We start from the raw sequence: 57,671 nt of genomic DNA, 5'->3' as shown, positions 1-57,671 counted from the left end.
CCGGTGGGCGCGTGGTTCTTCGGCCGCTACGCCGACCGCCATGGACGCAAGGCGGCACTGACGCTGTCGGTGACCATGATGTCCGCCGGCTCCTTCGCCATCGCGCTGCTGCCGACGCAGCAGGCCATCGGCATGTGGGCCATGGTCCTGCTGGTCCTCGTGCGCCTGGTCCAGGGCTTCTCCGTGGGCGGCGAGTACGGCACCAGTGCCACCTACATGTCCGAGGCCGCGACCTCCAAACGCCGCGGGTTCTTCTCTTCCTTCCAGTACGTGACCCTGATCGGCGGCCAGATGCTGGCCCTGCTGGTGCTGGTCATCCTGCAGAACACCATGAGCCATGAAACGCTCACCGAGTGGGGCTGGCGAATTCCGTTCGCCATCGGCGGCGTCGCTGCCCTCGTGGTCCTGTGGCTGCGCCGCACCATGGAGGAAACCGTCTCCGCCGAGCAGGTGGCCGCGGCCAACAAGCCGGGCGTTGCCGGCGAGGCCCAGCCGGGCACCATGAAGCTGCTGTTCACCCAGTACTGGAAGCCGCTGCTCATCTGCATCGGCATCACCCTGGGCGGCACCGTGGCCTTCTACACGTACACCAACTTCATCCTGAAGTTCATGAACGATACCTCGGGCATCGAGAAGACGCAGACCTCGGTCATCAACTTCTGGGCCCTGTTCATCTTCATGCTGCTGCAGCCGGTCTACGGCATGATCTCCGACAAGGTCGGACGCAAGCCGCTGCTGCTCTGGTTCGGCATCACCGGCGTCCTGTTCACCTGGCCGTTGCTCTCGATGCTGTCCAAGACCCAGAACCCGGTCTTCGCCTTCCTGCTGATGCTCGGCGGCCTGCTGATTGTCGGCGGTTACACCTCGATCAACGCCCTGGTGAAGGCCGAGCTGTTCCCGGCCTCCATCCGCGCCTTGGGCGTGGGCCTGGGCTACGCGATCGCGAACTCGCTCTTCGGCGGAACCGTCCCGCTGATCGGTGCCGCGCTGCAGAAGGCCGAGCGCGTTGACCTGTTCTTCACCTACGTCACCGTGGCCATCGGGATCTCGCTGCTGGTATACATCTTCGCGCTGAAGAACAAGAAGACCACGCACCTGGACAACGAACAGGGCCACGCCTGGAACGGCAAGGCCCCGCAGGCCGAGGATGCCAAGGGCACGAATTCCAAGGAAGCGGACGACGACAAGAAGGATCTGATCGACGCCTAGCTCGATCGGTTCGCCGGGGTCGTTCCCGGCACGGAAGCCACCCGTTTTCACGCGTCCCAACGTGAATGCGGGTGGCTTCGGTGCGTCCTGGGTGAATCAGGAGCGAGTGGCCCGAATGGCCTGACGCAGGGCGTCCAGGGTCGGCTGGCCCGCGAACCCGTCCGGGGTGCCGTAGACACGGCAGGCCACCGCGGGTTCGGCATCGGATTCGAAGAGGTCGGCACCGTTGAAGTTGAAGCTCGGCGAACCGTGGAAATCATGCAGGGCGGCCTCGTCCTCGGTGCTGATTTCCCGCACGCGCACCGTGTGCTCGATGCCCTCGAGCCTGAGCGCGGTGTCATAGAGTTCCTTGGCGATGGCGGAATTCGGGCATCCGGGGATCAGGAGCAGGACGGGTTCCATGTCTTCCAGTATCTCGCGTTTCACCGGGGCAGGAGTTGGGGGCCGCATGTTGTTGGTCGGTTGCGCAGAAACCTAGCCGTTGAAGGTGCCCGGGAAGGGCCCGGTGCGCCCGTCGCGATCCAGCGCATCGAGCGCCGCGACCTGGCCGGCGTCCAGGTCGAACCCGAACACGTCCAGGTTCGAGGCCATGCGCGAGGCGGTGACCGACTTCGGGATCACCACGTTGCCGGCCTGCAGATGCCAGCGCAGGACCACCTGTGCCGGGGTCACCCCGTGGGCGGCCGCGGCGGCCAGCACGGCCGGATCATCCAGCACGGCACCCTGGGCAAGCGGGCTCCAGGCCTCGGTGGCGATTCCGTGCGCGCGGTTCACCGCGGCGGTTTCGCGGTTTTGCAGGAACGGGTGGAGCTCCACCTGGTTGACGGCCGGAACCGTGCCGCCGAGTTCGATGATGCGTTCAAGCTGTCCGGGCAGGAAGTTGGAGACACCGATGGACCGGGTCAGCCCCTCGGAACGCAGTTCCTCCAGTGCCTGCCAGGACTCGAGGTAAGCGGCGGTGTCGGTGCCGGGCCAGTGGATCAGGTAGAGGTCCACGTGGTCCAGGCCGAGCTTCTCCAAGCTCGTGGCCAGGGCGTCGCGGGTGGAGGCCCGACCCAGGTCGGCCAGCCAGAGCTTGGTGGTCACGAAGAGTTCCTCGCGCGGCAGGCTCGACGCGGCCAGGGCGCGGCCAACTCCGGACTCGTTGCCGTAGATGGCGGCGGTGTCGATGCTGCGGTATCCGGTTTCCAATGCTGTGCCCACTGCCGCGGTGGTCTGGTCATCCGGGATCTGGAAGACGCCGTAGCCAAGTTGCGGCATGGTGGTTCCGTCGTTGAGGGCGATGGTTGGGATGGTGTTTGTTGAGGTGCTCATGGGGATGTTCCTTGGATTGCAGGTAACGGGGATGTTGGGGGTGGGGAGTTTGTGGCCCTAGCCGACGGATACGGGTTCCGAGGCGGTGGCCCGGGACGTGGAGTATTCACCGCCCCGGACGCGGGTCGCGATAAGCATGACGGCGAGTCCGGCAACGGTGATCCCCGCGCCGGCCCACAGGGGCGAGGTGTAGCCAAGGCCCGCGGCGATGGTCAGCCCACCGACCCAGGCACCCAGCGCGTTGCCCACGTTGAAGGCGGCGATGTTGGCGCCCGAGGCGAGGGTGGGTGCGTGGGCGGCATGGTTCATGATGCGCATCTGGAGTCCCGGAACGGTGGCGAAGCCGATGCCGCCCATGAGCACCAGCGCGATGATGGTGGCGATCTGGTTGCCGGCGGTGAGCGCGAAGGCCACCAGGACGACGATGAGGACCGAGAGCACGGTGATCAGCGTGGCCGCCAGGTGTCGGTCCGCGGCGCGGCCCCCGAGGATGTTGCCCACGAAGAGCCCGACCCCGAAGAGCACCAGCAGCCAAGGGACGGAACTGGCGGCGAAGCCGCTGACACCGGTGAGGGTGAAGGCAATATAGGTGAAGGCGCCGAACATGCCGCCGTATCCCAAGATGGTCACGAACATGGACAGCCAGACCTGCGGGCTGCGGAAGATGTTGAATTCGCCGAAGATTCCCTGGTTGCCCGACCGGGCCAGGTTGCCCGGCACCAGAACCAAGATGCCAACGAAGGCGACGACGCCGATCGCGGTGATGGCCCAGAACGTCGAACGCCATCCCGCGGCTTGGCCCAACAGCGTGCCGAAGGGTACGCCCAGGACATTGGCGATGGTCAGCCCGGCAAACATGAACGAAATGGCGCCGGCACGCTTGTTCGCGGGCACCAGGTCGGCGGCCACGACGGAGCCGATCCCGAAGAACGCTCCGTGGCACAGGGCGGCGACAATGCGGCCGACCATGACCAGTTCGTAGGTCGGGCCCGTGGCGCTCAGGAGGTTTCCGATGATGAAGAGCAGCATCAGGAACAGCAATGACTTCTTGCGGTCCAGCCGGCTGAAGACCGCGGTGAGGATGATGGCGCCGATGGCCGCGGCGAGGGCATAACCGGAGATGAGATAGCCGGCGACGGTTTCGGTGACCCCGAAATCCGCGGCAATTTCCGGCAGGAGACCCATGATGACGAATTCGGTCAAGCCGATTCCAAAGCCGCCCAGGGCGAGGGCGTATAGAGCTGCGGGCATGGTGCACCTTCGGTGTGTGATGGTTGAAATGAGATGCAAAGGATTTCCCCGCATCAATCGTTGCGTCTGCAACTAACTGCTAACGCAATGATTGCACACGCGTTATATCGGCGCAAGGTGATATGCTGGGACGGACGATTGAACGAGGAGGGGTCTCCATGGGGATCAAGGACGATGCCGTACAGGTCCGCGCCCAGGGCTGGCGCACGCTCGCCGCACTGCACAACCTCATCGAGGGCGAGCTTGAGCGCGCACTGCAGGCCAAGCACGGCCTCTCCGTTGTCGAGTTCACGGTGCTCGATGCCCTGAGCCGGCAGGATGGCTGGCACATGCGCATGGCCCAGTTGGCCCGTGCCGCGGCCCTGTCCAGCAGCGCCACGACCCGGCTGGTGACCCGGCTCGAGGACCGCGCCCTGTTGACACGCATCCTGTGCACGGATGACCGCCGGGGAATCTACACGGAGCTCACTGCCTCTGGAGAGAAGCTGCTGGCCGAGGCCCACCCGACGCACGACGCGGTGCTCCACTCGGCGCTGGAATCCGCGGCGCGGGTTCCAGAGCTTCAGGAGTTGGTCACGGCCGTGGCTCCCGAGGGCGCAAACTAGCCGGTCGACCCACCTCGCCATGCTCGCGCCTGTATTGCGGTGGCACGAGCTAAGACAGTGTCCCGTCCACAGGTGCCCGGGGTCCGCACAGATGGAATTAGTCGCCGGCACCCAGATAGCTGAGGTCATCCGCGTCCATGGGGTCCGCATAGTTGACTTCAAGGCCCGCCGGTTCGGCGATGGCGTGGGCAATCATCTTCTTGAGCACTGGTGGAATCCTATAGTGCGTATCGCGCAGCACCAGGCCCTCGCCGCACAGTAAATCCAAGGCCAGTTGGGCCACCATGAGGTCGACCTGGTCGTCACCGGCGGTTGACTCAAGGGCCACTTCAAGGTTCGCCACCGAATATCCCTCCTCGATCCCCGCATCCAGGAGCATCGAAGTCATGAGGATGCCTGCAACGTCTTCGTCAATCAGGTCCTCATCGAAGGGGTCTTCATTTTCGTGTTCTTCATCGACGGCCGTAAAACGGAGATAGAGGCAGAGCGCGACATCGCGAGTGATATGCATCAGCAAGTCTTCGCGATCCGACCCGGTGGTTGCCGCCAAAGGGTTGTGCAGCGTCGCCCGGCGTGCACCCAGCTCGATGATCCCGATTTGGACCAAGGCTTCCCAGTACAGGTCCAGGCGGGGAACGTCTTGTGCCGTGGTAACGCGCAGTGCTTCGCCGTCTCTGGGGGTGGACATGGTCGGAGCAGTGGGCACCCCCACCGCAGCTACATTCAGGGCCGCTGCTGCGCCCTGGATGTCCTTGCGCGTCAAAATTCCTTTAGAGGTGACATCGCGTTTATCGCCAAACCATTCCATGAATGATTGGAGACGTCCTGAAAGCGGCAAGTCGCGAAGTCCAGCGAGGGTTTGTTTGCGGCTTAGTGCGGGTACCTCGAAGACCCTGTCATCGAATGCGGCATCGGATCGTTCGTCGATGATTTCCAGAATTGCCGACTGGGCCGCATCGAACTGCGCTTCGCTGCCGCTCCAAAGGTCCGAGTCGTCCAGGAACAACAGGTACCCCATGACGACGTGCAAGACGAACTCGAGATCGTTGTCCTGGTCTTCGGTGAGATACCAGGCCAAGGTGGCTGCGATGGGGGAGGCCTCCAGGAACGTGCTGTCGGTTCCACCGCCAAATCGCCGGTAGTGCTCGAGGAATTCATGGAGAATCGGCAACGGATCACCAATTGCCGCCAAGGACGTGTTCGCGCGGACCCATTTCATGAAGCGTGCCGACACTTCGTCGCCGGTGCTGCGGACGCGGAATTCGTCAATGCTGACGATCTGTCCGGCTGCCGCAGAACGTGCGGGATGTCCCTGCTTGGTCTTGGAGGAGGACGACGGCTTCTTCTTGGACACTTGATCTCGCAATCGGTAAGGCGCTGCCGGGCAACTCCCACTCACAGTACAACAGTTGCTTGTCCGGGGCAGGTGGGTAGAAGCGTGGAGAGAGCTCCTTCCGTTTCGTTGCATTTGTCTCTAGATAATCTATTCTTGGCATGATAATGTTTTCTTGACATTCATTGCGGAGAGGTGGGCCATGGCCTGGGGATTGATTAGAGAGATGGGCCATGTGTCCATTCAGACCAATGACATCGAGGGGTCCATCTTTGACGCCACGCAACTTTTAGGATTGCGCGTCACCGAACGCACCGAGAACGAGGTCTACCTGGCGGCCAACGCCGTTCACCACGAGCTGGTGTACGTGGAGTCGGAAGTCAACGGCATCCAGTCCATTGGCCTGATCGCGCGCAACGGCGATGCGCTGCGGGAGATCCGCCGCCGCGTCGAGAATGAGAACCTCACGTTTGTTTCGGACACCGCCGTCAGCGCCGGCGTTCAGGACGGCTTCAGTTTCATCGGCCCGGAAGGCTGGATCTTCGAGATTTACACCGGCATGCAGGCCAGCGACCCAGGACTGCAGGGGTTTGGCCCGGACCGCTACGGACACATCAACTTCCATCCGCGGGACCCCCGCGGCATGATGGAGTTCCTGCGCCGGATTTTCGACTTCCGTCTTTCCGATGTCATTGGCGACGACTATGCCTACTTCATGCGCTGCAATGCCGACCACCACGGCATTGCCCTGATTGGCGGCCGCGGAACATTCCACCACCACGCCTGGCAAGTCCAGTCCATCGCCGATTTGGCCAAGTTGGGCGACCGCCTGGGGCGCGCGGGGCGCGAATTGATCTGGGGTCCGGTCCGCCACGGCGCCGGCCACAATATCGCCGCCTACTACGTGGAAACCTCCGGTGCGGTCGTCGAGCTCTACACCGACCTCGAGCAGATCTACGACGACGAGCGCGAACCGGTGATCTGGGCAGAGGACGAGAACTGGTGGAACATGTGGTCCAACCGCCGCACCGACGACTTCCGCACGTTCGGGATCCCCTCGGTCACCGAGTTGAAGACTTTCCGCTAAGCCCACGGAGGATCGACGTCCGGGCAACTGGCACACGGCCTCCCCAAAAACCTTGAAACAACACTGAGCTGAAAGGCCGAAATCCATGCAATATGCATCCTTCCTTGCCACCGACGGTTCCGAGACTTGGGGTCTGGTCATCGACGAGACCACCTACGATCTGGGCCCTACCGGCCTGAACCTTGCCGCAACGATGCGCGAATCGATTGAAACGGGCATCTTCGGCACCGACCTTGACATCGACGGGGCACCCACACGTCCCGAATCCGAGGTCACCTTCCTGCCTTCTCTGACCAATCCCGGCAAGATCATCTGCATCGGCGTGAACTACCGCGCCCACCAAGAGGAATCGGGCAAGACCGGGCAGACCGCCCCGACAGTGTTCACGCGCTTCGCGGACACCCAGATGGGCCACCTCGTCGACGCGGTCAAGCCCACCAGCACCACCAAGTTCGACTACGAGGGCGAAATGGCCTTGGTCATCGGCAAGGAGGCATGGCACGTCTCCGAGGAGGACTCCTGGAACCACATCGCCGGTTACGCGTGCTACAATGACTTCTCCGTGCGCGACTGGCAGAAGGCCGCCAGCCAGTGGATCCCCGGTAAGAACTTCCCGTCCACCGGCGGCTTCGGCCCATACCTGGTTCCCGCGGCCGACCTGGGCGATGTCAACAATCTGACCCTTGAAACCCGCGTCAACGGCGAGACCCGCCAGAAGGCCTCGGTCGCGGACCTGTACTTCACCATCCCGCAACTGATGGCATATGTCACCGGCTTCACCAAGCTGAACCCGGGCGACGTCATCGTCACCGGCACCCCCGGCGGCGTGGGCCTCTTCTGGGGCGAGGGTGGCCTGCTCAACGCCGGCGACGTGGTCGAGGTCGAAATCACCGGCCTTGGCACCTTGCGCAACACGGTCGTCGACGAAGCCAACTAGGCACCGGAAACCATCCGGGCATAAGGAGCAAAGCATGGCAGAGCGCATCGATGTCGACGCATTGGTCATAGGGGCGGGCCCGACCGGCCTGACCGCGGCGAACCTCCTGGCGGACCAGGGATTGTCCGTGGCGTTGATCGAGAAGCACTGGGGGTCCGGCGATGAGCCGCGGGCCATCAGTGCCACCGATGAGACGCTGCGGGTGATGCAGCAAATCGGCATCATGCCTCGTCTTGCCCCGGAAATGCTCATGGACACCGGGGCGAGGTACTACGGGCGCGGCGGCAAGATCCTTGCGGACGTGCGCCCGGGCAACCCACGCCTGGGCCAGCCCGGCAAGTCCCAGTTCGACCAGCCCGTGATGGAAGGCCTGCTGTTCGAGGCGGCCTCCGAACGCGCCGGAATCGAACTGCACTTCAACACCGAGGCCACCTCGATCACCCAACACCCCGACGGTGTCACGGTGACCGCGGTGCGCCGCGGCCAACGGAACAGCGGTGTCTCCGGCGTCGTTGCCGGAGACACCGGAACCGACCACGCTCCGGCCGCCGACGCCCCTCAAACAGAACTGGTCATCAACGCCTCGTGGGTCATGGCCTGCGACGGGGGCCGAAGTTTTGCCCGACGCGAATTGGGCATCGGGCTGGGCGGATCCACCCAGGTGGAAAAATGGATCGTCGTGGACCTGCTTGACGTGCCCGGGGACCCCGAGCCCTTCGCGTCCTTCCATTGCAACGGCACCCGCCCCACCGTCGTCGTGCCCGGCGTGCGCGGTCGGAGACGCTACGAATTCATGCTCTTCGAGGGCGAGGACGAGTCCGAGATGACCACGACGTCCTCGATCGCCGAACTGGTGTCCCCCTATCAAGACGTCTCCAGGGTCACGGTGCGCCGGGCCACCGTCTACACCGCCCACCAGCGCATCGCCGAAAAATATCGTGTCGGGCGGGTCCTGCTGGCCGGAGACGCCGCACACCTGATGCCGCCCTTCGCCGGACAAGGCCTCAATGCCGGAATTCGCGATGCCGCATCCGCCGCCTGGCGCGTGGCGGCCCACGTCAAGGGCGAAGGAACGGACGCGCTCCTCGAGGACTACGCCACCGAACGCCGACCCCACGCCGCAGAGATGGTCAAACTCTCCAAGCGCATCGGCTGGGTCGTGATGAACACCAACCCGGTCATCACGCGCATCCGAGACGTGGTGGTCATCGGCACGCGCGCCATACCCCCGTTGAACGCCTGGCTCACCCGGATGAAATTCCTCAAGCAACCGCACTACGTGAAGGGGACCGTAGCCGCTCCCGCCCCTGATGTGCCTGCCAAGGCTGCCACCCTCATCGGACGTTCCCTGCCCCAACCCATGGTGCTGGACGCCGACCACAAACAGATCCCGCTCGATGACATGCTCTCCAACGGGTGGAGCCTGATTGAAGTCGGCCCAGGCGGCCAGCTCACTATCGAAGACGGCAGGGGGGCCAGCTCAATCGCGACGGACATCTCCGGCATCTTCAGCGACGCAAAAGACATGATCCTGCTCGTGCGGCCCGACCGCTATGTCGCCGGCATCGCACCCCTCGGCCAACGCGCGACACTGCTCACCTCGCTCTCGGCCAAGGCCACGGGATTGTCGGCAATGGTTGGCGCCTAGCGCCGAAAAATAATGCCCCGGTGTCGGTCCGATTAATTGGGTGAACGCCGGGGCACACTGCTGTGCCGGGGCCTTTCCCGCATGGCGATGCAGCCTGCACGCCTCGAAACTCGGGTCCGATGCGCATGAGCGGTGGCTGTGGGTAGGTTTCTGCCACGAAATCCGGCCCTGAAACAAGACTGGACAGGATCCTGGAGCAAATTGCCTGTTTCGGCCTTGCGGTACAAGGATCGCAACCGACATGGCCTGCATGAAGATGCGACTACCCGGGTTTGCCTCGATTTGAGGGGAACCCGGGTAGTCGTTGTGCGTGGGCGCGAAGGCTAGTCCAGCTTGACGGTGACCGACTTGATCGAGGTGTAGGCCTCGATACCCTCGCGGCCGTTTTCATGGCCCCATCCAGATTGCTTGAAGCCGCCGAAGGGCATGTTGGCGTCCATTCCGGAACCGGTGTTGACCCGGACGTTGCCGGCCTGGATGCGCTTGGCAAAAAGCAACGCGCGCGAGATGTCCTGGGTGAAAATGATCGAGTTCAGCCCGTAGTCGCTGTCATTGGCGCGGCGTAACACCTCGGCCAGGGAGTCCTCGTCGCCAAAGGTGCTCACCGAGAGAACCGGGCCGAAGATTTCCTCCCGCACGATTGACATGTCGGCATCCACATTGCGCAGCACCGTCGGCGCGACGAAGAAGCCCTCTCCCTCCGCCATGGTGCCGCCGGTGACCAGTTCGGCGCCGGCAGCGATGCCGGCGGCAATGTAGCCCATGACGCGCTCACGTTGCTGCTCGGAGATCAATGGACCAAGTTGGGTGGCCGGATCCAGACCGGAACCGACGGTCAGCGACTCGGCGAACCGGGCGATCCCCGCGATTACCTCTTCGGCGACATCCTCGTGAACGTACAGCCGGGAGCCGGCCGCACAGACCTGGCCCGAATTGGCGAAGATGCTCATGGCGGCGCCCGGAATGGCCTTGCCCAGATCCGCATCGGCGTAGATGACCACCGGGGACTTGCCACCGAGTTCCAGACTCAGGCGCTTGAGGTTGCCCGCGGCAGAGGCGAGAAGTCGCTTCCCCACCGCTGTCGAACCGGTGAAGGACACCTTGTCCACATCCGGGTGGTCAGCCAGTGCCTGTCCCGCAACCGGGCCCAGGCCCTGGACCACGTTGAGCACGCCAGCCGGGATTCCGGCCTCAAGGGCAATCTGCGCGACCCTCACCGCAGTAAGCGGGGTCAGTTCGGCGGGCTTGAGCACCACGGTGCAGCCCGAGGCCAGCGCGGGGGCGATCTTGGACAACGCGATGGTGAACGGCACGTTCCACGGCACGATGAGGCCGGCCACGCCCAATGGCTGGCGCAGCGTGTAGGCATGCCATGCTCCCGGCAGCGAGACGTCGCGGGTTTCGCCGTTGAGCTTGGTCGCCCAGCCCGCGTGGTAGCGCAGGATGTCGATTCCTTGCGGCAATTCAAAGTTGCGGGCCACTGCGTAGGGCTTGCCGCAGTTCAATGACTCGAGCGTCGCCAGTTCGGCGAGGTTCTCTTCCAGGGCGTCGGCGAACTTGTGCAGCAGGTGCTGGCGGCGGCTCGGCGACAGCTCGGCCCATGGACCCGATTCAAAGGCCGCGCGGGCGGCGCCCACTGCCTCATTGACATCAGCGGCCGTGGCCGAGGCGGTCATGGTTAGTTGCTGGCCGGTGGATGGGTCCGTGACGACCAACGGCTCTCCCTGCCCCGGGACGGGCTTCCCGCCAATGATGAGCGGAAGCGTATCGGCAAGAAGCCGCGTGCGCAATTCGCTGGCCAAGTCGTGCGTGCTGGTGTCGGTGGTGGTCATAGTGGGATTCCTAGCGTCGTCGGTCCAAGTGTTGGGCAGGTAGGGAAAAGTGCCTCCGGTGTGAAGCTTGCCACATAATCATACTAAAGATATATTGTCTCAAGCGGAATGCATTCTAAATTTCGTCGACTTGGGATCCCATCCCACCGCCCCACCGAATGACGGGGCACTACAACTCGCTGGCCGCAGGGCCAGGAATCTCGCTGAGGAGACATACCGTGGGCAACACTCGACACACATTTTTGGCCAGGGCCGCATCCGGCCTTGCCGTGGCAACCCTGGCCGTCGCAGGCCTCACCGCCTGCGGTGGCGACACCGACACCGCCGCAGGCGCCACCGGTGCGACGGGGGAGACCTCGCTGCGCGTCGCGGTGGCTCCGATTCAGTTCGAAACGGCCTACCTTGCCGAGGAACAGGGCATGTTCGCGAAGCACGGACTCGACGTCGAGATCGTCAGCGGCGCGGACCCGGCCGCATTGCTTGCCCAGGTGGTATCCGGCGACGTGGACATCGCGATCGGTTCATGGATCAACGTGGCGACCTCGGCGGCCAAGGGCGTGCCGGTCAGTGTCATCGGCGGCAACGGCCTGGTCGATGACAAGGCCGAGAACTCGGGCGTATTGGTGGACAAGGATTCCGGCATCACCGCCCTTGAGCAGCTGGCGGGCAAGACCATCGGCGTGGTCGGGGTGAAGTCCGGTGGCGACATTCCCGTGCTGCAGGCACTTGAGGGCGCGGGCATCGACGTAAATTCCGTTAAGGAAGTCGCCATCCCGTACGCCGGCATGCAGGCGGCCCTTGAACAGGGCACCGTTGACGCAGTGGTCCCGGCAGACTCCTTCTACCACCAGATGGTCGATGCGGGCTTCGTATCGATCTCCAACCCGGTGCGCGAGTACCAGGGCAACATGCCGGTGACCGTCTGGACCGCCAAGAAGGATTGGTTGGCAGGCGAGGGTGCCGAGCCCGCCAAGAAGTTCACCGCGGCGATGACCGAGGCCGTGGACTTCTACTCCGACCCTGCCAACCTGGCAGCGGTGCAGAAAGTCAACGCCACCGTCAACCAGATCGACGTCGCCAAGGCTCCGAAGGCCTTCGTTCCCGCGGACGTGACATTCAACGTGGCCGAGGCCCAGGCCGGCATCGATGCGATGGTGCACTTCGGTCTGCTGGAAAAGTCCATTGCCGTTGACGACGTGCTGTGGGCCGAGGCCCCGCGCCGCGACTCGGCCGACGCCAAGTAACCACCGAACGAGCAGCCGGCGTTCCGGTACCCCCCCGGAACGCCGGCGACCCGCCGTCCCACCACCATTCTGAGGTAGACCATGAAAGAGACCCTGACCACGCCGGGCAAGCTGCTGGTCCAGCGACTAGCGGCGATAGCGATCCTGTTGGGCATCTGGTGGCTGGTTATCGCCAGCGGAACCATGCCTTCGATGCTCCCCGGAGTCGGCCAGATCCTGGAAGCCATTGCGGAGGCCTTTGTCAGCCCGGCCTTCTGGACCTCGCTGGGCAGGACGTTGACTGCGGCATTGGCCGGCTGGGCCATAGCCTCCGTCATCGGCGTCCTTTTCGGCCTGTTCATTGGATCCATTGGTTTCCTTGACCGGTCGACCAGCATCTTGATCGACTTCGGCCGCTCCTTCCCGGTGCTGGCCCTGATGCCGGTTGTCATCATGCTGCTGGGCTCCAACATCCGCATGGAAATCGTCATCGTGGCGCTGAGCTGCCTGTGGCCGGTCATGGTCCAGACCATCTACGGCGCCCGGCGCCAGGAGGCGGCGGTTGCCGATACCGTCGCCGTCTACCGCATCCCGCCGATGCTCCGCTTCCGCCGCGTCCTGTTGCCTTCGGCGCTGCCGTTCATTGCAACCGGCGTGAGGATTTCAGCCTCGATTTCGCTGCTGGTTGCCGTCGGCGTCGAGGTCATCAGCCAGGCTCCCGGCGTCGGACGCCAGATCACGCTGATGCAGCAGGCCCAACGCTGGGACCTGGCATTCGCCTACCTGTTCTTCACGGGACTTGTCGGCTGGGCACTGGCCGCGATGCTCCAGCGCTGCGAGAATCGCCTACTGATTTGGAAGAGGCAAGAAAATGACTAACGCGACCTTGAACGCCGTCGAACCGCGCGCCAAGCGCAAGGTGCGCACCACCGGCGCACCGGGCAAGAAGATCCTGCAGGCCACCTGGTTGATCGTGGTCCTGATGGTGCTGTGGTGGGTGCTCTCGGCCGGAAGCACCAACTTCTTCATCCCGTCCCTGGAACAAATCCTGACCGTGCTGGTCCGGGACCTGGGCAACGGGGTGATCCTCGCAGGGGCGATCTATTCGCTGACCAATCTCTTCGTCGGCCTGTTCATTGCGGCGGTGCTGGGCATTGGAATCGGCCTGCTGCTGGGCGAGGTCGGATGGCTGCGACGGATCGTGGATCCGATCATCAACTTCTTCCGCTCGGTGCCCCAGGCAGCGCTGGTGCCGATGATCATCGGTGTGTTCGGCATGGGGCAGGGACCCAAGATGGGAACCATCGCCTTCGCCTGCATGTGGCCGATCCTGCTGAACACCATCGACGGCGTGCTGGGCGTGGAGCCCACCATCCGCAAGTTCTCCAAGGTCTACCGCATCCCCCCGATGCTGCACTTCCGTCGAGTGGTCCTTCCCTCGGCGTTGCCGCAGATCGTGGCGGGCATCCGCGTGGCGATGCCCATCGGGATCACCGTGATGGTGGTTTCCGAAATGTTTGCCTCGATCGAGGGGTTGGGCTTCTACATCCTGAATTCCTCAGCAACCTTCCAGGTCCCCGAAACCTGGGCCGGCGCCCTGCTGGTCGGCGTGATCGGCTACATCATCTCGATGTTGTTCATCCTGGTTGAACGTCGCGTGCTGCGCTGGTACCACGCCTCCGGATCCCAGTGACCCGGGCAATGCCCCCACTCGTATTACACACAGACCAAGGAGACGCCATGACAGCCCAGGTACAGGCCAACGTCCAACACGGCCAGGACACCAAATTGATGAAGGTCCGCGGCATGTCCATGAGCTATGGCTCGGGTGCCGCGGAGAACAAGATCCTTGAGGACCTCAACCTCGATGTGAACACCGGCGAGTTCATTTCCATTGTCGGACCCTCAGGCGTCGGCAAGACCACGCTGTTGCGCTGCCTCTCGGGTTTGCTGCGCCCCAAGGCCGGCACCATCGAGGTCGGAGGCACCCTGATCACCGGTCCCCACCCCGACCTTGCCGTGGTGTTCCAGGACTACAGCCGCTCGCTGATGCCCTGGATGACCACCCGCGACAACGTGGCCTTCCCGCTGCAGGGCAGGGGCATGAACAAGGTCGACCGGATGCGCGTCGCCGATGAGAACCTTGCCGCCGTCGGCTTGGCGGGCCAGGGAGACAAGTACCCGTGGGAAATGTCCGGAGGGATGCAACAGCGCGTGGCCATCGCCCGCGCCCTGGCGTACAACGCCAAGGTGCTGCTGATGGACGAGCCCTTCGCGTCCGTCGACGCGCAGACCCGCTTCGACCTTGAAGACCTGGTGATCAAGCTCAAGCAGGACCTGGGCGTGACGATCCTGCTGGTGACCCACGACATCGACGAAGCGCTCTACCTGGCCGACAAGGTCGTGGTGATCGCCGAGAAGCCGGCAACGGTGGTCGATGAGATCGTGACGGGCTTCGGCGAGGCGCGCGACCAAGTCGACACCAAGGCCGATCCGCGCTTCGCGGAAGCGCGCGCCCGCATCCTGCACCGCTTGCGCAAGAACTAGGGCATGGGCGGCTACATCTCGCGAGCCGCCGTGGTTCGCGACTTCGACGGGACCTTCGCCATCGAGGGCATCGAGGTCTCCGCCCCGCACGGGGCCGAGGTGCTCATCGAGGTCCGAGCCGCCGGTCTCTGCCACTCCGACCTGCATCTGGCCTCCACCGATCTGGGTATCCCGGCGCCCGCGGTGCTGGGCCACGAGATCGCCGGGGTCGTGCGCGAAATCGGCGACAGGGTTTCCGGCATTGCCGTGGGTGACCACGTGGTGGCCACGCTGATCCAGTATTGCGGGCGCTGCGCCGACTGCCTCTCCGGGGATGGGCATCGCTGCCTTAACCGGTCGCACACCCTGCGGCAGCCCACCGAGTCCCCGCGGCTGGTACAAGACGGGTCGCAGGTGACCCAGGTCTTCGGACTTGGCGGATTCGCCGAACTGGCCCTGGTCCACGAAAACCAAGTGGTCCCGATCCCGGAGTCCTTCCCCTTCGCCCAGGCCGCGGTCATGGCCTGTTCCACGTTGACCGGCGCCGGCGCCGTCTTCAACTGCGCCAAGCTGGAACCGGGGCAGGGCGTCGTGGTGATCGGTGCAGGCGGTGTGGGGCTCAATGCCGTCAACGCCGCGCGCATTGCCGGCGCCGGGCGGATCATCGCGGTGGATCTTGCTGCCGACAAGCTCGAGTTGGCCCGCTCCTTCGGAGCCACCGACATCATCAATGCCACCGCGACCGATCCCGTTTCGGCGGTCCTTGAACTGACCGGTGGGGGAGTGGACCACGCCTTCGAGATGATTGGCCTGCCGACAACCAGCCTCCAAGCGCTTCGGATGACGCGCACCGGCGGCGATGCCTACTTGATCGGACTGCACCGGCCCGGCAGCACGCTCCAGATCGACGCGATGGCGGACATCATTGCCCCGCAGCGCTCGCTGCATGGCCTGTACATGGGATCCTCTGCCCCGCGCCGGGACGTGCCGCGCTACGTGGCCCAATACCTGGCGGGGCAACTGGACCTCGATGCCCTGATTGCCCGGGAATTCTCGCTCGACGAAATCAACGTCGGGTTCGACCTGCTGCGCACCGGAGGTGGGGTCGCCCGCGGCGTCATCACGTCGTTCGGTTGAGTCCGGGCGGCGGAACGCGGGGTTGGCGACGTCGACACATGAAAAAGCTGTCCCGGTTCATGGTGAACCGGGACAGCTTTTGCCGTGGCGCTAGAAGCTGGTGATCACACTTCGGGCCACCGCGCCCGAACGCAGGGACTGGTAACCCTGCTCGATCCCGTCCAGGCCGATGTGGGAGGACACCAGCTCGTCGAGCTTGAAGCGGCCCTGGAGATACAGGTTTGCGTACATGGGAATATCGATGGCGATGTTGCTCGAACCCATCGCCACACCGCGAATTCCCTTCTGCTTGCCCATGAGGTCGCCGAACGGGGTGATGTCGATGGTGGAACCCGGCTGGTGGACGCCGATCAGGTAGGCGGTGCCGCCCACCTCCAGCATGGCCACCGCCTGTTCGGTGGTCCGCTTCAGTCCGATGACCTCGAAGGCGTGGGTGACGCCGCCGCCGGTGAGCCGCAGCACCTCCGCCACGGCGTCGGAGTCGCCGCCGTTGATGACATCGGTGGCGCCGAATACGGTCGCCAGCTCCAGCTTGGCCGGCTGCAGGTCGACGGCGATGATGCGTGAGGCGCCGGCCAGCCGTGCACCCTGGATGACGTTCAGTCCCACGCCTCCCGCACCGATCACCACCACGGTGTCGCCTGGGCGGATGCGGGCGGTGTTGATTGCGGCCCCTGCACCGGTCACCACGCCGCAGCCGAGCAGTGCGGCCTTGTCAAAGGGGATCTCGCGGGGGACGGGCACCACGGTGTTTTGGTGGACCAGTACCTGCTCGGCGAATCCGCCGACGCCGATGAACTGGGTCAGGGCGCGGCCATCGAGGCTCAGCCGCGGGGCTGTACCCGGCGCCCTGTTGGTGTGCGAGGGAACCCGGCACTGGTAGGGCCGGCCGGCCCGGCACGAGGAGCAGGCTCCGCAGGAGTGCACCGGGGACGTCACCACGTGGTCTCCCACCGCCAAGCCCGTGACCGCGGAACCGAGCGCCGCCACGACGCCAGAGATTTCGTGTCCCAGCACGGCGGGCATCGGGAAGCCCACGTCGTTGCTTGCCACGTGCAGGTCGGAGTGGCAGAGTCCGCTAGCCCGCACGTCGATCAACACTTCCTGCGGCGCCGGATTGTCGATGGCTATCTCGAGTACCTCAAAGGCACCCTTCACTTCGGAGACCACTGCAGCTTTCATGGAGTTCCCTTCAAGAAATAATCGGTCGAGTTGGTGACACGGACCACTTATGAAAATATACTAGTGGAAACTATGCATTATAAGTAGAGTTCTGCAAACTTAGGGAGTGCCATGCGTGCAGCAGTCATTAACGCCATTGGAGCGGGATTCGAGATCGAGGACCTGGAAATCGACGAACCTCGCGGTGCGGAGGTCTTGGTCCGCGTCGAGGCCGCGGGCCTGTGCCACTCGGACATGATCGTTGCCACGATGGATCGGGGAAGGCCGCTGCCCATGGTTGTGGGCCACGAAATGGCGGGCGTCGTAGTCAAGCTGGGTCCCGAGGCCACCGATTTTGAGGTTGGCGACCACGTCATCGGCAGCGAAATCAGCTTCTGCGGCGTCTGCGAGGAATGCGTAGCCGGCGCCACCTACCGCTGCCTGAATCCGGGCGCGGTCATGCGCAGCCCGCAGGACCCGGCACGCCTGAGCCGAGACGGACAGCGAGTGGAGGCCTTCGGCGTTGCCGGCTTTGCCCAGTTCACCGTGCTGCACCAGAACAAGCTGGTGAGGATCCCGGCCGAGATCCCATTCGCCCAGGCCGCCGTGCTCGGCTGCGCGACGGCCACGGGCGTGGGCGCCGTGTTGAACTCGGCCAAGGTGGCGCCCGGACAGAGCGTGGCGGTGGTCGGCCTGGGCGGCATCGGCCTGAACCTGGTCGCCGGAGCCCGCCTGGCCGGGGCCCGCACCATCATTGGCATCGACCTGCAACCCGAAAAGCTGGAGCTGGCACGCAAGTTCGGTGCCACCCACGTGATCAACGGCGCCGAGGAAGATGTTGTCGCCCGCGTGCAGGAAATCACCGGCCGCGGCGTGCACCACGCCTTTGAAGCCATCGGCCTGGGTGCCACCCAGCGCCAGGCCATCGAAGTGACCCGCACCGGAGGCGACGTGCACTTCATCGGCATCCCGCAGGGCAAGCCGTTGGAGCTGAGCGTCATGATGGACCTGCTGGTGAAGCAGCGTTCGCTGCATGGGATCTATATGGGCTCCTCGAACATCCGCAGGGACATCCCCTACTACGCGGAGCTCTACCTGCAGGGCCGGCTGAACCTCGATGACCTGATTGCCCAGGAGATCGGGCTGGAGCAGATCAACGAGGCATATGAACGCCAGGAAACCGGGGCGATCGCCCGGAGCATCATCCGCTTCTAGCTGCATAGTGCAGCCGCAATTGGGGAAGACCGACGGCGATGCGAAGAAAAGGTCGGGCCGCCTTGGGAAAGGACGCCCGACCTTTGTCGTGCCCCCGCCACGGAGCCGGTCGCGGGAGTCGTTCCCTCGAACGGGTCCAAGGACAATGGCTTAGGCCGGTCCATTTCCCGAGGGGAACGGACCGGCCTAAGCTGCCTGCTTGCGTTAACTAGACGGTTCCGCCGTGGCGGGCAACAACCTCGCGGGCCAGGGCCTTGCCGAAGGCGGTGTGCGCGGCCAGGGCATCCTGGGCGGCATCGGCATCGTGGGCGGCCAGGGCCTCGGTCAGCTCTACGACGTGGGTGTGGTCCATGTGGCGGGACCACTCTGCCGGTGTCAGGGCCTGACGCCACACGGTCCCCACACCGAGCCGGCGGAAGGAATCCGTCAGCTGGGACGAACCTGCCACCGCGACCAGGGTGTCGTGGTAGGCGACGTTCAGGGCCAGGAAATCATCCAAATCCGATGCCGATTCCCGACGAAGCCTGCCCAGTTCGCCGGTGATGTGGCGCAGCTCGGCGATGACCTCATCGGAGAGCTTGTCCAGGTGCGAGGCGATGATGCCTGATTCGATGGTGGCCCGCGAGTCGTAGGCCGAATCCGTAAATTCAGCGGTGATGGGGCTGGGCTGGAAGGTTCCCGCCTCCGTGCGGAAGACCAGGTGCTCGCTTTCCAGCTTCACGAGGGCGTTGCCCACGTGGGCGGCCTCGGAGCGGGTGGATTCGGCGATCTGCTCGATATCCAGGTCGCTTCCGAGAGCACTCTTGCGCTGCAACACCCAATCGCGGGTGGCCTTGTAGGCGCTCAGTTCCTTGACAGGTTCCAGCCGACCCATGGTGCCACGGTAGTAGGCCAGTGGTTGGCGGTCGTGGGCCTCGGCGCTGGTGGCCAGGCCAAGGAAGACCGTGTGGGTGCCGCCGGTTGCCGTCTCATCCACCTTGCACACGATGGTGGCCAGCGCGCCGTCGATCAGCGGGATGCCTTCGGGGGAGATGGTGTGCGGGACAGTGGCGAACTTGTCCTCGCCCTTCCGTCCGAAGTGGAACGCCAAGTCGCTCTGGTCATCGGCCAGGATATTGATGCCGAAGTATCCGGCCGAGACTACGCGGTCGTGCGTTGAGGAGGAGCGGTTGAGGCAGGCGAGCATCATTGGCGGTTCCATCGACAGCGAAGAAACTGCCGACGCGGTGGTGCCGTAGAGGACCCCGTCCACGACGGTGGTGATGACCGTGACGCCCGAGGCGAAGTGGCCCACCACGTTGCGGAAGATCCCGGCCTCGACGACAGCGGTCTGGTCGGCGGTGTTTTGGGTATTCATCGTAACTTCTCCTAGCGGATCAGGGTTGAAACAGTGCAGGTGGGGTTGAGGGCTGCCATGAGGTCCCCAACGGTGTCGGCCGTTTCCAGGACCTGGACGGCGTCGATGACCCGGGGCGCGTGATCGGCCATGCCGGGCAGCCCGAAGCCGAGGTTCAGGGTGAACTTCTCCAGCAGTCGTGGCCGGCTCAGCGGTGTTGATGCATGGTCGCCGGCGGGATTCTCGACGCGTACATGCCGGGTGCTCCCGTCTCGCAAGGTGGCAGTGGCCTCGGCGGTGAGGCGCTGGTCATTGGAGAGCGAGCCGACTAGCTCAATGCGTCCAAGCAACTCAGCGATGCGTGGATCGCCCATGGCCTCGGGGGTGAGATGCTCGGGCCGCACGGTGCCGTGCAGCAAGGCAGCGGCGGCCGTGAAGTGGATCGAGAACAGCCCTGCCACCGGGCGGCGCTCGGCCGGGTCGAAGCGGGCGCCGACAAAACCGCCAAGCGTCCGTGCCGTCACGTGGATTTCGACCTTGTCTATGTCCTCGATCGCCACGCCTTCCTCGGTGACCAAGCGGATGCAGGCTTCCAGGGACGGATGTGCCGCCCGGCAGCTTGACCACGGTTTGATGGTCGTGTCCCCGAAGTAGTGCTCGCCGAGTTCCGCGCCGGCCAGTTCGGGATTGGGGTCGGTGCAGTACATCTGGAAGAACCCGTGTTTTCCCTCCAACGGATCATTCGGGCCGGTGAGACCGGCCGCCGCCAACTGGGCGGAGGCGATGGCCGTGCGCGCCGCGAAGGCGATCGGCAGCTTGAAGGCACTCGCCGCATCGAAGATGTTGGCAACCGTGCCGCCGAGTTGATTGACCGCGATGCCCAGGGCGTGCTTGGCAGCTGCCGCGTCCAGCCCCAGCATCCGGGCTGCCATGAGCGTTGCCCCCAGGGCATTGACGGTACCGGTGTTGTCCTGCCCCGAGTACACGTCGAAGCCGCTGGCGACGGCCAGGCGCGCCGTCACGTCGTCGCCGACCGCCAGTGCGGTCAGCAACGCTTCGCCACTCGCGCCGGTGAGTTCGGCCAGGGCCAATGCGACCGGAACGGTTGTCCCGGAGATGTGGGCGGCCACACGGGTCCCGTCCGGCCCGTCGGCCTCGACCGGTTCGAAGTCGAAGGACCGGGCCAACACGGCATTGGCGAATGCGGCCGAGGCAGCGGGCAACCGCAACGAGGTTCCGGGAACCGAGGCCTCGTCGCCGGTGCCCCACGCGGCGGCCACCCGCAGAATGGCTGCTGAGTCGGGCTCGCCGTGGCCCGCGGCCATCGCACCGAGGGTGTCCAGCAGCCGGGTCTTCACGCGTTCGACGGTCTGCGGATCGAGGTCGCCGAAAGTTGTCCCGAGCGCATGGGCGACGAGCCGGTCCACCAGGGCAGGTGCGGTTTCCATTGCCGTTCTTCCCTAGGCCCGGGTTGCCAAGGTGGCCGCGTCGAGACCCAGGTCCTCGGTCGCGGTCAGCACCGGAAAAATGCCCAGTTCGGCAAACATCGCATCGAAGGATCCGGTCTCGCCCTTGGCCTGTGCCTTCTTGTGGTCCAGGGCGCGGGCGCGGTTGACCGAGCCGAGGTAGAAACGCTCGTACAGTTCGTTGCGGCTGCCCAGCGCGGAGCCGGCGAAGTCCCAGGCGGTGCGGAAGATCTTGGAGCGCTCCTCGGGGGAGATGCCACCGGCTCCCGGCAGGTACTTGCGCAGCAATGGGCCGAGGCGCGGATCGCCGAAGGATGCAGCTGTCGGTGTGGCCAGGAGGTTGTGCGAGCCCATGGACTTGATGATGTCGTTTACCCGTGCCATCCACAGCGGCATCATGGTGCGCAGCGCGGAGATGTCGTCGTGGCAGAAGAAGGCCCCGCCGCCCCATTCCGAGGCATTCATCTCCGCGGAGTGGATGACGGCGCGCGCGATGCGCAGGTAGGAATAGATCTCGCCGAGCATTGAGGCGGTGTCGGGCTTGGCATCGGTGCCGGTGACCTTGGCCATCTGGGTGCACAAGTCGTAGGCAAACTCCAGCTTGACCGAGGCGCGGATGGCCGTCTGCTGCTGGGTGTTGCCGGTGGCGGTGCCGCCGTTCAATGCGTTGTAGACATCCAGCTGCCCGTCGATGAAGACGCGGTCCCAGGGAACCAGGACATCGTCGAAGATGATGACGGCGTCCTGCTCGTCAAAGCGCGAGGAGAACGGCTTGTCGACGACTTCCTGGTCCACGCCGTAGTGGTCGCGGCACACCGAGACGACGCCGGGGGTTGCCACCGGGATGGCGAAGGAGAGTGCGTACTCTTCGTAGCCCTTCTGGATGGGGACGGCCGGGTAGACGTAAAGTTCGTCGGCGATCGGGCCGAGCGTGGCGAGCATCTTGGCGCCGCGGACGACCAGTCCTTCGTCGGTGCGGTCAACGACGCGCAGGGTGAGTTCCTCGTTGATGCCCTGCAGTTCTCCGACCGACTTGTCGATGGCGGCGTGCACGATGGTGTGTGTCAGGGCCAGGTCGTGCTTCTGCACATGCCTCCAGTAGGCCTCGAGGCGCTCGAAGTACACCGGGTCGCCGGAGCGGTCGAAGATGTCCTTGCGGGAGGCGTGGCCGGCGAGCACCACGTTGACATAGTCGGGAGTGCGACCGAGCATGCCGTTGGAGTAGCGGGCCAGGCGGTCAAAGGCGCGGTGGCGGCGGGCAATGTCCTCGGCATTGCGTGGACGCAGCAGCGAGACGTTGTGCTCTTCTCCCGATTCCTGATCCGTCATGAGGCAGTCGGCGGCGTATTTGTGCTGGTAGTCGAAGTACGCGGCCATGCCGTTGATCGAACCGCTAAAGGTGGGGTGCTCGGTGATGTCGATGCGTTCGTTGCCCAGCCATACCTCGCGGGAGTCTTTTAGGCCCGCCTTGTACTGTGCTCCTGTGCGTGCGCTCACTTGCTTCTCCTTAGGGTAGCTATCTCACCCCGATGAAGTGAGAATATATTCTGGCTATCAGTTTATATACCTTTGGTCAGATCGCGCAATGGGAACTTTGTCTATTTTCCGCTTTTTTGGCAGCGGGGCATGGGACCGTCGCCTTAGAGAGAAAATATTCTGACATAAAAAATGCGTAAACTTTGCAGTTTGGTGTGATGTGCGCCATTATGTACTAAGTCACACTTTTTGTAGTAAAGGAAGCGTTCCAGTGCCGATCAAAAAACTCCCCGTAACACCGGATGCGCCGGCGTCCGACACCCTCAATACCAAGGACCTGCGTCGCGTGCTTGGTTCCAGTCTCTTGGGCAGCATCATCGAGTACTACGACTTCATCCTTTATGCGACGGCCGCTGCGCTGATCTTTGACAAGGTCTTCTTTGGCAATCTGGCCCCCGGCCTCGCTCTTTTCGCTTCCTTCGGAACCCTGGCTGTTGGGTACGTTGCCCGGCCCCTCGGCGGCATCATCTTTGGTCACTTCGGTGACTTGGCGGGGCGCAAGAAGATGCTCGTGCTCTCAATGATGATGATGGGCTTCGCGACAATCGCCATTGGCCTCCTTCCAACCACCGCATCCATTGGAGTGGCAGCCCCCGTCGCCCTGGTGTTGTTGCGCATGGTCCAAGGCATCTCCGTGGGCGGGGAATGGGGTGGTGCGACGCTGATGGCACTCGAGCATGCCCCGGCATCCAAGCGCGGATTCGCCGCAGCGTTCGCAAACGCCGGCGGTCCCGCCGGAGGCCTGCTGGCCACCTTCGTGGTGTCCGGGGTTTCGGCCCTCACCGGGGACCAGTTCCTCGTGTGGGGTTGGCGCATCCCCTTCCTGTTCTCGGCAGTCCTGATCGTTGTCGGCATGGTGATTCGCCTGAAGGTTGCCGAGTCGCCGGTGTTCAAGGAGCTAGACGCCAAGGCTGAAAGCATGGAGAAGAAGCGTCGGTCGCCGATCATGCGCGTTTTGCGCAACCACCCCCGCATCGTCATCATCACCCTGGTTGCCTCGCTTGGTTTCTACACCTGCCAGGGCATTCTGACGTCGTGGGGAGTGTCGGTGGCTGTCGCCGAGGGCGTCGATCGCTCGACAGTCCTGAACATCAAGGGCCTGGCCGCCGTTGTCACCATTGTCGTTTGCTTCTGGGCTGCGCGACTTTCGGATCGCATTGGGCGCCGAGCTGTGCTCACCTTCGGTGGCGTCCTCGGTGTCCTGTGGGCCTTTCCCGCGCTCTTTCTGATGCACAATGGCACGGCCTGGGGCTTCATGGTTGCGGTACTTGTCGGCAACGGTGTTGTCCAGGGCATTCTGGCCGGACCCATTGGTGCGTACATCTCGGAGCTATTCCCGGCCAACGTCCGATACTCCGGAGCATCGCTGTCCTACCAAGGTGCGGCAACCCTCGGGGCGGGCTTCACACCCATGATCGCCACGGCGCTCACGCTGGCCGGAGGCTTTGTCTGGGTCGGCGTCTTCTGGGTGGCGATCTTGGTCCTGGGAATCATCGCCGTGCGCGTTGGCCCCGAAGGTGCCGACTCCATGCAACTCAAGAAGCACGCACGGGGCAAGCAGCTGCAAACCCACTGATTGGCTCCGCGTGGAGATCGACGGGGCTCGATACCCACGGCTATCGTCCTCCGTTGATCCGCGGGACCTGAATCATCAGTAAAACTGATCTTATTGAATAGAAACTTCTGTATTTACGAACTTTGGTTCTCTTGGAACGATTGAGCTAAAGCCCCCAAACATCAGTATCGTCTCGTCGCCCACTGCGATGAACGCCTGCGAAAGGAACAGCCACAATGGCACCGAAGAACCCCAAGCACATGGTGTTGACGACCTTCATGCTGCCAGCCGGCTACCACAAGGATTCCTGGCGCATGGAAGGAAGCCGCTCCGAGGAACTGGCCAATCTGGAATTCGTCTACGATCTGACCAAGATGGCCGAAGACGCAAAACTCGACGCAATCTTCTTTGGCGACATCGTCCACGCCAACACCGTGATGCGCGGCGACATCAAGATGAACGGCTTCTACGAGCCAATGACGGTGCTCGCCGCACTCGCCGCTCGCACCAGGAACATCGGTCTGATCGGCACCGTGTCCACGTCGTTCTCCGAGCCCTACAACGTGGCCCGCCAAATGGCCGGTCTCGACCACATGTCAGGCGGCCGTGCAGGCTGGAACATCGTTACCTCCTCGGACGGGTACCAAAACTTCGGCATCACCGAGGCGCCGGATCCGGCCACCCGCTACCGCCGCGCCACCGAGTTCGTGGACGTCGTCCAGAAGCTCTGGGACTCCTGGGAAGACGACGCGGTAACCAACAACAAGGAAACTGGCTGGTACGTCGACACCGCCAAGATCCACCCGATCAACCACCGGGGCGAGTTCTTCAACGTTGAGGGCGCCATCAACATGCCGCGTTCTCCGCAGGGTCGCCCCGTGCTGGTGCAGGCCGGCTCCTCGGGACCCGGAATGGAACTGGGATCCTCGATTGCCGACAGCATCTACACGGCGCAGCCCATGAAAGAGCCATCCATCGAGTTCTACGCCAAGTTCAAGGCCATGGTGGAGGCCAAGGGACGTCGTTCCCGGGACGTGCAGATCATTCCGGGCATCCTGCCGATCCTTGGCGACACCCAGAAGGAAGCCGACGAACTCGCCGAGCACCTGGCCAACCACATCCACATGGACAACGGCCGCGTCCAGGTCGGAAGCGACTTGCGGATGGATCTGTCGGGCTTGGACTTCAGCGAATCGATCCCGGCAGAATGGTTCTCCGACGACCCGGCCCTCGGCTCGCGCTACCAAATCTACCGCCGGAAGTCGGTGGAACAGGGCATGAGCCTGCGCGAACTGATCGTGGACCTGGCCCGTTCGACCGGCCACCAGTGGATGGCCGGCACCCCGGGTGCCGTGGCCGACCGAATGATCGACTGGTTCGAGTCCAAGGCCTGCGATGGCTTCAACCTGAATTCCCCGTTCAACCCGGGCGGCTTCAAGCTGATCTGCGACAAGCTCGTGCCTGAACTGCAGGAGCGCGGCTACTTCCGGTCGGAGTATGAGGGAACCACGCTGCGGGAGAACCTCGGCTTGTCACGTCCCTCCTCGATCCGCACCAACGTCCTGGCCTAGGCAGGCGGTGCGGCGTGTTCGAAGAGCTCGGTGGCAACTTCGATCCAGGCTTGGGCGCGTACACTCAACCGGGTGCTGCGCGGCCAAGCCACGGAGACGGGAACCGGCTCACCGTTTCCCCCTCGCGGAGTGCGCAAGGGCTTAAGCACCACGCGAAGTTCCTGATAGGGCGCATCGAGCGCCGGTTGTTGGAACAGCACCGCCACTCCGCGCCCGGAACCGACAAGCGAACGAACTGTCGCATAGCTTCTGGATCTGTGGCGGATCACCGGGGCTATTCCTGCTTGCTCGTACAGGCCCAGGATCCTGCGGGACACCGGCTCCGCATCGAAGAGCACCAAAGGCTCCTCGGCAATATCGGCCAGGGTGATCGAGTCCTGTGTGCCGAGTCGGTGGTTGGAAGCGACCAGCACATACGGTTCTGCGACGGCGACCGGGGCGCTGAGCAGGGACGGGGAAATCTCTGCGCCGTAGAGGAAAGCCACATCGATCGATCCGTCGAGCAGCGCCTGCTGCATTTCGTCGTGGTAGCCCTCGACGAAGTCGACTTCCACCTCCGGGCATTGCTCGGCAAAGGCGGTGAGCATCGTGGGAATGATCGTGGGTCCCAGGGTCATGAAGCATCCCACCGTGAGCGGGCCACGCAACGAGGCGCGGGTTCCCTGTCCCAGGGACTCGAGCTCATCGACGAGGGCAAGCAGCGTGCGGGCTTGGTGCAGCACGGTCCTGCCGGTGGCGGTAAGTGTCAGCCCCTTGGCTCGGCGCTTGATGGCCAAATCCGAGCCAATGATTCGCTCGAGTTCCGCTATGGACATGGAAATGGCCGAGGGGGCCATATGCAGCCGGCGGGCTGCCTCGGCCATCGTTCCGGTCTCGGCGGCAACCACAAAATGCCACAGTTGGCGCAAGGTCAGCTGAGGATGCGACACAAGATTCATACTTATCAATCTAATTGATGCCAAATGGAATGTAGTACACAATCTTTGACTTAGCAGGATCGGCACGCGGCAATGCCCGGGCCACGAAAGGATGAGCAATGGATCGTCGTCAGGAATTTCTGCGTCGGGCGGAAGAAATCGTCGGTGCCGATAACGTGGTGGCACTGGAGAATCCCGAGGGGTATATCGATCCCTACCCGCTGAACCCCGGACGAGTCCCTTGGCCGGGCGTGCGTCCGGCCAATACCGCCGAAGTGCAGTCGATCGTGTGTCTTGCCACGGAACTTGAGGTGCCCTTGTGGACGTTCTCGTGCGGAAAGAACCTTGGCTATGGAGGCCCAGAGCCGCGAGACGCCGGCATGGTCGCGTTGGACCTGAGTCGTATGAACAGAATCCTCAAGGTCGACGATCGACTCTGCTACGCCGTCGTGGAACCGGGGGTCACCTTCTTTGATCTCTTTGAGTACATCAAGGAACACGGACTGAAGGTCTGGATGAGCGTCCCGGCACTGGGCTGGGGATCGGTGCTGGGAAACATGCTCGACCGCGGCTACGGCATGACGCCGCACGGGGACCACGTGAAGTCCCTCTGTGGCATGGAAGTCGTGCTGCCGGACGGAGACCTTGTGCGCACCGGCATGGGTGCCATGGAGGGCACCGACCTCGGTCCGATCTTCCAGGGTGGTTTCGGCCCCACGCTTGACGGATTGTTCACCCAGTCCAACCTCGGTGTCGTCACCCAGGTGGGGCTTTGGCTGCAGCCGGCGCCCCACACCTACGTCAATGGAGACATCGCGGTGGAGCGGGAGGAGGACCTTCCGGAGTTGATCGACATCCTCACCACGCTGCGCCGCGAGGAGATCATCCAGAACAATGCCCTGTGCGGCAACGTGGTCCGTGCCGCCACGATGCGCGGAAACCGCGCCAAGTTCTGGGACGGCGAGGGGTCGATCCCTGATTGGCGGCTCGAGGAAATGCGCCAGGAATTCGGATTGGGGCAGTGGAACGGAAAGTTTGCCCTCTATGGCGACCTGGGGCTGTGTGAGCGCCGGCTGGAAATCATCAAGGAGCGCGTTTCAGTGATCCCCGGTGCCCGCGTGGATGCCCGGTTCTATTCGGGGGTCGAGGGTATGGCACTGCAGCACGAAGACATTGCTGACTTGGATCGTACCCAGATGGCCGGGGTGCCAACGCTCAAGCCGCTATCTACTGTCGGATGGGCAGCGGAAAACGGAGGTCACATCGACGCGGCGCCGATCATCCCGGCGCGCGGCGAGGAAGTGTACGCCTTCTATCAGGAGGCCAAGCGCCTCTATACCAAGTACGGATTCGACCTGTACATCGGCTACCACTTGTACCCACGGCACATGGTCCACGTGACGATGATCTTCTTCGAGCGCGGCAACGAGAAAATGCTGAATCGGGCCCGCGCCCTGTACTCGGAGCTGCTGGAGGTCGCACGTTCTCGCGGATATGCACCCTACCGAAGCCACGTCGACTACATGGACCAGATCGCCGACGGCTTTGATTTCAACAACCATGCCGTTAGGCGCCTGCAGGAGAAGCTCAAGGACGCCCTTGACCCGGCCGGAATCATCGCCCCGGGGAAACAGGGGGTGTGGCCGGCCCGCTACCGCGAAGCTCGTTCATCCCTCGAAGCAGTGGCCGGGGTCCGCTAGCCAAGTCGTAGGAATACCGGGGTGTCCCGTCGGTGTCTCGGGACACCCCGGCTTTCGTCGTGGCTCCGATGCCGAAAAATGCGTCCGGTGCCGGAGGCGCGAGCCTATTGAATAAAAGGAGCCGAACGCAGGCTAGGACACCTTCAATGCGGTGCTTGCCAAGCCAACTTCGCCGGCGCGATGCACGGCGGAGAGCGTGGTTTCATAGTGATGGCGCAACAGGGAACCGGTCGTTTTTGCATCGCGATCCAGCGCAGCGCTAAGGATATTGCGGTGTTCCTTCGCGAGGTCGCGCTTGACATCGCGCGTCGCAACACCGGCCCACCGCCCATACAGCTGGGACAGGTCGGAAAGGGTGCAGGTTAAGTCGATGAGCACAGGGACACCGCAGGCCTCGACGAGCTTGGCATGGAACGCCTGGTGGGCGTGGTTCCATTCCTCGGTGTGCACATTTGGGTTTTCCGGGTCGCGGCGAACCGTACGTTCCAAGGTGTGGTGGGCCGCGATTAGTTCGCTTTCCCATTCAATCGAGCCACGTTCTATGGCCATGGATACGGCCAGTGCTTCATTGACGCAACGCATCTCGGTGATGTCGGTCAGCTCGGCCAGTGAAAGCTCCGGGACGAAGAAGCCGCGATTGGGGCGCAGCTTCACGAGCCGGTCGCCAACGAGCCGGGTCAGTGCCTCGCGGATCACCGTGCTCGAGGTTTCGTAATGCTCGGAAAGTTCGGTCAATTGCAGCCGCGCGCCCGGTGACCACCGGCCCTCGAGAATATCGTTGCGCATCGTGTCCCTGATGTGTTTGGACAGGGTCACCGAATCGGTCATCTTCGCCATGGGAAAATCATACCAAACGATGAGAAGAATGCATTGTGTGTTGACTTATGCATAACCTGGGGGTGAGACTTGATACAAGTCACCATGCGGCCCCATTGTTCGGGCCGGGCAACCCCACAGCACGAGGAGCGGACATGACCGAATCCCTGATCCAGGACAGAACGCAAACCCAGATCGATGACCTGTACTGGCGCGAGGAATACGCACGCATCACGGAGGATGACTCCTTTTTGCGCCGCATAGTGGAAACCGCAGACCTACCGGCGCTGATGATTGCCCTGGCCGCCGTCACCGGGGACTACTCGATGTTGCGCGATGACCTTCGTCCCCCGCAGCCGCCGGTGGACACCGTGGGTTTGCCGCACGGAGGCATGTCCGAGACGCAACGTGAGGCCGCGCGCGAGTTGGCCTTCGAGGCCCTGCGCACCGTCCGCGACCAGTCGCTCAACCGCGCCAAGGTGCTCAATGACGAGCAAGCCGCGGAGATCCTAGACTGGCTGACCAACGGGGCAGACCCGGCCTACCATCCGATGCTCATGCACGACATGGCCTTGGTGCCCCAACACAACGGCGCGCCTCGCTGGGACGCCCGGAATGTGGCTCCGGGGCGCGAATTCACCGTGGCGATCATCGGTTCCGGAGTGGCTGGCATGGCAGCCGCCTACCGCATGCGCCAAGCGGGGATTTCCTACACGGTGTTCGAAAAGGGCAACGAAGTCGGCGGCACGTGGTGGAAGAACACCTACCCGGGCGTCCGCCTCGACACCCCCAACTATGCTTATTCCTTCTCCTTTGCCCAGCGCGACGACTGGCCCCAGCAGTTCTCCGAGGGCCGGGAGATCCTCGAGTACACACGCACCGTCGCCCAACGCGGCGGCATCAGCGAAAACATCCAGATGAACACCGAGGTGCTGGGTGCTTCCTGGAACGCCGAGGATTGGTTGTGGGAACTGGATACCGTGCGTGGGGGAGTGCGGGAGGTTCGTCGCTTCAGTTCCGTGCTCACCGCCGTGGGCCAGCTGGACCGGCCGAAGTTCCCCGAAACCCCAGGTCGCGAGTCCTTCGCCGGCGTGCAGGTGCACTCGGCCGAATGGGACCCTGCCATCGACCTGCGCGGCAAACGCGTGGCGGTCATTGGTTCGGGCGCCAGCGCTTACCAGATCGTCCCCGCAATCGTTGACGAGGTCGCCGAGCTCAAGGTCTTCCAGCGCAGCTCGCCCTGGATGCTGCCCACCCCGTTCTACTACGAGGACATGCCTGACACCGTGAAGTGGCTCGCCGAGCACCTTCCGCAGTACGGCCAGTGGCTTCGGTTCTGGCAGCATTGGCTCGGTGTCGAGGGCCGCCAGCACACCACCTCGGCCGACCCCTCGTGGAACACCCCTGGTTCGGTCTCGGCCATCAACGAGCGGGTGCGTCAGCAGCTCGTCGAAATGCTCAAGGTGCAGTACGCCGACCGCCCGGACCTCCTGGCGAAGGTCACGCCAGACTACATCGTCGGCGGCAAGCGCATGCTCCGCGACAACGGAGTGTGGTCCGCGAGCCTGAAGAAGCCGCAGACGTCCCTGATCACCGCCGGCCTTTCAAGCATGCAGGCCGACGGCATCGTCGACGGGGAAGGCACGCTGCACGAACTCGACGTGATCATCTACGCCACAGGGTTCACCGCCTCGGAGTTCCTCGAGCCGCTGAAGATCACCGGTCTCGGCGGCCGTGACCTGCACGAGTACTGGGCCGGCAACGCCACCGCCTATGCCGGCATCACCGTGCCGGGCTTCCCCAACCTGTTCATCGTCTCCGGGCCGAACACCGGGCACGTGGTCAACGGTTCGCTGTTCTCCATGATCGAGTACGGGCTGACATACATCCTTGACGCCATGCATACGGTCCTGTCCACCGGTGTCACCGCCCTTAACCTCAAGCAGGAGGCGTTGGATACCTTCGTCGAGGCCATTGACGCGGCCAACGCCCGAAAGGCCTGGGGGCACCCGGACGTAAAGACCTGGTACAAGAACAAGTTCGGCCGCGTCTCGCAGATCTGGCCGCTGCCGATGCTCGAGTACTGGAACGTGACACGTGCCGTAAACCTCGAGGATTACGAGATCATCGCGTGAGCCCACGCGCGGTGCAGGTCCACCGAGGAGTGGTCTACGGGCAACTGGCCGATCCAGGCGACCGCTTCTCCGCCCTGGTCGACCCAGCTGCCGGCGCCTCCGGGCAACCTGCAGCCTTCCCGCAGCGTCCTGGCGCGCTGGACTGGTTATTGGGTCCGGCACTCGCCGAACTCCCGCAGCGGGAAGACGCCTTCCAACTGAACATCTGGGCACCAAATGGCGCCTCGGGCCTGCCGGTCCTCTTCTACATCCCGGGAGGAGCCTTCATTTCCGGCGCGGGCACCGTGCGCTGGTACGACGGTACCCGTCTCGCTGAGGAGGGGCAGTGCGTGGTGGTCAGCGTCAACTACCGCCTCGGAATCCTCTCCCACGCCGGTGGAATCGGTGGCGGAAACCTTGGTGTCGGCGACCTGGTGCAGGCGTTGCGCTGGGTTGGCAAAAACATTGCCGGCTACGGTGGAGACGCGGAGAACCTGACCATGGTCGGTCAGTCCGCCGGTGCCTTCTACGCGTTTTTGCTCAGTCAGCTGGAGCAGACGCGCGGGATGATTGCCCGCACGGCGTTGTTCTCCTTGGCGTTCCAGCCACCGCTGGGAACCGCTGAGGCCGCGGAGCGTCGGCGAATCATCGCCGAAGAGCTGGGCCGCTCGACCGCCGTGGACGCCACCGGGGAGGAACTGCTGGATGCCCAGCAATGCGTTTCCCGCGCCTACGCGGGCAAGGGACTGGGCATCATGCCCACCGCCGACGACATGGTGCCCGCCGATCTCTTCGACGTTAGGGCGGCGGCGCAACGCCTGCATGTGGGAGATCTATTGTTGACCCATACTGCGCAAGAGGCGTCGGCCTTTCTGGGTCAGGCACCCGAGGCGGCCTTCGGGCCGGGGGCAGTGGCGGGATTCATTGGTGCGCACTTCGAGGATGTGCCGGAGGTGGCTGCGCATCTTGCCGCCGAGCACCCGGACTCGCCCAAATCGCAGCTGATCGGCGCGATGACCCTGCACCAGTTCGAGTCCTATGCAGCGGATCTTGTCCTTGCAGTCGGCAAGGCGGGGAAGCAGGTTTCTTCGGTGCGTTTCGACTACGCGGCCAAGGACTCGCGGATGGGATCGGCCCACGGATTCGACGTCCCGTTCCTATTCGGGAACCGGTTGGATTGGTCCGATGCGCCCATGCTGGAGGGGACCTCGGACGAGGACTTCGAACAGGTTGGGGGTCACCTGCGCTCGCTGATACTGGGATTCGTTGCCTCGGGTTGGGCAGGCACTCCTATGCCAACGGCACCCAAGCCGGAGGACGGCGGTATGGCGCATGGTTATGCCCTTGACGCTCACGGGCTTCGCAGCATTCCCCTCGAGACCCGGTTCGGGGCCAAACGCCCCGTGCAAAAGGTTTCCGGTGGATAGAGATGTGACCGGCGGCCCGCGCCGAGCCGTCCTCGGCGCAGAGGCCGCACGACTGGATGCCATGATCACCGCCGACCTCGCCGTCCTTGACGGATTGCTCGATGAATCCCTGAGCTACGTCCATTCCACCGGGCGTTGCGACAGCAAGGAAACGTTGTTCACGTTCATTTCGGAGGGCGCTGTCCGCTATCTCGAGATTGAGCACGAATTGGATGCGGTGCGGGAAACGGTGCCCGGCCTGGCCGCCGTGACAGGCACCATGCGGATGCGCCTGGTCAGTGGAGAGGTTGAGAAATCGATCTCCACCCGGACTGCCAACCTCTGGGTGACCGGAAGCTCCGGCTGGAGCATGGTGGCGTTTCAAGCCACCATGCTTCCTGGCTCATAGGTACGTGGAATCTGGAATCCCTGCAGTGAGAGGCAAGACCCGCACTGAAAGAGAACGCAGGCTGGGAATTCGTATCGAGCAGGCATGAACCTAAATCTTCAAGTGTTTCCGGCGTGGACCCGTCATATGTGAACATAAGCAAAACCAATGAATTGATTCGATAAAAACAGTTTTACGTATGCTTGGCGAGGCATCATCCTTGTGTGAAGGACATCTCATTCTTCCCGCATAAGGAGCAGTTCACGTGCACAGCACTTCCCTGAAACCCCATGTAGTCACCTTGGGAACGGCGGGCGGTCCCCGTTGGTGGACCGGCGAAAACGCCGGAAAGCGTGCGGGCATCGCCACCGCCGTGGTCGTCGGCGAGGCCGTGTACCTGGTTGACGCCGGAACCGGCGTGGGTAACCAGCTCATGAAGGCCGGCTTCAGCACCGCGAACCTGCGCGGGATCTTCCTGACCCACCTCCACTCCGACCACACCATCGACCTGGCGTCGCTGGCGATCTTCGGGCTCTTCACCGTCACCCCCGGCCAGGCACCGATCCACATCATCGGCCCGGGCGACCGCGGAGCCCTGCCGCCTGCCTCCCCGCGGGCACTGGTTCCGCCGACCCCGCTCTACCCGAGGAACCCGACCCCGGGAACCGCGGACATGTTCAGCCACCTCATGCAGGCCTACGGCACCGACTTGAACGACCGCGTGATCGACGCACTGCGTCCCTCCCCGCTTGAGCACTTCATCGCCTCGGACATCCAAATCCCCGTCGGCACCGGCTACCACCCCAACGAGAACCCGACCCCCGAGCACTTCGAGCCCTTCGAGATCTATCGGGACGAGCTGGTCACCGTGACCGCCACCCTGGTCAAGCACCCGCCGATCGCCCCGGCGTTCGCGTTCCGCTTCGACACCGCCGAGGGCTCGGTGACGATCTCCGGGGACACCGCACCGTGCGAGAACCTCGTAAGGCTTGCCCGAGACACCGACCTGCTGCTGCACGAGGCCATCGACTTCGACTGGGTCGAGCGCAGCTACGGGAGCATCGGCACCGAGGCGGCCGCCGCCTCGATGGACCACCACCGGCTCTCACACACTTCGGCCGCCCAGGCCATCGAGCTGGCCGAGCGCGCCGGGGCACGCACCCTGGCCCTGCACCACCTGGTGCCCGGGACCACGCCATTGTCCACGTGGCTCTCCCACTCCAAGGACTTCTCGGGAACCTTCCTGGTTCCCGAGGATCTCGATACCATTTCCTTTAACCGCATTGATGCAGAAATGATGGTTGCACGATGAGCCACACCAAGATCCCCGCCGGGCAGTCCCCGGAGGTCGCCGTTCCGTCACTGAACTCGCCGCACATGCGGCGGATCCTGGCCTCCAGCTTCATCGGCAGTGCCATCGAGTTCTACGACTTCATCCTCTACGCCACCGCGGCGTCACTGGTCTTTAACAAGGTTTTCTTCGTCAACCAGACGCCCGCGGTGGCTCTCTTCGCCTCCTTCGCCACGCTCGCCGTTGGCTATCTGGCCCGCCCGCTGGGCGGCATCATCTTCGGGCACTACGGGGACAAGCTCGGGCGCAAGGGCGTGCTGATCACCTCCATGGTGATGATGGGCGTCGCCTCGACCATCATCGGCCTGCTGCCGCCGACAGCGCAGGTGGGCGTGATCGCTCCGATCGCGCTGATTACGCTGCGCATCATCCAGGGTCTGGCCGTGGGCGGGGAATGGGGCGGGGCCATGCTCATGGCACTGGAACACGCACCCAAGGAACGCCGCGGCTTCGCCGCCAGCTTCGCAAACATGGGCGGCCCGGCCGGCGCGGTACTGGCTACCCTTGCCGTCTCCGCCGTTTCCACGCTGCCCACCGAGCAGTTCCTGGCCTGGGGCTGGCGCATCCCGTTCATCGCCAGCCTGGGCCTGGTCGCCATCGGCCTGGTCATCCGGCTCAAGGTCACCGAATCCCCACTGTTCCTGGCTCTCGAGGGCAAGGCCGAGGAGAAGAAGATCCCGTTGATGCAAGTGCTGACCAAGTACCCGAAGTCGGTGCTCATGGGCACGCTGGTGGGCATGAGCTCCTACACCGTGCAGGGCCTGATGACGGTCTGGGCCATCTCCTACGTCGTCGAGGAAGCCGGCATGGACCGCACCGCGGTGCTCAACATCAAGGCCGTGGGCGCCACCCTGACCATCGTCGCCGTGTGGTTTGCTTCCCGCTACTCCGACCGACTGGGCCGCCGACCGGTCATGATGTTCGGCATCCTCGCCGGCGCGGTGCTGGCCTTGCCGATGATGTGGATGCTGCAGCTGGGCGAGCTCTGGCTCTTTGCGATTGCACTTTTCCTGGCCAACGGCGTGGTCCAGGGAACCATCTTTGGCCCGTTCGGTGCCTTTACCGCCGAACTGTTCCCCACCCGGATCCGCTACACCGGTGCCTCGCTGGTCTACCAGCTATCCTCCACGCTGGGTGCCGGGTTCACCCCGATGATCGTCACCGGCCTGGTGCTGCTGGGCGGAGGCTCGCTGTGGATCGCCGGGGCCGTGTGGGCTGGGGTCTTCCTGGTCGCCGCTCTGGCCATGCGCAGCATCAAGGAAGGCAAGGACGCCGACCTGGGCGCCGAGCACATGTAGCCGGGTAACGCCTCCGCGGCCAGGGGCCGGACCCGTCCATTCAGGACGGATCCGGCCCCTGCTCGCGTTCGGCACCGATGCCTTCACAGAACTCGATGAAGGCCCGCAGTCGCAGACTTGGCCTCTCCGATGCCGTGTAGGCGACGCAGATGTCGCTGTGGCCCACCGGCCCCTCGATCTCCAGCACGGCCAGCGGCAACCCGTCATAGCTCAGGTTCACCGGGGGACGCTGCACCAGCACCGTGTAGCCCAGACCCCGGGCCACCATGCCGCGCACCGCCTCGAAGTTCGAACTGCTCCAGGCGATCTTCGGGTCCAGGCCGGACATGCGAAGGTTCACCAACTGGTTGTCACGCACCGTGGGGATGTCCAGGGACACGAAGTCTTCGTCGGCCAGCTCGCTGAGCCGAACGGTTCCGTTGCCCGCAAGCCGGTGCCCGGCCGACAACAGGACATAGGGTCGCCCGCTCATCACCGTGGTGTGCTGCACGTGGGGCAGCAGGTGGCGGGTGTGGGTGATCACCGCATCGAGATAGCCCTCCAGCAATCGCTCCTGCAGCTCGGCGCCGTCGCCCTCGGTGATGCGCACCTCCAGGCCCGGGTTGGGCTTGGTGAACTGCTCGCAGACGACCGGCAGCCAAAAGGCCGAGAGCCCCGAATACATCCCGATGTTCAGCGGCCCCACCAGGCCACTCTGGCGCTCGCCGATCAGGCCCTGGACCTCTTCGGCGTGCCTGACCAGCTCCTTTGCGTCGCGCAGGAAGTGGGTTCCCACCGCGGTCAGCACCACGCCGCGGGCCCGGTGGCGCACCAGCAGCTGGGAGCCGACGATGCGCTCGAGTTCCCCAATGGACTGGGACATCGCTGCCTGCGAGATGTGGCAGGCCGCGGCGGCACCGGAGATCGTGCCGGCATCGGCCACCGCGATGAAGTACTGCAATTGCTTGAAGGTGTAGTTGACCACTCACTCAGAGTAGGTGATTTGCGCCTGGCCATGATGCAGCGGCGGTTGGGTTGCGGTTCGGGGGCTGTGCCATGATTTCACCATGGAGAACAAGTCATCGCCCGTCGAGTCGGTAGACCGCGCACTGCTGTTGCTCATGCGAATGCGCGACCAAGGTCCGCTGTCGGTGAAGGCCGCGGCCGAGCAGCTCGATGTGGCGCCCTCGACGGCGCACCGTTTGCTTTCGGCCCTGACCTTCCGGGGCTTCGCGGCGCAGGACCACGACCGACACTACCGGCTGGGTCCGGCACTCTCCGATCGAAGCGCTGAGGCCTTTTCCACGCAGCTCATCCGAAAGCACGCGCACGAGTCGCTGGTGGAACTGCAACAAACCGTGGGCGAAACTGTCCAGCTGATGGTGCTGCGAGGCGGCAACATCCAATTCATCGACGGAATCGAGTCCAAGCGGACGTTGCGCGTCGGAATGCGCGTGGGCGACAAGATGCCGGCGTTCGTCTCCGCCGGGGGCAAGGCGATGCTGGCGCGGCTGACGAACACCGAACTCGAGGACCTCTACCGATCCGGCCTGCCGACCTGGCCCACCGGGCGGATCACCACGATGGCCACGCTCAAGCGGAGCATGACACGGATCCGCCGTGAGGGCTTTGGCACCAATTTCGAGGAGACCGAGCAGGGGGTGGTGGGCCTGGGCGTGAGCATCAACGACGCGGACGGTCGCCCGGTGGCTGCCATCACCACCGCAACGCCTAGCATCCGCTTCGAGCGGGCTGACATGCCCACCCACCTCACGGCCCTGCACCGGGCAGCCGAGGGCATCACCACGCAATTGCTCAACGCCGCTTCCTAGACGCTGGGCCGGGCATGGCGATGGCGGCGGACCGAATGCATGCTCCGGGCCGCCGCCATCCTTGTGCCACTGCTCAGTGCGAGTGCGTGTCCGTCGGTGCAGTGCCGGTGCCGCCGGAGATGCTGCTGGTGATCCAGCTCATCATCGAGGCGCCGGTGTCGAACGCCGGCTTGCGCTCGATGTTTGACCAGACGGTTTCGGGGCGGCACTGCAGCAGGACCAGGTTCTTGCCCTCGGGAAGCTCCTCGTCGATGGCGAACTCGATGTCCTGGGCGCTGCCGTGGATCTGCTCGAGGCGCTTGCCGAACTTGGCCAGCTCCACGACTTCCTCGTCGCTGAGGCACAACACGTCTTGGCGGTCGGCCGGCACCGGCTGTGGTGCGTCGCCGCGGCGGTACTCGATGTGCTTGTGCCCGGTCTCGCGGAGCACCACCTCCAGGGTGATCTTCTCGAGCATGAAGCGGTCGGGGGTGACCTCGCCTCCGACCACCGACAGGCCCAGACCCCAGCTGGCCTCCAACACGATCCGCGAACGGTCCCCGCTGGTGGGGCTCAGGGTGAACATCACCCCGGCGGCCCGGGCACGGACGGTCTTCTGGATGACCACCGCCATTTCCAACTGCTGCGGGTGCATCTTCTTCTCGGCCAGATAGGAAAGCACCCGCCCGGTGAACACGCTGGCATAGCACTTGTGCACGTGGGCGATCACGCCTTCGATGCCCACGATGTCCACCCAGGTCTCAAACTCCCCGGCGAAGCTGGCGTCGACCGAGTCCTCGGCAGTGGCCGAGGAACGCACCGCAACCGCCACGTCCGCCACCTGGCACTCGTTGGAGAGCTTGGCGTAGGCGTCACGGATCGCCGTTGCGACGTCCTCGGGCAGCGGAACCTCCATCAGCCGGGCGCCGATGAGCCGTTCGGCCTCGTCGAACTGTGCCTGGCCGGGGTTGGTTCCCAGGCTGCCCAGCACCTGGTCGATGTGCGCCTGCAGCCCGTCCTCGGCCAGATAGCGGTGGTAGGACTCGGCGGTCACGGCGAAGCCGGGAGCCACGGGAAGTCCCTGCGCTGTCATCTGGGCCAGGCTTGCGGCCTTGCCGCCGACCAAGGACGTGGTGGAGCACTGCGGGTCGGTGAATTCGAGGGTAAGCATGTCGATGTCCTTGGTCTACTTAGCGGCTTGCCGGAATGCCGGAGTCGTCGGTGATTGCGGTCGGATCGCCTGTGGGTTCGGCGTCGAGCACCAGCACCTTGCCGGTCTTGCCGTCGATGCGCACGCGCTGGCCGGTTTTCAGGCGGGCCGTGGCAAAGCCGGTGCCCACCACCGCGGGGATGCCGTATTCGCGGCAGACGATCGCCGCGTGGCACATCATGCCGCCGATGTCGGTGATCACGCCGGTGGCCACCGCGAACGCCGCAGCCCAGGAGGGTGCGGTGATCGGGGCAACCAGGATTTCCCCGGGCTGCAGCTGCGCCAGGTCCTTTTCGCTGCGCAGCACGCGCACCGGTCCCTCCACGATGCCCAGGGATCCCGGGATGCCAGAGAGTACGTTCTCATCTCCGTCGGCAGAGCCGAGCCAGTCGGCCACCCGTTCGGTGGTGACCCCGTAGTTCATCACCGCGAACGGATCGGTGACCTGTTCCGGCGGGATGCCGTAGGCCGGTGGGGCCGAAGCTGCCTGCAGCGCGGCGACGATCGGCTTGCGACGCTCGATCTCCGCTGCCCAGCGTGCCTTGCCGCGGGAATCGACCCCGATGGCCCAGGACTGGATGACGTCGGCCAGCACGGTGTCCAGCTCAAAGCGGTTCAGGTAGAACATGTCATCTGCCTCCGTGAGGAAGCCTGCCGCCACCAGGAAGCGGGAGAGCTCGCGGCTCTTTTCCCAGAAGACGTTGTGTGCCCAGTGCTCGACGTAGATGTTGTGTTCCTCGATGTAGGGGAACACCTTGCGGGCCAGGCCCAGCAGCTCGTCGAACTGCGCGGCCTCCGGGCCGGTGAGCAGCGCGCGGTACTCGGTGACAATCTCGTCGCGTTCCTCGCGCAGGCGCTGGATCGGGCGGGCGATGTCCTCGCCGGCCGCGATCTTCGCCGCGTAGCGGGAGATGCCCTGCAACGGCACCGAGAGGTCCGAGTTCCAGGTTTCCTGGTCGTGGGTGAAGCCGTATTCGGTGAAGTAGTCGAACCACGGGGTGCGCACGGCGTTGAATTCGGCCAGCCAGGTGCGGCCGTTTTCGCTCTGCTCCAGTAATTCGCGCAGCTCGTCGGCCGAATGTCCGGCGGTCACCTCGGCGACCAGTCCCAGGTCGTTGGCACGCGCGGCCAGCTTGCGCAGCTCGTCATCCGGGCGGAAGGCCAGCACATCCACGCCGGCGACCATCCGTGAGATGGACTGCTCGCTGATCAACGGGAAGGCCTGCTTGCAGAACTGGAAGAAGGTGATGTAGCCGCCGTAGCCCAGGTTCAGGAACTCGAAGTGGTACTGCCAGATCGCGAAGAACTCATCGGTCATGCGGTGGTAGTTCTCAATGACTGCCATCGCATCCGAGCGGCCGCGGGCCTCCAAGACCACCTCGTCGGGATCGTATTCGGTCAGTGCCGGGAAGGAGATGGTGCGCAATGAATCGATGGCGCCCTCCATCTTGGTCTTCCACTTGCCGTAGAGCTCGTCCCAGTTTTGGTAGTAGTACCCTGCACGCTTCTGGAAGACTTCGGCCCGCTCGGCGATGCGTGCCGGGTCCGTGACGGCCAGCGGGGAGATGTAGACGTAGCCGTTGACCACGCGCACATCCAATCCCAGGGAGACCGGAAGGGCGAAGATGCGGGTGCTGAAGGTGCCCACGCCCAGGTACACGGCCTCGGCGCCGATGCTGTCGAAGGGGTGGCAGCCGCGGGACCAGTGCATGGTGTCTGCGAACCAGAACTGCTTGTCCTCGTGCTCACGGGTTTCGGTGCCCGGCACCAGGTAGTAGGGGTACATCGACTCCCATCCCTCGCCGCCGGCGGGAACCTCGGCCTCGTGGAAGAACGGGAAACGGTTTACTTCGTTGGTCATGGTCATTTTCCTTGCGTCATTGAAAGGGCGGGGAAGAGCATTTCGTGAAGTTCTGCGATGTCGGCCAGGGCCACATCCGGTCTCTCGGCTTCGGCCATGGACCCAAGTCCGGCTTCGGTGATGGCCCCGGAAAGCACCAGGGCCGAGTTGGCGCCCATGTGGCGGGCGAGCTGGATTTCTGCCGGGGCGTCCCCGACGATGGTGATGGCTTCGGGCGGATGCCCGAGCCGGCGGATCAGGGTTTCGCCCAGCTCGGGGGAGGGCTTGCCCAGAACCTTCGGCTCGACTCCGGTGACCCAGGTGATGGCGTGGGCCATGGCGGCGGAGACGCAGATCGATTTGCCCGCCCCGCCGTGGAACCACGGCGAGCTGACGGTGGTGTAAAGAGGCGCCCCTGCATCAACGGCCAGCGCTGCGGCGTTCAGGTTTTGGGTGCTGTAGGAGCTGTCCGCCCCCACCACCACGACGTCGGCCGGGGAATGCGGATCGGCAAAGGTCACGCCAAGTGCCCGCAGGGGTGCGGCAATGCCCTCGGCACCCAGCACCAGGACCCGGGCCCCTGGATGGTGGTGGGTGATGTATTCGGCAGCCGCGGAGCCGGCGGTCATGAAGTCCTCGTCGCGCACCGGCAACCCGATCTCACGCAGGTGGGCGGCATATTCCTGCGGGGTCTTCTCCGAGGCGTTGGTGCACACGATGACGTTGTGCCCGGCCGCGTAGAGCGCGGTGAGGAACTCGGCGGCCAACGGCATGGGCGTGCCGCCGGCACCTCCGGCCCGCGAGGTCCGCACCAGGCAACCGTCAACATCCAGCATCCAACCGCGCGAGGCGGTGATTTTTTCACTCATCATGCACCCACTTTCTGTGACCCGGTGTCCGAGCGATTGATGGAAAAGCTGGTGGTGCCATCGGAGACGGATACCGATCGTGCGCCGCTGCCCGATCCCGAGGCCTCCAGCAGCCGGGTCAGCGTCGCGACGGGCGAGGAGGCCTTGGCGGCATACATGCCGTCAACTTGTTCGGCCGGCATGACAGCGCGCAACAGCAGCTCCTCATCGCTGATGGTGGCCCCGAAGCGGCGGCGCAATTCCTTGATGGTGATCTCCCCGCCGTCGTTGACCGGCTTCTTGCCCCGAGCCGTGGACATGGCCTTGTCCATGAGCTCGGGGTTCACGGTGCCCGGCAGCGGCCCGAAGTCCCCGCGCAGCAGGTCAATGACCTCGTCGGAAATTTGCTTGTAGCGCTCTCCGGTCATCACGTTCAGCGTTGCCTGGGTGACGATGTACTGGGCGAAGGGCGTCATCACAATCGGCCAGCCCAAATCCTCGCGCACCCGCACCGATTCCTCGATGACCGCGTCGAAGAGGTGTTCCTGGCGGATTTCGGCCAGCTGGCGTCGGGTGGTGGACTGCACGCCGCCCGGGATGGTGTGCCGGTAGTAGGCCTCGTCGTATTCGTTGGGCGAGCCGACCGGGAGGTTCTTGATTTTTGCCTGGCGCACCAAGTACCGGGAGGCCTCGGCCATGGCGCCCACATTGACATCGACGTGGTGGCCGCGGGCCCGCAGGTTTGCGACCAGTCGCTGGGCCTCGGGGTGGGAGCTGCCGTTGGCCAGCGGCGGTAGTGCGCAGTGGATGGTGTGGATCCCCAGGTCCGCGGCATCCAACACGGTCAGCGGCGAGAGCCCGGTGGTGGAGTGCGAGTGGATCTCGGCGAACTCCTTATGCTTCAGGGCCCCTTGCAGCTGCGGCACCAGGGACTTGACCCGGTCGGGGGTGAGCAACCCGGCCGGGTCCTTGAGGTAGAGCGAATCAATCGCGTCGCAGGCCTCCAGTTCGGCGGCCTTGGCGGCAAAATAGGCATCGGTGTGCACGGGGCTGGTGGTGTAGCAGATGCCGCCGATGACTTCTTCGAAGCCCACACGCTTGGCCATCTGGGCCGTGCGCTTGGCACCGTCCATGTCATGCATCGGGTCGATGACCCACAGGCGCTTGACGCCGTTGCGTGCCAGCAGGGAAAAGGCCAGCTCGAAGACGGCATCGGGGGTGCGATGGAAGGTGATGAAGCGCTTGCCGGTGGTCAAGAAGCCCAGAGTCGTGTTGGGCGTGAGGTCCCGGACTGCGCGCAGCCGCTCCCAGGGATCCTCGGCGTGGTAGCGCACCGCCGTGGCCATGAGGGTGCTGGAGAGCAGCTCGAGCGCCTTGTATCCGACCTTGTCCAGGGCCGGGGCAACACCCTTGGCCATGCGGGTGGTGACGCCGGTGGCGCCCCAGATGCTTTGGTTGCCGTCGCGCAGCGAGACGTCGACGAGGTTGATGTCTGCCATTTAGCGCACCTCCTGGGCGAGTTCGTGGTTGAGCCAGTGCGTGGTGACTGCATTGGAGCGGTAGTCGGGGTGGGCCATGATCCTGCGCAGCAGCGGCAGCGAAGTGGTGAGCCCCTCGATGACGAAGTTCTCCAGCACGCCCTCCATCCGCTTGATCGCCGAGTCCCGGTCGGCCGCCCACACGATCTGCTTGCCCATCAGTGCGTCGTAGTAGGGCGGGAACAGGTATCCCTCGTAGATGTGGGTGTCCAGCCGGGTGCCGCCGGCCACCGAGGGCCGCCAGCGGGTGACCCTCCCCGGGGAGGGCGCTAGCGCCTTGTCCGGGTCCTGGGCGGTGATCCGGCATTCGATCGCATGTCCGGCGAGAGAGATCCCTTCCTGGGTGATCTCCAGTGGGTGACCCAGGGTCGCAAGGATCTGTTCGCGCACCAGGTCGACGCCGGTGACTGCCTCGGTCACCGGGTGCTCGACCTGGACCCGGGGGTTGACTTCCAGGAACGCCAATTCGTCGCGGTCGACATCGTAGAGGAACTCGACGGTCCCCAACCCGACGTAATCCAAGGCCACGGCGATCTTCAGTGCGCTGGCGTGCAAAAGGGTGCGCGTTTCCTCCGGCAAGGCCGCGCAGGGTGCCTCCTCCACGACCTTCTGGTAGCGGAACTGCACCGAGCATTCGCGCTCACCGAGATGGATGCGGTTGCCGTGCCGGTCGCCGAGGATCTGCACCTCGACATGCTTGGCATCGGTGACGAAGCGTTCCAGGAAGACGGTGCCGTTGCCGAAGGCTGATTCGGCCTCGGACGAGGCCAGGGACCAGGCTTCCTCGAGATCCGCGGCGGATTCAACGAGCTTCATGCCACGCCCGCCGCCGCCGTGGGCGGCCTTGACCAGGACCGGATAACCGATGGATTCGGCCAGTTCGTGGACCTCTGCGGCGCTGGTGGCGGTTCCGCCCGCGGAGACCGGGACGCCAACGGACTCGGCCAGTGCCCGGGCGGTGAGCTTGTCGCCCAAGGCCCGCAGGGCCTCGGGGGAAGGCCCGATGAAGACGATGCCGTTTTCCGCGCACTTCGTGGCGAAGTCGGGATTTTCCGACAGGAAGCCGTAGCCGGGGTGCAGGGCGGTGCAACCGGTGGAGATGGCCGCCTGGAGCACTGCGTCGGCGTTGAGGTAACTGTCGGTGGGGCGCGGTCCGCCGATCACCACGGTGCGGGTGGCGCGGCGTGCGCCGAGTGTCTGGCGGTCGGCGCTGGAGACGCCCAGCACGGTTTCAAAGCCGAGCCGGTCGCAGGCCTCGATGATCCGCACGGCGATCTCGCCGCGGTTGGCAATGAAGATGCGCTCGGTCATGCCGCAACCTTGAGTGCGAAGAGGGTCTGGCCGAATTCGACCAGGTCGCCGTCGGCGACGAACACGGCGGCGATCTCGCCGGTGGAGCCCGCGGTGACCGAATTCATCAGTTTCATGACCTCAACGATGCACAGCACCGAGTCGGCCTCAACACTGTCGCCCAGCGCGGCGAAACGCGGTTCCCCCGGCTTCGGCGCCCCGTAGTAGGTGCCGAGCATCGGGGAAGTGATGGCCACGTGCCCGGCCGGAAGGTTGTTCGGGTCCAGGCCCGCGGCGGGGGCGGCGGCCGGTGCAGCGACCTGGGCAGGAACCGGTGCCGCTGTCGGCGCAGCGCTCATGGCAGGTGCTGCGGCTGCGGCGGACTGTGCCGCGGGCTGCTCCTCGAAGTGGCCGCCGCGTCGCACGTGGAGGCGCAGGTCGCCCTTTTCATAGCGGAAATCGGTGAACTCGGTCTTGTCCAGCTGTTCAATGATCGCCGCGAGTTCTTCCAGGTCCAGGTTCATGCGTTGGTGCTCCTTGTTCATTGGCCACAGGCAGGCCTGTGGTGTAAGTCACGTTTTCTCGAGCCTATGCCCGGGTTGCGTCCGTCGCAATAAGTTGGTGCAAGATTCCGCTATGCGCAATTTTTAAATGTCGAGCGCCTCCACCCGCCGACTTTCGACGCGCGGAGGAGGCACCCGAGGGAGAGACAGGGGCGTGCCTAGGCTCCGGCCAGGATGCGGGAGACGGACTCCACCGTCTCGTCCAGATCCTGCGGATTGACCAGCACGCCGGTGTCCAGCACGCCGCCGGAACCACCCTGCACCAGACGCTTGAGCGGGATTTCCATGCGCTTGCCGGTGCGCGTGCGCGGGATGCTGCGCACGAACAACACGTGGTCCGGGACGTGGCGCGGGGACAGCTGGGTGCGCAGCGCGGTGCGGATCGAACGCTCCAGTGCCACGGTGTCGGCTTCCTCGGCCGCCTCCACCAGCAACACCAGTTGCCCCATCGCGCCGCCCTGTTCGAAGTGCATCACCATGGCGTCGTTGACGCCGGGATGGCCATCGAGCAGCGCATAGAACTCGGCAGTGCCCAGGCGCACGCCGCCGCGGTTCAGCGTGGCGTCCGAGCGGCCGGTGATGACCCAGGTGTCGCGTTCGGTGCGCACCAGCCAGTCACCATGGCGCCAGATTCCCTCAAAGACATCGAAGTAGCTGGAGTTGTAGCGCTCATTGTCCGGATCGTTCCAGAAGAACACCGGCATCGAGGGCATGGGCAGCGTGGCAACCAGTTCGCCCGGTTCCCCGCGCAGGGAGTTGCGCTCGTGGTCCCAGGAATCCACGGCAACGCCCAGCGGGCGGCAGGCCATTTCCCCGGCGTGGACGGCTGACAGTGGGCTGGCGCCCAGGAATGCGGCACAGATGTCGGTGCCGCCGGAGGTCGGAGCCATTACCAGATCGGGGTTGATCGAGTCATACGCCCAGCCTGCAACGTCTGCAGCCAACGGGGAACCGGAGCACTGGATTTCACGCAGTCGGCCCAGGTCCCACTTCGTCCCCGGTTCCACACCCGCGTGGGCGCAGGCGGCCAGGTAGGCCGATCCGGTGCCCATGTAGGTCGATTCGGTTTCGGCCATGACTGCCCACTGCGACCACTCACCGTCAAGGGTCGGCCAGTTGGGGTCCCCGTCCTGGAGGACCAGGGAGGCACCCACCAGCAGCGAGGAGGCGCCCATGTTCCAGACCATCCACCCGGTGGTGGAGAACCAGTACGCGGTGTCTGCCTCGGAGAGGTCGTTGTGCAGGCCCATGGCCTTGTAGTGCTCCAGCAGCAGGCCCCCGTGGGAGTGCACGATGGCCTTGGGGGTGCCGGTGGTGCCGGAGGAGAAGAGCACCGTCATCGGATGCTCGAAGGGCACCGGCTCAATGACTGCTTCGGCACGCTCGGCGGTGAAGTCTACCCAGGACTGCGCACCCGGTGCCGCGGCATCAGTGTCCAGGCCTGGCTCCAGGTAGGGCAGCAGCACGGTGGGGATGCCCGGCAGCTCGGCACGGACCTTGGCAAGGTCATCGAGCTTGGAGATCGGCTTGTCGCCCCAGCGGTAGCCGTCGATGGAGATCAACAGGTTCGGCTCCAGCTGGCCAATGCGTCCCAGAACGCCCTTGACACCCATTTCCGGAGGCACGCAGCACCAGATGGCGCCCAGGCCGATGACGGCGAAGTAGGCGGCAACGGTTTGCGGGATGTTGGGCAGGTAGCCGGCGACCCGGTCCCCGGACTTGATGCCGTGGCGGATCAGGCCCTGCTGGATGCGCTCGATTTCCTCGATCAGGCGTGCGCCACTCCAGTCGATGGAACCATTGGTCTGGCTGCGGGACTTGACCATGGTGTCGTCCGGGCGGCGCGCCAGGGAGCGCAGCACGTGCTCGGTGAAGTTGATCCGGGCGCCGGCGAACCACTGCGCCCCGGGCATGGTGCGCTCGGTGAGCACCGAGGTGTACGGAGCGTGGCTGATGATCTCGAAGTGGTCCCAGACCTCGCCCCAGAAGTCCTCAAGGTTCTGAACCGACCAGGCCCAGGCGTCCTCGTAGTCAGCGAAGTGCCGACCGGTCTTGGCCTCGATCTTTTCCAGGAAGCGGCCCATTTGGCTGTTTGACCAGTCATCGCGTGAGGGTGCGGGCCGCAGCAGGGCGCCGGGTTCGGTGTTCTTCATGGTTCTTTCCTTCAATGGTGTTCGTGTCGTCCAAGGAGCCCGACGACGGGCCTGGCGGTGCGTTAGGAAGCGATGGTGCCGGAATCGAGTCCGAGTAACCTCACGGCGTTGTCCTTGATGATCTTTTGGCGCGGGCCGTCTCGCAGGTCCAACTTTGCGAAGTCGGCCATCCAGCGGTCCGGCGGCAGCAACGGGAAGTCGGAGCCGAAGAGAACCTTGTCCTGGAGCATGGTGTTGGCGTACTGCACCAGGTTGGCCGGGAAGTACTTGGGAGACCAGCCGGAGAGGTCGATGTACACGTGGTTGTGGCGCACCGCCACCGCCAGGGCCTCGTCCTGCCACGGAAAGGAAGGGTGGGCCATGATGATGCGCAGCTCGGGGAAGTCCACCGCCACGTCGTCAAGCGCCATCGGGTTGGAGTACTTCAGCCGGATCCCGCCGGAGCCGGGCATCCCGGCGCCGATGCCGCTTTGCCCGGTGTGGAAGAGGGCGGGGACGCCCAGGGACTGGATTTCCTCGTACAGCGGGTAGGCGGCGTGGTCGTTGGGGAAGAAGGACTGCAGGTTCGGGTGGAACTTGAATCCCTTGATCCCGAAGTCCTCCACGAGGATGCGGGCCTCGATGATGGCCGCCTTGCCGCGGGCCGGGTCGATGCTGGCGAAGGGGATCAGCACGTCTGCGTGCTTGGCAGCCTCCTCGGCGATGTAGCGGTTGGAGATCGGCGGGTGGCCGGTGGTGGCCTCGTGGTCCACGGTGAACACGACGGCCGCCATGTTGCGGTCGCGGTAGTGGGCCGCGACGGCCTCGATTCCCAGGGGGTCGTGGGCAGCGCCGAAATGCGCCTGGGCCGCTTCGCGGAAATTGTCGGGCATGTCGGTATGGCCGTGGTCATCGGATTCGATGTGGACGTGCATGTCGATGGCGACGAGGTCTGCGACGTTGATCTTGCTCATGGGTGGTGTTTATTCCTTGCCGGTGGCGGACGGGTCCGCCACCGTTGGCGGGGCTGGTGCAGGTGTGGGTCGAATCAGGAGACGGTGGCGGCAATGGGTTGCGCCGTGCGGGCCTGGCGCTTGAGCGAGTGGCCCAGGGCCAGGATGCACAGGGCGGATGCGGCCAGCGGGGCGGCGAAGAGCACGAAGATGTTCTCCGGCTGCCAGCCTCCGGACAGCAGGTAGCCGACCAGGATCGGGGCAACGATGGAAACCAGGCGGCCCAGGCCGATCATCCAGCCGACACCGGTTGCCCGGGCACGGGCGCTGTAGATCTCGGGGGAGACCGTGTAGAAGCCGGCGATGCCCGCGGTGGTGAGCATGCCCAGGAAGAGCGCGAGCACCATGGCTAGGGTGATCTGGGTAAAGAGCATGGAGAAGACGATGTAGGCGGCGGCCGATCCGAGAAGCGCGATGACCAGCAGCGGGCGTGCGCGGAAGCGCACGGCCAGGGCACTGAAGACGAAGCAGCCCAGGATGCCCCCGGCGTTGACAATCGTGCCGGTGGTCACGCCGATCGAATTGTCGCCGGTGACGCCGGCAATGATCTTCGGGGTCCAGGTGTTGGCGAAGTAGTACGCGGCCACGAGGCAGCCGTAGCCGGCCCAGAGCATGAAGGTGCGGAAGCGGATCGGGCCGGTCAGGATTTCGCGGATTGCCGACTGCTCCTTGCCGGCGGCCGTGGAGGCCGGCAGCTCGTCCAGTGCAGGGCGCCCGATCTTGGCAAGGATAGCGTTGACGTTCTTGAGGGCGCCAGCCGGGCGGCGGGTCAACAGGTAGTCGAGGGATTCTGGAAGCCACAGCCAGGAAACGACGAGCATGATGATGGTCAGTACCGCGCCGACTGCGAAGAGGGAGTGCCAGCCGAAGCTCGGTATCAACGGTCCTGCAACGATGCCGCCGATGGTGGCACCGATCGGGTAGCCGGCGGTGTAGATGCCCATGATCGAGCCGCGACGCTTGTCCGAGGAGTATTCGGAGACCAGGACGTTGAGGTTGGCCATCATGCCGCCGACACCCAGGCCGGTCAGGATCCGGAAGACCAACAGCTGGGTGGCGTCGGTGGCGAAGACCGAGGCGACCATGCCGATGCTGATGACGACAAGCGAGATCAACGTGAGACGGCGTCGACCGATCTTGTCGGCAAGAGGAGTGAGGAAGATGGAACCGGCGGCCATGCCGAAAAGGCTTGCACTCAGCAGGAATCCGAGGGCGGCAGGCGAGATGCCCCACTCGCGGGAGAGTACCGGTGCGGCGTAGGCCATGGCGGCCACGTCGAAACCGTCGATGAGGATCAAGGTCAAGGCAATGACGACGGTCATCACCTGGAACCGGCTCATGGCCGAACTGCGTATTTCCGCGAGGGTTTCCATGGGGGCTTTCTGGTTTGGTGAGAAGGAACCGGGTGGAACGCCGCCCGACAGTGTGAGCTTAGTCATGGATGTTCATCACTTCCATAATTTTTTCGCAGATTCCGTTATGCGGAATCAGCTATTTGAATAAAGATGCTCAAAGTCGATGATCTTGCGATTCTTGGCCGCTTGACGAGCCACGGACTGAGAGGCGGATCGCTGACTAAGTTCCGCCTGAAGGAATCGTGACTCGTGATGGAGTATTGCGGGGCGTGCGTCCGGTGGCGGGGGTGACGGACTCCGCCGCCACGCATGGGGCCGATAGCGGTTCGGCTCGCCAACAATGCACGCGAAAGGCCCGGTCGTGCGACAACTGACATTGGAATGCATGACATTTTGCACTTCTGCCGCGTGCCGGTACTGGGCAGACTTGAAGCATGAAAACCACGACCGCACATCAATCGGCGACCACGCCGCTTGCCCACGCACTGGCACTGGAGCTCCGGGGCGTGCACAAGTCCTTCCACACCAACGAAGGCCGGTTCGAGGCCGTCGCAGGGATCGACCTGCGCGTGGGCACCGGGGAGATCGTTGCGTTCCTAGGGCCCAATGGTGCCGGAAAGACCACCACGATCGACATGATGCTCGGGCTGACCGCGCCCACCTCGGGCACCATCTCGGTGTTCGGCAGGGCCCCGCGCGAGGCCGTGGAGGCCGGGGAGATCTCCGCGGTCCTGCAGACCGGCGGGCTGCTACGCGATCTCACGGTGCGTGAGACCGTCACCGCGATCGCCGCGCTGCACGGAGCCAAGGAGCGGATCGACACCGTCATGAAACGCACCGACATCACCTCCCTGGCCAGGCGCAAGGTCTCCAAGTGCTCGGGCGGCGAGCAGCAACGGCTCAAGTTCGCCCTGGCCCTGCTGCCCGATCCGCGACTGCTGATCCTGGACGAACCCACCGCGGGCATGGACGTCTCGGCCCGCCGGGCCTTCTGGGACACCATGCGCCAGGACGCGCTTGCGGGGCGCACCGTCCTGTTCGCCACCCATTACCTTGAAGAGGCCCAGGATTTCGCCCAACGCACCGTCCTGATCGGGGCCGGTCGCGTGCTGGCCGACGGGCCCACCGCGCATCTGCGCGAAATGACCGGGGGACGCGTCGTCAGCGCCACGCTCCCGTCCGACCGTCCCACCGCACCCGCGGTTGCGGCCCTGGAAACGCTCGAACAGGTCTCCTCGGTGCGGCTGAACGGGAACCGGGTCTCGGTGACCGGTCCCCACTCGGATGGCGCGGCGCGGATGCTGCTGGGCGAGCTGGCTGCCACCGACCTGGAAATCACCACGCCGACCCTTGAGGCGGCCTTCATGGCTTTGACCGGAGAAGAATCATGAACCCGACATATGTGCGCATTGAACTCTTCCGCCAATCCCGGGATGTCGGGAACCTGATGTTCACGGTGCTGATGCCCGTGGTGATGTACCTGCTCTTCGGCAACATGTTCGGCGGCGGGGGAGAACCCGCCGGCAACGGGAACGTGAAGTTCTACGTCATGGCGTCGATGGCCGCCTACGGGGCGGCGCTTGCCACGACCTCCATTGCCGGAACCGCTGCAACCGAGGCCATGCTGGGCTGGGGACGCCAGATCGCCCTGACGCCCATGAAGCCCTCCGGCTTCGTCGCCTCCAAGCTCGCCGTGGCGATGATCGTGGCCACCGGCTGTGCCGGGCTGGTCTTCGCCGTTGGGTCCGCCACCGGGGCGCAAGCCGATGCCCCCTGGGTCTGGACGGCAAGCTTCCTGCTAACCGTGATTGGATCTGGGATTTTTGCCCTCTACGGGATGGGCATCGGCATGGCCTTCAAGTCCGAGACAGCCCTGGGGGTGGCCAGCGGCGGCATGGTGTTCTTCGCGTTCTTCGGCAACGTCTTCATGCCGCTGAGCGGGACCATGCTGGAGATCGCCCGCTTCACCCCCATGTACGGATACGCGGGGTTGGTGCGCTACCCGTTGACCGAGGGTTTTGGCGCGGGCGAGGGGGCGGGCACGGATTCGCTGGGCATGCTTGTCGCTAATCTGGTGGCATGGACTCTTCTCTTCGCGCTGTTCGCACTCTGGGCAGTTCGCCGGTCCCGGGCAAGACGGTGAGCGGCGAGACCGGGGACCCGGACTCTTTCTGGTCCAGGTTCGGCTGGCTGCTGGCAGCGGTTTGGGTCGTCTTCCTGATCTTCCCGATCCTGTCCATCACCGAATCAACGCAGCCCATGCCCGCCAAGGTCGCCGGGTATGGGCTGGTGGCGGCCTTCGCCGCCGTCTACCTGTGGGGCTTTTTCACCTACAGCTCGGAACTCGGGGTCAGCGCGAGCGGCCACGGACGCGCTTGGGTCCCCTTCGGTGCCCTGTTGGCGATCACCGCGGCCACCCTCCCGATCCTGGGGGCCGACGCCATCAGCCTCGGCCCGTTCCTGGTCAGCTTCGCCGCCTATCTGCTCTCGGTGCGCAGCATGTGGATCGTCAACGCCGGCGTGCTGGCCGCGGCACTGTCAGTCGCCATCCCCGCCGGATTGGGCGATTACGTCTTCCTGCTGGGTCTGCTGGTGGTGCTCATCGTCGTCAACGCGGTGAACACCGCGCTCATACGGCGCAGCATCGCGGCAGACGACCTGCGCCTCGACTATGCGCTGCTGGCCGAACAGGAACGGATGGCCCGGGACGTGCACGACGTGCTGGGGCACTCGCTCACCGCGATCGGCCTGAAGGCCGAGCTCGCCGAACGATTGCTGGAGACCGATGTCCAGGCGGCTCGCGCCGAGCTGCGCCAAATCCGCGCGCTGAACAGCGAGGCCCTGGAGTCCATCCGCGCCACGGTCGGCGGGCTGCGCCGGACCACCCTCGTCCAGGAACTTGCCTCCGTGCGCGTCGTCCTGGATGACGCGCGGATCAAGACCGTGCTGATCGGCAACGCCCAGGACATCGACCCGGTGCGTTCAACGGCCTTGTCATGGATCCTGCGTGAGGCGGCCACCAACGTGCTGCGCCACGCACACGCCACCACTTGCTGGATCCACGTCGCCCCCGGGATGCTGGACATCGAGGACGACGGGGATTCACTGGCCGGAAGCCACGAGGGCCACGGCATGCGCGGGATGAAGGAGCGCGCCCGACTGGCCGGGGCGCATTGCGAGATCGGGGACTCCGCACACGGGGGAACCAAGGTCGCGGTGAGCTGGGCATGAGTGGGCAGGAACCGGCGGGCGCGGCCCCCATCCGGGTGCTGCTGGCCGATGACCAGGCGCTGGTGCGCGGGGCTCTCGCCGCCCTGCTCAGCCTGGAATCCGACATCGAGGTCGTGGCCCAGACCGGGGACGGCACCGACGTGGTGGCGCTCGCCGAGGAACATCGGGTGGACGTTGCCCTGTTGGATATCCAGATGCCGGTCATGGACGGGCTGGTTGCCGCAGGCCAGCTGCGGGTCCGGCTGCCGGACTGCAAGGTGCTGATGGTGACGACCTTCGACCGGCCGGGATACCTGCGCTCCGCTTTCGAGGCCGGGGCCAGCGGATTCCTGGTCAAGGACACCCCGTCCTCCGAGCTGGCCGCGGCGGTGCGCCGCGTGCATGCAGGTGGCAGGGTGATCGACCCGTCGCTGGCCGCCCAGTCGCTGATGCACGGCGCCAACCCGCTGACCGAACGCGAGCGCGAGGTGCTCGCCCGGGCCCGGGCGGGTACGCCTGTGGCGCAGATCGCCGCGGCGCTGCATCTGGGCACCGGCACGGTGCGCAACCACTTGTCCAACGCCATCGGCAAGACCGGTGCCGCGAACCGCATCGAGGCAGCGCACCTGGCCCGCGAACAGGGCTGGATCTAGGTGAGGCCGCATATGCGCGGGAAGCGGCCATACGGGTGCGCTCTGTAGACTCGTACACATGTCGGTTTCGGATCTTTCGGTCAGCACGCAAAACTATTTGAAGGTCATCTGGGGGCTCTCCGAATGGTCGGACGATCCCGTCACCGCAACTGACATTGCCCAGAAATCCGGGCTGAAGGTCTCCTCGGTCTCCGATGCGGTGCGCAAGCTGACCGCGCAGGGCCTGGTCAGCCACGCCCGCTACGGCGCCGTCGAGCTGACCGAAGTGGGTAGAAAGTACGCCCTGGACATGGTGCGCCGGCACCGGCTGCTGGAAACCTTCCTGGTCCAGACCCTGGCCTACAACTGGGACCAGGTCCATGACGAAGCCGAAAACCTCGAGCATGCGATGAGCGACTTCATGGTCGAACGCCTTGATGCCTTCCTGGGCCACCCCGACCGCGATCCGCACGGGGACCCGATCCCCAGCGCCGACGGGGTGCTGACCAGGCCTGACGCCGTATTGCTGAGCACCGTGGAGCCCGGCGTTCGGGTCACCGTGGAGCGGATCAATGACGAGGACCCGGCGTTGCTGCAGTACCTCAGCGCGCAGGGTGTTGTGCCTGGGGTGGACCTGGTCATCACCGAGGCAGCCCCGTTCTCCGATGCGGTGCTGCTTCAGGTCGCCGACGGAACCGGCACCATCAGTTTGGGACGCCAGGCCACCGCGGCGCTGCACGTCTCGCGCTGCTAGGACGGCAGCGGCACCACGCGCTGCCACAGTCCTGGCCTCGTCGTCGATGTCGCTCCGGGGCGGCTTACCAGTAGGCCTGTAACTGTGGGGCTTGATCTTGATTGTGTGTGGCAAGGAATGGTCGCCGGTGAGAGATGTTCGCATCTCAAAAGCGATAGGAACCGCGGCAAATCAGGGTTCATGGCGTTGCCTTCCTGAATCAAGGGGGCGATCGCCCGGTCGAAGAGGACCGTATTCCACGGGAGGGTGGCGCCTGTGAGAAGTTACAGCACGTAAGCCTGGTAGCGCTTCTGCTGGGTGTGTGTCGAATGGTGGAACGGATACGAGCTGGGCAACTGGCCAGATGTTGTGCGTGCCTTGCTCGATTTCCAAGACGAAGCAAGCACGCTCCATGGGTACTGCACCTTCCGGGGAAGGCCGGCTGTGGTCGCGACCGCCCGGGTGACTGCCATGGGATGGCCTATTCGTCGACGGCTGTCACTCCCGTGATCTGCTCCAGGACGTGTACGCCGGCGGCGAGGCCGTTCTCGGCGCGGATGGCGGCGCCCACCTCATCGGCGCGGGAGGCGTAGGAGTCGGTGTGGACGAGGTCGCCGAGACGGTCGGCCAGGTCCGTGCGCAGGTTCTTGGCCGGGAGCGGGGCGGGGCCGACGCCGAGCGCATGGATCCGCGCTCCCCAGAACGGCTGGTCACCCAGGAACGGCACGACCAGGGTCGGGCGACCCGCCCGCAGTCCGGCCGCGGTCGAGCCCGCACCGCCGTGGTGCACGACCGCCGCGACTCGCTCGAAGAGCCACGCGTGGGGCGCGCCCTCAATGACCAGCACGTCCTCGGTCCCGGCCTTGCCGGGAGTGATGCCGCCCCAGCCGGTTGCGACGATCCCGCGCAGGCCGTGGACCCGCAGCGCGGCCAGGATGGTGTCCCGGCGCTCGTTCGCTCCCTTGCCGAAGCCCATGGATCCGAACCCGACATAGACCGGAGGCTCACCTGCCGCGAGGAAGTCCGCCAGGTGCGCCGTCGGCTCCCAGGCGGCGCCGTCGACGTCATCCAGGAACCAGTACCCGGTGACGTGGGCCGAAGGCGGGTAGTCGTCGGGGACCGGCAGAACGTGCCTGCTGTACGGGTACAGGACGTGGACCGGACTGCCGTCCGGATTCCGCAGCGGGTCCGCGAGGCGGCCGATGCGACCCAGGCCGATCTCGCGCCGGAAGTCGTTGACCATGCCGCCGTACATGACACCGGCCATCCGCCTGAACCCATAGCTCGCGCGGTTTCCCCACGACCCGAGGGAGGCGCCGCCGAAGAAGGGCATGGCGTGGGCACGCGTTGGGGTGAAGAACGGCAGCGGGAGGGAAAGCACTCCGGGCACGCCCAGTGCCTCGGCGATGTGCGCCCCGGCGAGGCACTTGGGGTGGTGCACGATCACGTCCGGGCGCGCGGCCTGTGCGGCGGCCCAGCACTCCGCGTTCAGCTCGCGCATCGCGGCGCTCATGATCCCCAGTGTTCGCCACGCGTCCAGCGGGCCGCTGAGTTCGGGCATGACCTCCTGGAGCAGGCGCAGCATCGTGGAACCGGCGGGCTGGTGCGTGATGGTCCCGGGGCCGCCGTGCGGCACCATGTCAGCGAAGCCCTCGGGGACGGCGAAGGTGACATCATGGCCCGCGCGGGCCAGCGCACCGGAGAGGGCGGCGTAGGGCTGGATGTCGCCGCGGGTCCCGAACGACATGATCAATACGCGCATGGCAGGTTCCTCCGGACGGGATCCTTGGTCGCCCAGCGGGGCTGCCGCATCGCCGAATAGACTTCCCGGTCCCTTTCAACGACAAATTGACTACGCTTAACCATTTTGTGGGCGGTATCCCTGAAAGTTCCAGGCGGCGTATAAAAGGACCGGAACTGGCGCGAAGGTAGAACTAGGATTCCTTGCGGTGTCCGCCAAAGATCATCGAGGCCAGCGCTGCGACCCCGGTGACGGTGAATACTGCCGGCCAGGCACCGATCTTTTTGGCCAGTGGGTGGGACGCAACGAATGCCGCGATGTACGTGCAAGTGAGGGCGGCCGCCCGTGCCGTGCCGGCGTCGTTTTTCCAGACGGTGAAGGCGGCCAGGCCGCATGCCGCCAAAACGGCACCACCTGCCTGCCGGTTGCCCGTATCGCGGGCGACTTTGTAGCCGAGCAGGAGGCCGGTCTTGGCCATTCCGGTCGAAATGATGCGCGACATCCGAGATCTCCTTCGGCGGTACGGACAAGCGTCAACCTAAGCATAGGTCCGGTGCCGGTGAACACGCAGGAAAAATCACTGTCGGTCTCATACCACGGCGCTATCGAGCCTCCGGAAAGGCGCCTGCGATAAGGTGCGCACGGCGTACCAGCGGCTGCTGGAGCACGGTGCCATAAACCAGTTCCATACCGAGGCGCTCGCGGCTATCCAACGGTTCCTGAACCCGGCGGTCATCACCCGCAGCCTCAAGACCAACCGGAACCAGCTCATTACCGGGCCAAGACGCGAGCCCAGGGCGGTGACGTTCCATTTGGCGAGCAAATTAACTGAGGCACGCATGAATTCTTGCGAGCACTAATTTTGAGTCAAAGCGACGGATTTCGAGGAATGACTCACAGCGTCTAATATGACTGAGGCGTGGGCTGCGCCACAAACCAGCTTGCGCATCGCCGTGCGACCCGACCCCGTCGACTTAAGGACCCCCATGAAGCTGCTGAAATCGATTCCCCTGCTTGGCTGGATTCTCCTGGCCATTGTCCTGGGCATACTGACCGGGCCGATCATGCCGGCTTGGCTCGGTGGGGCATTCCTGACCTATAACTCGATTTTCTCGGGTTTCCTCGGCTTCATCGTGCCGCTGATCATCCTGGGCCTCGTCATGCCCGCCATCGCCGAACTCGGCAAGGGTGCAGGCAAATGGCTCGGGATCACTGCCCTGATCGCATACGGCTCCACGATCCTCGCCGGACTGCTTGCCTACTTCGTGAGCCGTTGGCTGTTCACCCCGTCCTTGTCGGGCGGCGGCCTCGAGGCATTGGGTGATGAATCCGGCTCGGGCTTCACTCCCTACGTCACTCTGGTGGCCAGTGCCGGCGACTCGGCCACCGAGATCGTGCTCGAGCCGGTCATCGGCGTGATGAGCGCACTCGTGCTCGCCTTCGTGATCGGCGTGGGCCTGACCGCGTTCCATTCCAAGGTGCTCTTCCGCGGAGCCGTCGAATTCCGCACGATCATCGAATCCGTGATCCGCCGCATCATCGTCCCCGCATTGCCGCTGTTCATCTTTGGAATCTTCATGGACCTCTCGGCCAGCGGTGCGGCCGTCACCGTGGTCACCAAGTTCCTGCTCGTGGCCCTCGTATCCTTTGCCCTGACGTTTGTCGTGTTGCTGGTGCAGTACTCCGTGGCCGGCTCGATGACGGGGCAGAACCCGCTCAAGGCACTGTGGCGCATGCGCGATGCCTACTTCACCGCCCTGGGCACCTCCTCTTCGGCCGCGACGATCCCGGTCACGCTGGCCTCAACCAAGAAGAACGGCGTCTCCGACTCGGTTGCGGGTTTC

49 protein-coding genes (1 of these 49 running past the window's edge) are annotated in these 57,671 nt (G+C 64.6%); 26 read left to right on the top strand and 23 right to left on the bottom strand.

Annotated elements, in window-relative coordinates:
- A protein-coding gene (locus ACIPUB_RS12250; protein WP_407607626.1) for an MFS transporter crosses the window boundary here: on the top strand, positions 1–1,209 show its 3' portion. It extends 261 nt beyond the left edge of the window; 1,209 of the gene's 1,470 nt are visible here — the last part of the coding sequence; the start codon falls outside the window, past its left edge; its stop codon occupies positions 1,207–1,209.
- Between the two features lie 96 nt (positions 1,210–1,305).
- On the opposite strand, the gene ACIPUB_RS12245 is transcribed toward ACIPUB_RS12250, so the two are convergent.
- Genes ACIPUB_RS12245 through ACIPUB_RS12235 form a run of 3 tightly spaced genes read right to left on the bottom strand, consistent with a single transcriptional unit; the run spans position 1,306 to position 3,774 of the window.
- On the bottom strand, positions 1,306–1,635 hold the full coding sequence (locus tag ACIPUB_RS12245; RefSeq protein ID WP_407607625.1) for a hypothetical protein: 330 nt from the start codon (positions 1,633–1,635) through the stop codon (positions 1,306–1,308).
- A 48-nt stretch (positions 1,636–1,683) separates the two neighbouring features.
- On the bottom strand, positions 1,684–2,523 hold the full coding sequence (locus tag ACIPUB_RS12240) for an aldo/keto reductase (RefSeq protein WP_407607624.1): 840 nt from the start codon (positions 2,521–2,523) through the stop codon (positions 1,684–1,686).
- A 57-nt stretch (positions 2,524–2,580) separates the two neighbouring features.
- On the bottom strand, positions 2,581–3,774 hold the full coding sequence (locus ACIPUB_RS12235; protein ID WP_407607623.1) for an MFS transporter: 1,194 nt from the start codon (positions 3,772–3,774) through the stop codon (positions 2,581–2,583).
- Between the two features lie 158 nt (positions 3,775–3,932).
- Between ACIPUB_RS12235 and ACIPUB_RS12230 the strand changes: the two genes are divergently transcribed.
- Positions 3,933–4,379, top strand: coding sequence for a MarR family winged helix-turn-helix transcriptional regulator (locus tag ACIPUB_RS12230; RefSeq protein ID WP_407607622.1), 447 nt, complete (start codon positions 3,933–3,935; stop codon positions 4,377–4,379).
- A gap of 97 nt (positions 4,380–4,476) precedes the next feature.
- Here the strand turns inward: ACIPUB_RS12230 and ACIPUB_RS12225 are convergent, their stop codons facing one another.
- Positions 4,477–5,733, bottom strand: coding sequence for a hypothetical protein (locus ACIPUB_RS12225; RefSeq protein ID WP_407607621.1), 1,257 nt, complete (start codon positions 5,731–5,733; stop codon positions 4,477–4,479).
- Between the two features lie 154 nt (positions 5,734–5,887).
- Between ACIPUB_RS12225 and ACIPUB_RS12220 the strand changes: the two genes are divergently transcribed.
- The 3 genes from ACIPUB_RS12220 (at position 5,888) to ACIPUB_RS12210 (ending at position 9,384) form a co-directional block, all read left to right on the top strand.
- Entirely contained in the window at positions 5,888–6,799 is a 912-nt protein-coding gene (locus ACIPUB_RS12220) for a VOC family protein (RefSeq protein ID WP_407607620.1), read from the top strand.
- An 85-nt stretch (positions 6,800–6,884) separates the two neighbouring features.
- A complete protein-coding gene (locus ACIPUB_RS12215; RefSeq protein WP_407607619.1) occupies positions 6,885–7,736 on the top strand; it encodes a fumarylacetoacetate hydrolase family protein in 852 nt (283 codons plus the stop codon).
- A gap of 34 nt (positions 7,737–7,770) precedes the next feature.
- Complete coding sequence (locus tag ACIPUB_RS12210; protein ID WP_407607618.1) at positions 7,771–9,384, top strand: FAD-dependent monooxygenase; 1,614 nt, start codon at positions 7,771–7,773, stop codon at positions 9,382–9,384.
- A gap of 323 nt (positions 9,385–9,707) precedes the next feature.
- On the opposite strand, the gene ACIPUB_RS12205 is transcribed toward ACIPUB_RS12210, so the two are convergent.
- Positions 9,708–11,216, bottom strand: coding sequence for an aldehyde dehydrogenase family protein (locus ACIPUB_RS12205; protein ID WP_407607617.1), 1,509 nt, complete (start codon positions 11,214–11,216; stop codon positions 9,708–9,710).
- Between the two features lie 218 nt (positions 11,217–11,434).
- Between ACIPUB_RS12205 and ACIPUB_RS12200 the strand changes: the two genes are divergently transcribed.
- The 5 genes from ACIPUB_RS12200 to ACIPUB_RS12180 all read left to right on the top strand — a co-directional run bounded on the left by ACIPUB_RS12200 (position 11,435) and on the right by ACIPUB_RS12180 (position 16,102).
- Positions 11,435–12,460 (top strand): ABC transporter substrate-binding protein, encoded by a 1,026-nt coding sequence (locus ACIPUB_RS12200; RefSeq protein ID WP_407607616.1) that lies wholly within the window; start codon positions 11,435–11,437, stop codon positions 12,458–12,460.
- 81 nt (positions 12,461–12,541) lie between these two features.
- Entirely contained in the window at positions 12,542–13,318 is a 777-nt protein-coding gene (locus ACIPUB_RS12195; RefSeq protein WP_407607615.1) for an ABC transporter permease, read from the top strand.
- The gene (locus tag ACIPUB_RS12190) at positions 13,311–14,132 is read left to right on the top strand and encodes an ABC transporter permease (RefSeq protein ID WP_264269585.1); all 822 of its coding nucleotides are present in this window, start codon (positions 13,311–13,313) and stop codon (positions 14,130–14,132) included. Before ACIPUB_RS12195 ends, ACIPUB_RS12190 begins: the two co-directional genes overlap by 8 nt.
- A 47-nt stretch (positions 14,133–14,179) precedes the next feature.
- Entirely contained in the window at positions 14,180–14,986 is an 807-nt protein-coding gene (locus tag ACIPUB_RS12185) for an ABC transporter ATP-binding protein (protein WP_264269584.1), read from the top strand.
- 3 nt (positions 14,987–14,989) lie between these two features.
- Positions 14,990–16,102 (top strand): zinc-binding dehydrogenase, encoded by a 1,113-nt coding sequence (locus ACIPUB_RS12180; protein ID WP_407607614.1) that lies wholly within the window; start codon positions 14,990–14,992, stop codon positions 16,100–16,102.
- Positions 16,103–16,192: 90 nt separating this feature from the next.
- On the opposite strand, the gene ACIPUB_RS12175 is transcribed toward ACIPUB_RS12180, so the two are convergent.
- Positions 16,193–17,284: a Zn-dependent alcohol dehydrogenase gene (locus tag ACIPUB_RS12175; RefSeq protein WP_407607613.1), complete on the bottom strand. Its 1,092-nt coding sequence runs from the start codon at positions 17,282–17,284 to the stop codon at positions 16,193–16,195.
- 111 nt (positions 17,285–17,395) lie between these two features.
- Here ACIPUB_RS12175 and ACIPUB_RS12170 point away from each other — a divergent pair, with 111 nt between their 5' ends.
- Positions 17,396–18,478, top strand: coding sequence for a zinc-binding dehydrogenase (locus ACIPUB_RS12170; RefSeq protein ID WP_407607612.1), 1,083 nt, complete (start codon positions 17,396–17,398; stop codon positions 18,476–18,478).
- A gap of 208 nt (positions 18,479–18,686) precedes the next feature.
- Here ACIPUB_RS12170 and ACIPUB_RS12165 read toward each other — a convergent pair whose 3' ends face one another.
- From ACIPUB_RS12165 to ACIPUB_RS12155, 3 genes are read right to left on the bottom strand one after another with little or no spacing between them, the layout of a single operon-like run.
- Positions 18,687–19,835: a flavin reductase gene (locus ACIPUB_RS12165; protein ID WP_407607611.1), complete on the bottom strand. Its 1,149-nt coding sequence runs from the start codon at positions 19,833–19,835 to the stop codon at positions 18,687–18,689.
- Between the two features lie 11 nt (positions 19,836–19,846).
- Entirely contained in the window at positions 19,847–21,262 is a 1,416-nt protein-coding gene (locus ACIPUB_RS12160) for an MmgE/PrpD family protein (protein WP_407607610.1), read from the bottom strand.
- A 12-nt stretch (positions 21,263–21,274) separates the two neighbouring features.
- Complete coding sequence (locus ACIPUB_RS12155; protein WP_407607609.1) at positions 21,275–22,777, bottom strand: 4-hydroxyphenylacetate 3-hydroxylase N-terminal domain-containing protein; 1,503 nt, start codon at positions 22,775–22,777, stop codon at positions 21,275–21,277.
- A gap of 250 nt (positions 22,778–23,027) precedes the next feature.
- Here ACIPUB_RS12155 and ACIPUB_RS12150 point away from each other — a divergent pair, with 250 nt between their 5' ends.
- Together ACIPUB_RS12150 and ACIPUB_RS12145 are read left to right on the top strand one after the other, a co-directional pair.
- Entirely contained in the window at positions 23,028–24,392 is a 1,365-nt protein-coding gene (locus tag ACIPUB_RS12150; RefSeq protein ID WP_407607608.1) for an MFS transporter, read from the top strand.
- A gap of 215 nt (positions 24,393–24,607) precedes the next feature.
- Positions 24,608–25,942 (top strand): LLM class flavin-dependent oxidoreductase, encoded by a 1,335-nt coding sequence (locus ACIPUB_RS12145; RefSeq protein WP_407607607.1) that lies wholly within the window; start codon positions 24,608–24,610, stop codon positions 25,940–25,942.
- On the opposite strand, the gene ACIPUB_RS12140 is transcribed toward ACIPUB_RS12145, so the two are convergent.
- Positions 25,939–26,871 (bottom strand): LysR family transcriptional regulator, encoded by a 933-nt coding sequence (locus ACIPUB_RS12140; RefSeq protein ID WP_407607606.1) that lies wholly within the window; start codon positions 26,869–26,871, stop codon positions 25,939–25,941. The genes ACIPUB_RS12145 and ACIPUB_RS12140 overlap by 4 nt on opposite strands.
- Before the next feature lie 107 nt (positions 26,872–26,978).
- Here ACIPUB_RS12140 and ACIPUB_RS12135 point away from each other — a divergent pair, with 107 nt between their 5' ends.
- The gene (locus ACIPUB_RS12135; RefSeq protein WP_407607605.1) at positions 26,979–28,559 is read left to right on the top strand and encodes an FAD-binding oxidoreductase; all 1,581 of its coding nucleotides are present in this window, start codon (positions 26,979–26,981) and stop codon (positions 28,557–28,559) included.
- 132 nt (positions 28,560–28,691) lie between these two features.
- Here the strand turns inward: ACIPUB_RS12135 and ACIPUB_RS12130 are convergent, their stop codons facing one another.
- Entirely contained in the window at positions 28,692–29,396 is a 705-nt protein-coding gene (locus ACIPUB_RS12130) for a GntR family transcriptional regulator (protein WP_264269571.1), read from the bottom strand.
- A gap of 134 nt (positions 29,397–29,530) precedes the next feature.
- Here ACIPUB_RS12130 and ACIPUB_RS12125 point away from each other — a divergent pair, with 134 nt between their 5' ends.
- The 5 genes from ACIPUB_RS12125 to ACIPUB_RS12105 all read left to right on the top strand — a co-directional run bounded on the left by ACIPUB_RS12125 (position 29,531) and on the right by ACIPUB_RS12105 (position 35,932).
- Positions 29,531–31,510 carry a flavin-containing monooxygenase gene (locus tag ACIPUB_RS12125; protein ID WP_407607604.1) on the top strand — a complete coding sequence of 660 codons (1,980 nt, stop codon included), beginning with the start codon at positions 29,531–29,533 and terminating at the stop codon, positions 31,508–31,510.
- Entirely contained in the window at positions 31,507–32,916 is a 1,410-nt protein-coding gene (locus tag ACIPUB_RS12120; RefSeq protein ID WP_407607603.1) for a carboxylesterase family protein, read from the top strand. Before ACIPUB_RS12125 ends, ACIPUB_RS12120 begins: the two co-directional genes overlap by 4 nt.
- On the top strand, positions 32,909–33,304 hold the full coding sequence (locus tag ACIPUB_RS12115) for a nuclear transport factor 2 family protein (protein ID WP_407607602.1): 396 nt from the start codon (positions 32,909–32,911) through the stop codon (positions 33,302–33,304). Before ACIPUB_RS12120 ends, ACIPUB_RS12115 begins: the two co-directional genes overlap by 8 nt.
- A 244-nt stretch (positions 33,305–33,548) precedes the next feature.
- Entirely contained in the window at positions 33,549–34,595 is a 1,047-nt protein-coding gene (locus ACIPUB_RS12110; RefSeq protein WP_407607601.1) for an MBL fold metallo-hydrolase, read from the top strand.
- Positions 34,592–35,932: an MFS transporter gene (locus tag ACIPUB_RS12105; RefSeq protein ID WP_407607600.1), complete on the top strand. Its 1,341-nt coding sequence runs from the start codon at positions 34,592–34,594 to the stop codon at positions 35,930–35,932. Before ACIPUB_RS12110 ends, ACIPUB_RS12105 begins: the two co-directional genes overlap by 4 nt.
- Positions 35,933–35,972: 40 nt before the next feature.
- On the opposite strand, the gene ACIPUB_RS12100 is transcribed toward ACIPUB_RS12105, so the two are convergent.
- Positions 35,973–36,896, bottom strand: coding sequence for a LysR family transcriptional regulator (locus ACIPUB_RS12100; RefSeq protein ID WP_407607599.1), 924 nt, complete (start codon positions 36,894–36,896; stop codon positions 35,973–35,975).
- Between the two features lie 82 nt (positions 36,897–36,978).
- Here ACIPUB_RS12100 and ACIPUB_RS12095 point away from each other — a divergent pair, with 82 nt between their 5' ends.
- Positions 36,979–37,743, top strand: a complete 765-nt coding sequence (locus tag ACIPUB_RS12095; protein WP_407607598.1) for an IclR family transcriptional regulator — start codon at positions 36,979–36,981, stop codon at positions 37,741–37,743.
- A gap of 73 nt (positions 37,744–37,816) precedes the next feature.
- Here ACIPUB_RS12095 and ACIPUB_RS12090 read toward each other — a convergent pair whose 3' ends face one another.
- From ACIPUB_RS12090 to ACIPUB_RS12050, 9 genes are all read right to left on the bottom strand, one after another.
- Positions 37,817–38,893, bottom strand: coding sequence for a PEP/pyruvate-binding domain-containing protein (locus ACIPUB_RS12090; RefSeq protein ID WP_407607597.1), 1,077 nt, complete (start codon positions 38,891–38,893; stop codon positions 37,817–37,819).
- Between the two features lie 19 nt (positions 38,894–38,912).
- Complete coding sequence (locus ACIPUB_RS12085) at positions 38,913–40,793, bottom strand: PEP-utilizing enzyme (RefSeq protein ID WP_407607596.1); 1,881 nt, start codon at positions 40,791–40,793, stop codon at positions 38,913–38,915.
- Positions 40,794–40,795: 2 nt separating this feature from the next.
- Complete coding sequence (locus tag ACIPUB_RS12080; protein WP_407607595.1) at positions 40,796–41,644, bottom strand: HAD-IIA family hydrolase; 849 nt, start codon at positions 41,642–41,644, stop codon at positions 40,796–40,798.
- A complete protein-coding gene (locus ACIPUB_RS12075) occupies positions 41,641–43,119 on the bottom strand; it encodes a pyruvate/oxaloacetate carboxyltransferase (protein ID WP_407607594.1) in 1,479 nt (492 codons plus the stop codon). Before ACIPUB_RS12075 ends, ACIPUB_RS12080 begins: the two co-directional genes overlap by 4 nt.
- Positions 43,120–44,469: an acetyl/propionyl/methylcrotonyl-CoA carboxylase subunit alpha gene (locus tag ACIPUB_RS12070; RefSeq protein ID WP_407607593.1), complete on the bottom strand. Its 1,350-nt coding sequence runs from the start codon at positions 44,467–44,469 to the stop codon at positions 43,120–43,122.
- Entirely contained in the window at positions 44,466–44,972 is a 507-nt protein-coding gene (gene accB, locus ACIPUB_RS12065) for an acetyl-CoA carboxylase biotin carboxyl carrier protein (protein WP_407607592.1), read from the bottom strand. The genes ACIPUB_RS12070 and accB overlap by 4 nt, the downstream gene beginning before the upstream one ends.
- A gap of 197 nt (positions 44,973–45,169) precedes the next feature.
- Positions 45,170–47,164, bottom strand: a complete 1,995-nt coding sequence (locus tag ACIPUB_RS12060; protein WP_407607591.1) for an acetoacetate--CoA ligase — start codon at positions 47,162–47,164, stop codon at positions 45,170–45,172.
- Between the two features lie 62 nt (positions 47,165–47,226).
- Positions 47,227–48,117: an amidohydrolase family protein gene (locus tag ACIPUB_RS12055; RefSeq protein ID WP_407607590.1), complete on the bottom strand. Its 891-nt coding sequence runs from the start codon at positions 48,115–48,117 to the stop codon at positions 47,227–47,229.
- Positions 48,118–48,191: 74 nt separating this feature from the next.
- Positions 48,192–49,529, bottom strand: a complete 1,338-nt coding sequence (locus tag ACIPUB_RS12050) for an MFS transporter (protein ID WP_407607589.1) — start codon at positions 49,527–49,529, stop codon at positions 48,192–48,194.
- A 416-nt stretch (positions 49,530–49,945) separates the two neighbouring features.
- Here ACIPUB_RS12050 and ACIPUB_RS12045 point away from each other — a divergent pair, with 416 nt between their 5' ends.
- Genes ACIPUB_RS12045 through ACIPUB_RS12025 form a run of 5 tightly spaced genes read left to right on the top strand, consistent with a single transcriptional unit; the run spans position 49,946 to position 54,107 of the window.
- The gene (locus tag ACIPUB_RS12045; RefSeq protein ID WP_407607588.1) at positions 49,946–50,902 is read left to right on the top strand and encodes an ABC transporter ATP-binding protein; all 957 of its coding nucleotides are present in this window, start codon (positions 49,946–49,948) and stop codon (positions 50,900–50,902) included.
- Positions 50,899–51,654 carry an ABC transporter permease gene (locus tag ACIPUB_RS12040; RefSeq protein WP_407607587.1) on the top strand — a complete coding sequence of 252 codons (756 nt, stop codon included), beginning with the start codon at positions 50,899–50,901 and terminating at the stop codon, positions 51,652–51,654. The genes ACIPUB_RS12045 and ACIPUB_RS12040 overlap by 4 nt, the downstream gene beginning before the upstream one ends.
- Positions 51,591–52,742, top strand: coding sequence for a sensor histidine kinase (locus ACIPUB_RS12035; RefSeq protein WP_407607586.1), 1,152 nt, complete (start codon positions 51,591–51,593; stop codon positions 52,740–52,742). Before ACIPUB_RS12040 ends, ACIPUB_RS12035 begins: the two co-directional genes overlap by 64 nt.
- Complete coding sequence (locus ACIPUB_RS12030; protein ID WP_407607585.1) at positions 52,739–53,374, top strand: response regulator transcription factor; 636 nt, start codon at positions 52,739–52,741, stop codon at positions 53,372–53,374. The genes ACIPUB_RS12035 and ACIPUB_RS12030 overlap by 4 nt, the downstream gene beginning before the upstream one ends.
- Positions 53,375–53,432: 58 nt before the next feature.
- Positions 53,433–54,107, top strand: a complete 675-nt coding sequence (locus tag ACIPUB_RS12025) for a metal-dependent transcriptional regulator (protein ID WP_407607584.1) — start codon at positions 53,433–53,435, stop codon at positions 54,105–54,107.
- A gap of 460 nt (positions 54,108–54,567) precedes the next feature.
- Here ACIPUB_RS12025 and ACIPUB_RS12020 read toward each other — a convergent pair whose 3' ends face one another.
- Together ACIPUB_RS12020 and ACIPUB_RS12015 are read right to left on the bottom strand one after the other, a co-directional pair.
- Positions 54,568–55,848: a glycosyltransferase gene (locus ACIPUB_RS12020; protein WP_407607583.1), complete on the bottom strand. Its 1,281-nt coding sequence runs from the start codon at positions 55,846–55,848 to the stop codon at positions 54,568–54,570.
- 172 nt (positions 55,849–56,020) lie between these two features.
- A complete protein-coding gene (locus tag ACIPUB_RS12015) occupies positions 56,021–56,329 on the bottom strand; it encodes a hypothetical protein (RefSeq protein ID WP_264269554.1) in 309 nt (102 codons plus the stop codon).
- Positions 56,330–56,813: 484 nt separating this feature from the next.
- On the opposite strand from ACIPUB_RS12015, the gene ACIPUB_RS12010 reads away from it, so the two are divergent.
- The coding region (locus ACIPUB_RS12010; RefSeq protein WP_407607582.1) for a cation:dicarboxylate symporter family transporter at positions 56,814–57,671 on the top strand (858 nt) is incomplete at its 3' end.

It is taken from the genome of Paeniglutamicibacter sp. ORCA_105, assembly GCF_045798545.1.
Lineage (GTDB): Bacteria > Actinomycetota > Actinomycetes > Actinomycetales > Micrococcaceae > Paeniglutamicibacter > Paeniglutamicibacter sulfureus.
This window is presented reverse-complemented; position numbering and strand designations above follow the sequence as displayed.

What these genes read in the sequence shown, in the direction of transcription:
- ACIPUB_RS12035 (WP_407607586.1), top strand. Translation starts at nt 51,591, where the DNA reads ATGGACTCTTCTCTTCGCGCTGTTCGCACTCTGGGCAGTTCGCCGGTC.
- ACIPUB_RS12030 (WP_407607585.1), top strand. Translation starts at nt 52,739, where the DNA reads ATGAGTGGGCAGGAACCGGCGGGCGCGGCCCCCATCCGGGTGCTGCTG.
- ACIPUB_RS12125 (WP_407607604.1), top strand. Translation starts at nt 29,531, where the DNA reads ATGACCGAATCCCTGATCCAGGACAGAACGCAAACCCAGATCGATGAC.
- ACIPUB_RS12080 (WP_407607595.1), bottom strand. Translation starts at nt 41,644, where the DNA reads ATGATGAGTGAAAAAATCACCGCCTCGCGCGGTTGGATGCTGGATGTT.
- ACIPUB_RS12060 (WP_407607591.1), bottom strand. Translation starts at nt 47,164, where the DNA reads ATGAAGAACACCGAACCCGGCGCCCTGCTGCGGCCCGCACCCTCACGC.
- ACIPUB_RS12160 (WP_407607610.1), bottom strand. Translation starts at nt 21,262, where the DNA reads ATGGAAACCGCACCTGCCCTGGTGGACCGGCTCGTCGCCCATGCGCTC.
- ACIPUB_RS12205 (WP_407607617.1), bottom strand. Translation starts at nt 11,216, where the DNA reads ATGACCACCACCGACACCAGCACGCACGACTTGGCCAGCGAATTGCGC.
- ACIPUB_RS12175 (WP_407607613.1), bottom strand. Translation starts at nt 17,284, where the DNA reads ATGAAAGCTGCAGTGGTCTCCGAAGTGAAGGGTGCCTTTGAGGTACTC.
- ACIPUB_RS12230 (WP_407607622.1), top strand. Translation starts at nt 3,933, where the DNA reads ATGGGGATCAAGGACGATGCCGTACAGGTCCGCGCCCAGGGCTGGCGC.
- ACIPUB_RS12055 (WP_407607590.1), bottom strand. Translation starts at nt 48,117, where the DNA reads ATGAGCAAGATCAACGTCGCAGACCTCGTCGCCATCGACATGCACGTC.
- ACIPUB_RS12075 (WP_407607594.1), bottom strand. Translation starts at nt 43,119, where the DNA reads ATGGCAGACATCAACCTCGTCGACGTCTCGCTGCGCGACGGCAACCAA.
- ACIPUB_RS12070 (WP_407607593.1), bottom strand. Translation starts at nt 44,469, where the DNA reads ATGACCGAGCGCATCTTCATTGCCAACCGCGGCGAGATCGCCGTGCGG.
- ACIPUB_RS12135 (WP_407607605.1), top strand. Translation starts at nt 26,979, where the DNA reads ATGGATCGTCGTCAGGAATTTCTGCGTCGGGCGGAAGAAATCGTCGGT.
- ACIPUB_RS12180 (WP_407607614.1), top strand. Translation starts at nt 14,990, where the DNA reads ATGGGCGGCTACATCTCGCGAGCCGCCGTGGTTCGCGACTTCGACGGG.
- ACIPUB_RS12210 (WP_407607618.1), top strand. Translation starts at nt 7,771, where the DNA reads ATGGCAGAGCGCATCGATGTCGACGCATTGGTCATAGGGGCGGGCCCG.
- ACIPUB_RS12045 (WP_407607588.1), top strand. Translation starts at nt 49,946, where the DNA reads ATGAAAACCACGACCGCACATCAATCGGCGACCACGCCGCTTGCCCAC.
- ACIPUB_RS12195 (WP_407607615.1), top strand. Translation starts at nt 12,542, where the DNA reads ATGAAAGAGACCCTGACCACGCCGGGCAAGCTGCTGGTCCAGCGACTA.
- ACIPUB_RS12095 (WP_407607598.1), top strand. Translation starts at nt 36,979, where the DNA reads ATGGAGAACAAGTCATCGCCCGTCGAGTCGGTAGACCGCGCACTGCTG.
- ACIPUB_RS12190 (WP_264269585.1), top strand. Translation starts at nt 13,311, where the DNA reads ATGACTAACGCGACCTTGAACGCCGTCGAACCGCGCGCCAAGCGCAAG.
- ACIPUB_RS12085 (WP_407607596.1), bottom strand. Translation starts at nt 40,793, where the DNA reads ATGACCAACGAAGTAAACCGTTTCCCGTTCTTCCACGAGGCCGAGGTT.
- ACIPUB_RS12130 (WP_264269571.1), bottom strand. Translation starts at nt 29,396, where the DNA reads ATGGCGAAGATGACCGATTCGGTGACCCTGTCCAAACACATCAGGGAC.
- ACIPUB_RS12185 (WP_264269584.1), top strand. Translation starts at nt 14,180, where the DNA reads ATGACAGCCCAGGTACAGGCCAACGTCCAACACGGCCAGGACACCAAA.
- ACIPUB_RS12090 (WP_407607597.1), bottom strand. Translation starts at nt 38,893, where the DNA reads ATGCTTACCCTCGAATTCACCGACCCGCAGTGCTCCACCACGTCCTTG.
- accB (WP_407607592.1), bottom strand. Translation starts at nt 44,972, where the DNA reads ATGAACCTGGACCTGGAAGAACTCGCGGCGATCATTGAACAGCTGGAC.
- ACIPUB_RS12050 (WP_407607589.1), bottom strand. Translation starts at nt 49,529, where the DNA reads ATGGAAACCCTCGCGGAAATACGCAGTTCGGCCATGAGCCGGTTCCAG.
- ACIPUB_RS12240 (WP_407607624.1), bottom strand. Translation starts at nt 2,523, where the DNA reads ATGAGCACCTCAACAAACACCATCCCAACCATCGCCCTCAACGACGGA.
- ACIPUB_RS12020 (WP_407607583.1), bottom strand. Translation starts at nt 55,848, where the DNA reads ATGCGCGTATTGATCATGTCGTTCGGGACCCGCGGCGACATCCAGCCC.
- ACIPUB_RS12105 (WP_407607600.1), top strand. Translation starts at nt 34,592, where the DNA reads ATGAGCCACACCAAGATCCCCGCCGGGCAGTCCCCGGAGGTCGCCGTT.
- ACIPUB_RS12170 (WP_407607612.1), top strand. Translation starts at nt 17,396, where the DNA reads ATGCGTGCAGCAGTCATTAACGCCATTGGAGCGGGATTCGAGATCGAG.
- ACIPUB_RS12165 (WP_407607611.1), bottom strand. Translation starts at nt 19,835, where the DNA reads ATGAATACCCAAAACACCGCCGACCAGACCGCTGTCGTCGAGGCCGGG.
- ACIPUB_RS12040 (WP_407607587.1), top strand. Translation starts at nt 50,899, where the DNA reads ATGAACCCGACATATGTGCGCATTGAACTCTTCCGCCAATCCCGGGAT.
- ACIPUB_RS12235 (WP_407607623.1), bottom strand. Translation starts at nt 3,774, where the DNA reads ATGCCCGCAGCTCTATACGCCCTCGCCCTGGGCGGCTTTGGAATCGGC.
- ACIPUB_RS12215 (WP_407607619.1), top strand. Translation starts at nt 6,885, where the DNA reads ATGCAATATGCATCCTTCCTTGCCACCGACGGTTCCGAGACTTGGGGT.
- ACIPUB_RS12025 (WP_407607584.1), top strand. Translation starts at nt 53,433, where the DNA reads ATGTCGGTTTCGGATCTTTCGGTCAGCACGCAAAACTATTTGAAGGTC.
- ACIPUB_RS12015 (WP_264269554.1), bottom strand. Translation starts at nt 56,329, where the DNA reads ATGTCGCGCATCATTTCGACCGGAATGGCCAAGACCGGCCTCCTGCTC.
- ACIPUB_RS12145 (WP_407607607.1), top strand. Translation starts at nt 24,608, where the DNA reads ATGGCACCGAAGAACCCCAAGCACATGGTGTTGACGACCTTCATGCTG.